Genomic DNA, 49,200 nt, shown 5'->3' on the forward strand with positions numbered 1-49,200 from the left:
CGGCAGAATGCTGCTGTCCAGCCCACCCGGCGGGCCCACCCTCCTGAGAGCGGAGATCCCGTGCCGTCCGTGCCACAGCCCCTCCGTATCGTGATCGCCGAGGACGCCGTCGTGCTGCGCGAGGGCCTGGTCCATCTGCTGGGCCGGTTCGGCCACCGGGTACCGGCCGCCGTCGGCGACGGCCCGGGACTGCTGGCGGCCGCCCGGGAGCACCGGCCGGACCTGGTCATCGCCGATGTGCGGATGCCGCCCGGCTTCACGGACGAGGGGCTGCGGGCGGCCCGCCAGCTCCAGGCCGGGCAGCCGGACCTGGCGGTCCTCGTGCTCAGCCAGTACGTCGAGCAGACCTTCGCCGAGGAGCTGCTGGAGGACCGCCGCGACGGCGCGGGCATGGGCTATCTCCTCAAGGAACGCATCGGTGACGTCGAGGAGTTCGCCGACGCCGTCGCCCGGGTCGCGGCGGGCGCCACCGTCGTCGACCCCGAGGTCGTGCGCCAGCTCCTCGCCCGCCGCCGCGATCCGCTGGCCCGGCTGACACCACGGGAGCGCGAGGTGCTGGCGCTGATGGCGGAGGGCCGGTCCAACGCGGCGATCGCCCGCCGTCTCGTCGTCACCGAGGCGGCCGTGGCCAAGCACATCGCGGGCATCCTGCTGAAGCTCGACCTGCCGCCCGACGCCCCCGACGACCACCGGCGGGTCCTGGCGGTGCTCGCCTATCTGCGTGCCTAGTACTCAGCCGCGGGTCAGGGACGGGCGGGTGTTCAGCGTCTCCACCTCGCTTCCGGTGGCGCGCCGATAGGTGTCGGTGATCCGGGCCAGCTCGCGTGGGCCGCTGCCGCCGTCGCGGTGCATCGCCCGGTTCGCCCGTACGACGGCGGCCGTCGCGTCGCGGCGGGCGGCCTCGTAGCGGGCCAGCCCGGTGCGTACCCCGTCCGGCCCGGAGAGTTCGTACGCCAGGACCCGGGCGTCGACGATGGCCTGGGACCCGCCGTTGGCACCCACCGGGTACATCGGGTGCGCGGCGTCGCCGAGGAGGGTGACCCGGCCGCTCCCCCAGGACGGCAGCGGGTCCCGGTCGGCCATCGGGTATTCCAGGATCTCGCCGCAGTCGGCCAGCAGGGCGGGCACATCGAGCCAGCCGAGTGTCCAGTGCGCGTAGTACGGCAGCACATCGGCCACCCTCCCGGCGCGGTTCCAGGCCGCGTCCCCGGGGAGCGGGCCCGGTTCGGCGAGCCTCACCAGGCACACCCAGTTGATCCGGTCGCGGCCGATCGGGTACGCGATCAGCTCGGCGTCCCCGTCGCTCACGATGGCCGCCGAGCGGCCGGTGAGGAACGGCGCGGCCTTCGTCGTACCCCGCCACATCCGCACGCCCGACCACAGCAACGGCCCGCCGTCCGGGTGGAGTTCGGCGCGCACCGCCGAGTGCAGCCCGTCGGCGCCGATGAGCGCCTCCGCTTCCTGTTCCCCGACCGTGCCGGTGGCGCGGTCGAGCACCCGCACCCGGACGGTCTCCCCCGGGCCGTGTCCGAAGCCCGTCACCCGCGCTCCGGTGCGGATCGCGCCGGGGCCCAGCCGGTCCCGGACCGCCGCGAGGAGCATCAGTTGCAGCTCCCCTCGGTGGATCGAGTACTGCGGCCAGCGGTAGCCCTGGGCCACGCCGCGCGGCTCGCTGAAGATCCGGTGGCCGCGCCGGTCGGCGTACACGTTCTCGGCGGTGGCCACGCCGAGGTCGGCGAGCGCGTCGCCGAGGCCGAGTTCGGTCAGCTCCCGTACGGCGTGGGGCAGCAGGTTGATGCCGACGCCGAGCGGGCGGATCTCCCGGGCGCTCTCCATGACGGTGGCCTCGATGCCCGCGGCGTGGAGGCTGAGCGCGGCGGTCAGCCCGCCGATGCCCGCTCCGGCGATGAGGACGCTCATCGCCCGGCCACGGGGCGGATCTCCGGGCGGTCGATGACGCGCAGCCAGCTGCCGTCCGGCTCACGGCGGACGACCTGCACCCGGCCGCCGGTGTTGTCGCCGGACGGGGTCGAGGTGAGGGCGAGGTCGCCGTAGTGGACGGTGGGCAGCGGCTCCTCCAGCCGGAAGGGTTCCGTCGTGTGGTCGAGCAGGGCCTGGCACACGGCGCGGATGCCCTCCCGGCCGACGGTCACGGACCCCGGCGGGTACGCGAGCACCGCGTCGGGTGCGTACAGCTCTGCCATGCCCTCGGCGTCACCGGCGTTGGCGCGCTCGACGAACAGCCGGGTCAAGTCCTCGGGGATGGTGGCGCGTTCGCGCGTCGTCCCTGTCATGTCGGGCCCTCCTGTGTCCTTCTGTGTCCTGCTCCGCTGTGTCCTGCTCTGTGTGTCCTGCTTCCACTGTCCGGCCGCCGGGATCAGAAGTCCAAGAGATGGTAGGTCTGGTTGCTAGAATCATTGCTTATGGAACTGCGTCAGCTCGCGTACTTCGTGGCGGTGGCCGAGGAGCGGAACTTCACCCGGGCCGCCGAGCGGGAGCATGTGGCCCAGCCCGGGGTGAGCGCCCAGATCCGGCGGCTGGAGCGAGAGCTGGGCCAGGAGCTGCTGGACCGCTCGGGCCGCTCGGTGCGGCTGACCGAGGCGGGCGAGGCCGTCCTGCCGTACGCGCGGGCGGCGCTGGCGGCGGTGGAGGGCGCGCGGCAAGCGGTGGACGAGCTGACCGGGCTGCTGCGGGGGCAGGTGGCCGTGGGCACGGTGACGTCGCACACCGCCGATCTGCCGGACCTGCTGGCCGAGTTCCACGACGCCCACCCGGCGGTGGAGATCACCTTGTCCGAGGCCAACTCGGACCAGCTCCTGGAGGGCCTGCGGACGGGGCGGCTCGACGCGGCGATCGTCAGCGTCGGCAGACACACGCCGCCCGGGATCGAGATGCAGGTGCTCACCGACCAGCCGATCGTCGCGGCGGTCGGACACGGCCATGAGCTGGCCGTGCACTCCGCCATCTCACTGGACACCCTGCGCGGGCGGCCCCTGATCAGCCTGCCGCCCGGTACGGGGCTGCGCACCCGGCTCGACGAGGCGTGCGCGGCCGCCGGGTTCGCGCCGCACATCGCCTTCGAGGCGAGCGATCCGGAGGTGCTCGCCCAGTTCGCCGAGCGGGGACTTGGCGCGGCGATCCTGCCCGGTTCGTTCGCCGAGGCGCGGGCGGACCGGCTGCGGACGGTCCGCATCACGCGGCCGTCGATGCGCGGGCGGCTGGTGTTCGCGTGGCGGGCGGGCGGCCCGAGCGGTCCGGCCGGGCGCGCCCTGGTCGCCCGCGCCCGCCCCACGCTGGCCGAGCGCGCCCGCCGCGTACTGGACGACCAGGCCCCCGCAGCCCATTGACAGCGGTGAACGGCGGATCCCATCATTGGCCCATGATCAGGAACTGGTTCGAGACGACGGGACACCTTCGCGCCCCGGATCGGACCGGCTGTGAGCGCTCGGGCCTCTAGTCGGCCTTCCCCGGCCCTCGTGAGAGCCGTCACGTGCCGCCAGGCCCGCGCCCGGACTGCTTCCTGACACTCCCGGACCCGCTGACGCCGTCGAGCGCACGTCCACGATGATCCGTACCGCATCCCGCCGGGGCTCCCCCGTGCGCGGCGCGAGGGCTTCTCTGCCATCCGTCCCCGCGGCTCCACCGCCGCCGTGTCACGCATGAGGAGAACACCATGACCGTCATCGACACTCCGCCGAACCCGCCGGTGCTGCGCGACGCGCGCATCCCCTCGGGCGGCCTGTACGAGGGACCGCGCACGCTGCGCCGGGTGCCCGAGGGGTGGCAGGACCGCCCGTACGAGCGCTTCGAGCTGGTGCCCCAGGGGCGCGTCATCGGGGCCGAGATCCGCGGGGCGGACCTCTCCCGGCCGCTGGATCCGGGGCTGCGCGAGGAGCTGAACCGCGCCCTGCTGGAGTGGAAGGTGCTCTTCTTCCGCGGCGCCCACCTCACCTCCGCGCAGCAGCGCGGCTTCGCCCGGCACTGGGGTGCGCTGGAGACCAACCCCCTGCTGGTCAGCGGTTCGAGCGAGGACGTGGTCCGCTTCGACAAGAGCGAGGGCGCGCCCGTCACCTTCGAGAACGTGTGGCACGCCGATGTCACCTTCCGGGAGCGGCCCGCGCTCGGCGCCGTGCTCCAGCTGCGCGAGGTCCCGCCCGTCGGCGGGGACACCATGTGGGCGGACATGGCCGCCGCGTACGACAACCTGCCCCAGGAGGTGCGGGACCGGATCGACGGCGCCACTGCCGTGCACGACTTCATCCCCGGCTTCTCCCGCTTCTTCGGCCCCGAGCGGCTCGCCCCGTTCCAGGACGTGTTCCCGCCCGTCGAGCACCCGGTGGTGCGCGTCCACCCGGAGACCGGGCGGCGGATGCTCTTCGTGAACACCTCCTTCACCACCCGGATCACCGGCCTGGACCGGGAGGAGAGCGACCGGCTGCTGGCCTATCTGTGCCGTCAGGCGCAGGTCCCGGAGTACCAGGTGCGCTTCCGGTGGCAGCCCGGCGACGTGGCGTTCTGGGACAACCGCGCCACCCAGCACTACGCGGTCAACGACTACGCGCCGCACCCGCGCGTGGCCGAGCGGGTGGCCATCGAGGGGGACCGCCCCTTCTGACGGATGCCGGGATATCGCCGCAGCCATGGCCAAGGGTGAGGTATACCGTTACCGAGGCAACGAGTTGACGGTCCGCACGGGCCGAACGGTCCGCACGGGCCGAACGGTCCGCACGGGCCGACGAGACAGAGGCCGGGCTGTGGCAGGGGGCCTCGGAGGTTACGGGTGCGATACCGGGTCCTTGGGGCACTTGAGCTGTGGGACGGGGAGCGATGGACGACCCTCGGCCCGGCGAAGTGGCGGATGCTGCTCGCGGTGCTGCTGTGCCACGCCAACCGGACCGTCCCGGCCGAACGGCTCCTGGACGAGCTGTGGGGCGAGGGCCAGGCACCGCAGAGCGCGGCCAAGTTGCTGCAGACGTATGTCTCGCGGCTCCGGCAGAGCCTCGGTGACGCCTCCGGTCAGGCCCTGATCACCGACAAGCAGGGCTACAAAGCACACGGCTACCGACTGGCCGTCGAGGCGGCCGACTTCGACGCGCACCGGTTCGAGCAGCTGGTCGAGGAGGGGCGGCGCGGACTGGACCGGGACGCCGAGTCCCCCGAGGACGCGGCCGAGCGGCTGCGCGAGGCGCTGGTGATGTGGCGGGGCACGCCGTACACGGACGTGCCCGCCACCCCGTCCGTGGAGGCGGAGACCACCCGGCTCGGGGAACTCCGGCTGCAGGCCGTGGACGCCCGTATCGACGCCGATCTGCGCTGCGGGCGGCACACCGACGTCCTGGGCGAGCTGGAGGCGCTGACCGCCGAGCATCCGTACCGCGAGGGGCTGCGCGGCCGTCTGATGCTGGCCCTCTACCGCTCCGGGCGGCAGGCCGACGCCCTGGCCGCCTACCGCGATCTGCACCGGCTGCTGGCCGAGGACCTCGGGGTGGAGCCGATTCCGCCGGTGCAGCGGCTCCAGCAGCAGATCCTCACCGCCGACGCCGCCCTGCTGGCGCCCCCGGCTCCCCGCAAGGAGGAGAAGCCCGCCACCCCGGCCATGCGACGCGCGGCCGCCCGGGGCCCTCGCCAACTGCCGCCCGCCAGCCAGGCGTTCACCGGCCGCCATGGCGAGGTGGCGGTGATCCAGGCGCTCCTCAATCAAAGCGACCAAGGCGATCAAGGCGCTCAAGGGGACGACGGAGACCACGAGGGCCGGGGAAACCCGGGCGACCAGAGCGGGCCCGTGGTGATCGCGGCCATCGACGGCACCGGCGGCGTCGGCAAGTCCACGCTGGCCATCCACGCCGCGCACCAGCTCGCCGAGCGGTTCCCGGACGGCCAGCTCTACGTCGATCTGCACGGCACCACCGCCGGGCTCTCACCCCTCGAACCGGCCGAAGTGCTGGGCCGGTTCCTGCGCGCCCTGGGCGTGGACGGGTCGAGCGTGCCGGGCGATACGGACGAGGCGTCGGCCCAGTTCCGCTCGCTGGTGGCGGGCCGTCGGCTGCTGGTCATCCTCGACAACGCCGCCTCCGTGGACCAGGTCCGCCCGCTGCTGCCCGCCGGGCCCGACTGCGCCGCGCTGGTCACCAGCCGCGAGATGCTGACCACCCTGGAGGGCGCCACCCATCTGCATCTGGACGTCCTCCCGCACGACCAGGCCGTGGCGCTGCTGGAGCGGATCGTCGGGGTGGAGCGGGTGCGGGCCGAGCGCGCGGAGGCCGAGGAGATCACCCGGCTGTGCGGCCGTCTGCCGCTGGCGCTGCGGATCGCGGGCGCCCGGCTGGCCGCCCGCCCGGCGTGGCCGCTGCGCACCCTGGTGGCCAAACTGACCGACGCCCGAGGCAGGCTGGACGAGCTGCGCTTCGGCGACCTGGCCGTGCGGACCAGCTTCGAGGTGAGCTACGACGCCTTCCGGCTCGGCGGACGCTCCGACGACGCGGACGCGGTACGCGCCTTCCGGCTGCTGAGCGTGGTGCCCGGGCAGGACGTGAGCGTGCCGGTGGCGGCCGCGCTGCTGGACCAGTCGGCCGACCGCACCGAGAACGCGCTGGAGCGGCTGGTCGACGCGCAGCTGCTGGAGAGCCCGGACTCGGTCCGGTACCACATGCACGATCTGCTCCGGCTGTTCGCCTCGGAACGGGCCGAGCAGGAGGAGCCCGAGGCCGAGCCCGCCGCGGCGCTGGAGCGGGCGATGTCGGCGTACGTGGCCACCACCCAGCGGGCGGTCGCCCTGCTCGACCCGCGCCGCCCCTGGCCCCGCCATCCGGTCGAGGGCACCGTGATCCCGCTGCGGGACCACACGGAGGCGGAGGCGTGGCTGAAGGCCGAGGCGGGCAATCTGGTGGCCGCCGTCGCCCACGCCGTCACCCAGTCCGACGCGCTCGCCCGGCTCGGCATCCGGCTGGCCCAGGCGCTGCAGTGGTTCCTGTATCCACGGGCGCACGCCCAGGACCTGCAGACGGTCAACGAGCTGGCGATCGGGGCCGCCCGGCGGCTGGGCGATCTGGAGAGCCAGGCGTGGGCGCTGGATCACCTCTCCGGCGCGCACTGGCTGCAGCACAGCTACGACGAGATGCGGGCCACCCTGGAATCGGCGCTGGAGATCTGGCGCGCCATCGGCCATCCGAGGGGCGAGCAGCGGTCGCTGTGCAACCTGGCCGACGCGCTGTCCGAACTGGGGCTGTTCGAGGAGGCCATCGCGGTGCAGCGGCGTCAGCTCGCACTGGCCCGGGACACCGGGGACCTCGCGGCCGAGGTGATCGGCCTGGGCAACCTGGGCCGCGCCCACCGCGGCCTCGGCCACTCCGAGGACGCCCTGACGTGTTTCAAGGAGAGCCTGGAGCACGCCCGGCGGACCGGCGACGTCCACCACCAGGGCTTCGCGATGTACGAGATCGGCATCACGTACATGGAGCAGGGCAAGTTCCCCGAGGGCCGGGCGCATCTGGACGAGGCGCTGCCGGTGTGGCAGCGGCCGGGTACGTACGAGAGCTGGCGCGGGCACACCTGGAGCGGGCTCTTCCCCGCCTGTATGACGCTGCAGATGGGCCCCGGCCCGCACTGAGGGCGGGGGCTTCGTCACCGCGGCACGGGAGCGCTGCGGCGCTACGGCTTGCGCGCCACCCCGCCGTACGCCCACACCCGGCTCGGGTCGTGTTCGGCACCGATGCCCGGACGCCAGGCGGCCACCTGCACCAGCCCCGGGTCGAGCAGCTCAAGACCGTGGAAGAAGCCCATGATTCCGGCGTAGTCGCGCGGGGCCGCGGTCACCGGGCTGACGCTGAGCGGAGCCCAGTCCCGGTCGTCGGGGGTCTCGTCGGTGAAGTCGCCGGTGACATGGGACAGGATCAGACAGCTGCCGGGGGCGGCCCAGTCCATGAGCCGGGCGACGATGCCGTACGGATCGTCCTTGTCGTCGAGGTAGTCGAGGATGAAGGTGAGCACGATGCCCACCGGCTGCCCCGGGTCGAGCAGCCGGCGCACCTCGTCATGGGCCAGGATCTTCTCGGGCTCGCACAGATCGCCACTGATCATCGTGGTGCCGGGGACCGTCAGCCGGGCCTGGCCGTGGCTGGCCACGATCGGGTCGTTGTCGACGTAGACCACGCGGGACCGGGGATTGGCCGCCTGTGCGATCTCGTGCACGTTCGGGGTGGTGGGCAGGCCCGAGCCGATGTCCAGGAACTGGCTGATCCCGGCGTCGGCCAGTACGGCCATCGCCCGCTGCACGAAGCGGCGGTTGGACAGGGCGGTGTCCCGGATCTCCGGCGCGATCCGCAGGAACCGCTGGGCCTGTTCGTAGTCGGCGAGGTAGTTGTCCTTGCCGCCGACGAGGTAGTTGTACACCCGGGCCGGGTTCGCCCGGTGGCCGGGATGGCGGCCGTGGTCGGCCGAGCGCCAGTCCACCGTGGTGAGCCCGATGCCGGGCCCGCTGCTGTTCATCCGAGAATCCCCTGACCTCAAAACCGCGTCGCCTCTCCCGCTCGCCGGGTCCGTCACCGCGGATGCGGTGCCGGACCGGGACGCCAGGTGACCGTGTCGCTGGGTCCCGGTTCGGCCCAGGCGACCGGGGCCCGGGACCAGAGGTGGAACGGCAGGTCGACGTCGGCGGACACCCGGCTGAGCTGTCCCCAGGAGTACGCGTGGGAGTGGACCACCGCGGCCTGCAGCGCCGCTTCGAGGCAGGCGCGCGCGGTCCGCTCCGCACGGCAGGTGCCGCTCGGGCCGGAGCCCTCCACCCCGCCGGACACCTGATAGGTGCTCCAGGCGTAGAGGGCTTCGTCCTCGGTGCGGTGCGGTTGCTGCTGCTGGTCGACGTTCACGGGCCCTCTCCAGACGCGTCTCTACCGGCGGGGCTTGGCGATGCGTCCAGCATCGGAGAGGGCGGATTACCGGCGGTATAGCGGCGGTAGACCGGGATGCGACCGCGCTATACCCAACGCGGCGGCCGGTCACTGCTACGCGAGCCAGGACAGCACCTCGCGGTTGATCCGCTCGGGCTGCTCCAGGTGCAGGAAGTGGCCAGCGCCGTCGACGAGTTCGATCCGGGAGCCCGCCGGGAGGTGGTCCTTGGCGCTGTGGATCACATCGGAGCCGATGCAGCCGTCGTCGCTGCCGTGCAGGAAGAGGATCGGCCGCTCACCGGTGGCGGTGATCGCCGCCTGCTCCGCCGCGTAGGCCGGCACGTGGCGGGTCGGGTCGAACAGGGCCTTGTAGTAGCCGATCGCGGCGGCGAGGTGGGCCGGGTCCTTCAGGCTCTCCTTGACGTGCGCGATGTCCTGCGCGGAGTCGTCGTAACCGGGCGACCAGTCGCGCCACAGGCCGTCGATGAGCGCCATGTCATGGGCCGCGGCGGCCGCTTCGGCCAGCGGGGTCTGGAACAGGAAGATGTAGAAGGAGCGCTTGAACTGGCCGTAGTCGTAGCCGAAGAAGTCGGCCAGCACGCCGCCCAGCGGGGGCACGGACATCGTCACGGCGCGCCGCCAGCGCTCGGGGGCGTGGGCGGTGGCGCCGTAGGCGGCGATGGCACCCCAGTCGTGGCCGATGAGCACCGCGTCGCCGTCGGCGCCGAAGGCCTCGTGCAGGGCGTTGGCGTCGGAGGCGATGGCGCCCGCCTGGTAGGCGCCGTCGTCGGGTATGCCGGTGGGTGCGTACCCCCGCAGGAAGGGGGCGACGGCGTGGTAGCCCGCGTCCGCCAGGGCGGGCAGCAGGTGGCGCCAGGAGTACGCGGTGTCGGGGAAGCCATGCAGGCAGAGCGCCAGCGGGGCGTCCGCCGGGCCCGCTTCGAGATAGCCGAACTCGAGTCCATTCGCGGTAATGCTCTTGACCTCTGTCACGCTCAGCGATGCTAATTCACCGTCAGGAACACGTCCACGCACGCCAACGGGGGAATTCCGCACCACCCGATGATCCGGCTGCGCGGTGGCCGGGAGGGTGGCAGACTGCGCGCTGTGCCGTCCGGATCCACCAGACCGGGGTCGGGCACCTCCGCCTGACCGTCCGCCCGGCCCGAGGGAGGCCCCCATGATCAGCCCGAGCAGCCCCGTCGCGGACCACCATGAGGCCATGGAGCACCGCGGGTTCCTCTACCGCGACGAGGGGGAAGTGATCGATGTCTGCGTGCCCTTCCTGCGCGCGGGCCTGGAGGCCGACGACGCGGTGGCGGTGGTCGCGGCCAAGTCGAACATCGCGGCGCTGCGGGACGCCCTCGGACAGGACGCCCCGGCGGTGCAGTTCGAGGACGCGCTCAGCTGGTACCAGCACCCGGTGAAGACCATCGCCGCGTACGACTCCTTCGTGAAGGCCGAGTCACCGCGCCGGGTCCGGGTGATAGCCGAGCCGGTGTGGCAGGGGCGCACTCCGCTGGAGGTGGTGGAGTGGGCGCGCTACGAGTCGATCGTGAACGCGGCGTTCGCCCACTCCGGTGCCCGCGCCATCTGCTGTTACGACCGCCGTGTGCTGCACCCCGAGATCCTGACGTACGCGCGCCGGACCCACCCCGAGATCATCGACGGTCAGGGGCCCGAGGAGAGCCTGGACTACCTGGCCCCCGGCCCGTTCAGCGCCACCTGCGACCGCCGTGCGCTGCCGGCCACCCCTCGGACGGCCGACCGGCTGCCGGTCGAGGGGGCCGACCTGGACGCCGTACGGATCTTCATCGCCGAGCGGGGCGGTCGCCACGGCATGGGCCTGGAGGCCCTGCGCAACATGGTCGCCGCCGTCGCCGAGGTGGCGAACACCGCCCTGCGCCACGGCAGCGCACCGGCGGAGCTGCGGGTGTGGACCGAGGACGGCGATCTGGTCTGCGAGATCGCCGGGCCCGGCCACTGGTACCCGGACGCCCTGTGGGGTTTCACCCCGCCGGAGGGGTCGGAGACCGGGTTCGGGCTGTGGGGCGTGCGGATGCTGTGCGACGTCGTCCAGATGCAGGCGGACGCGGACGGCACTCTGATCAGGCTGCGGACCGGGCTGTGACCAGCGATTCACCTTCCTGATGCCGGGAGTTCCGGCACTCCGTGGTCGGCCAGTGGACCCACCTCGAGGCCTGCCGCACGGCACGCGGTGACCAGGTGCGGCAGGGCGGCCAGGGTGACGCGCCAGCAGCCGAGGGAGCCCGCCCGGTCGGTGTCGTGCAGCAGGACCGTGGCGCCGCCCTGGAGGCCGCCGCGCAGGGTGGCGAGCACCGAGGCCGGGGTGGCGTTCGGGGACCAGTCCCGCCCCCAGGCCGACCACAGGATGGGCCGCAGCCCGGCGCGTACGGCCGCGAGCCAGCGGCCACCGGTCAGGACGCCGTACGGGGGCCGGTACCACAGCGGTTCGGCTCCGGTGGCCAGCCGCACCGCCCGGGCGGCGGACGCGACCTCCGTGACGTCCCGGACCGGCCTCGGCAGCCAGGGGCGGCTGTGGGTCCAGCCGTGGACGGCGAGTTCATGGCCGCGGAGCGCGATCTCGCGGGTGGTGCGGGGGTAGCGCAGCACGCTCTCGCCCAGGACGAAGAACGTGGCGCTCACCGCCAGCTCGTCCAGGGCGTCCAGGAAGCGCGGGGTGGAGTGGGGGTCGGGGCCGTCGTCGAAGGTGAGGGCGATGTGGTTGGACCGGCCCCGCCCGGCCAGCGCGGGGAACAGGAGCCGCCGGGCACCCGGCAGCCAGGTGCCCGCCGGGACCAGATGCGCGGCCGCGGCCAGCACCGCCGCGTTCCGGGCCAGCGCACCGGTCCGGGCCGCCGCCCGCGCGCGCCCGGCGGTCATGACGGGCTCCCGCCGTCCGGGACGCGCCGTACCGTCGGCCCCACCGCCGTGCCCGAGGTGTCCGCGTCCCACCCCTCGGCCATGGCGGGCGACCGGGTGAGGCCGACGATCCCGGCCGCCATCAGGGCGATGCCGACGGCCTCGGGCAGCAGCCGCAGCCCCAGTTCGACGCGTTCACCGAACAGCACCCAGCCCAGGGCGATGCTCACCAGCGCGTCCCCGAGGGTCAGCGCGGGCTGAGAGGCGGCCAGCGTGCCCGCGCGCAGGGTGCTCTGGAGCAGCAGAAAGCTGCCCAGCCCCACCAGGCACACCGCGTACAGCGGCCAGCTCGTGAACACGGCGGCCACTCCCCCGCCGAAGCGGCCGGTGAACTCCTTGATGAGGGCCGCCGTGCACGCGAAGCCGACCGCGGTCGCGCAGCCGAGCGCCGCCGCCCGCGCCGCGCCCCGCAGCGCCCGCGCCACCAGGGCCAGGGCGCCCACGACGAGCACCAGCACCACCCCGGCGGGCAGCCAGAGCCCGTTCCGGGCCGTGTCCCGGCCGTGCGAGGGATCGGCCGCGACGAGGAAGAGCGCGAGCCCGGCGGCGAGCATCACGAACGCGAGCCAGGTCCGGCCGCCCGGCCACCGGTGGAACACCAGACTCCCCACCACCAGGGTGAACAGCAGCTCGCTGACCAGCAGCGGCTGTACGACGGAGAGCCGCCCGACCGCCAGCGCCCCCACCTGGGCCACCGCCGAGACCACCATCGCCGCGCCCCCGGCCAGCCAGTACGGGCGCCGCAGCAGCCGCGCCAGATGCCGCAGCGCCTGCCCCGGCCCGCCACCGGCCGCCGGAACCTCCCGCTCCTGGTCCATCGCGGCGCGCCGCTGCAGTACGGACGCCGCGCCGTTGCCCAGGGCGGACAGCAGCGCGAGGAGGACGGTCAGGGCGCCCATGTCACCCTCACCCGAAGCGGGCTGCCAGCCGGTGGTACAGCCCCGGGGCCGCGCCGCGCACCAGCACGGGCAGCCGCAGCCAGGCCGGTACGTACACCTCGTCCCGGCCGCGCGCGACGGCGTCCCACACGGCATCGGCGACCCGCTCGGGCGGCAGCGGGCGCGGCATCCGGCGGGTGTACGGGACGCCTCGGCGGGCGAAGAACGGGGTGTCCACCACGCCGGGGACCACATGGGTGACGCGTACGCCGCCCCGGCGCAGCTCGTCGCGCAGGGCGTCGGCGAAGACGCCGAGCGCCGCCTTGGCCGCGGAGTACACCGCCTCACCGCGCACCCCCAGGCTGCCCGCGACCGATCCGATGAGCACGATGTGGCCACGCCGCTCGGCCAGCATGTGCGGCAGGACCAGCCGTACGAGCCGCATGGTGGCGAGCAGGTCGACGCCCACCACCCGGTCGATGGCGGCGGGCGGCATCGCGCTGAAGGGACCGGCCCAGCCGATGCCCGCCCCCGCGACGAGCAGATCCACCCGCCCGGCAGTACGGAAGGCGGCCTCGACCAGGTCGCGGCCGCCCTCGGGAGTGGCCAGATCGGCGGGCAGGGCGACGGCCGAGGTGTGCGCGGCCACCCGGTCGAGCCGTTCCCGGTGGCGGCCGCTGACCAGCAGCCGCCATCCGCCGCCCGCCGCGAAGCGGTGCGCGACGGCGGCGCCGATCCCCGAGGACGCGCCGGTCACCAGCGCGACCCCGGGTTGGGCGGGGGCGGCCCCGGTGGCGGTGGACCCGGCCGGGTCACGCGCGGCTCCGGCTTGAGGCTGTGCGTCCGGCAGAGGGCGGGCCATGGCACCTTCCTGTCTCGCTGCCGACCGGCGGCATGAGCACCCACCGGCCGTCGAGCGCGCGGTTTGACGGCACGCGGAGCGGATACCTCCAGTGAGCCATGAGCGGCCGCGCCTCGCACCATCGGAGGTGATGATGCACCTGCCGTCGCAGCGTTTTCTCGTGGTGAGCGCCAGCATGGGAGCCGGTCATGACGCGGTGGCCGGGGAGCTGGCGCGCAGACTGGAGCGCGCGGGGCACCGGGCGGACCGGGTGGATGTGCTGGAGTTGCTGCCCGCCGGGATCGGCCCGGGGCTGCGCGTCTTCTACCGGGCGGCGGTCCGCCGGGCCCCGGCGGTCTACGCGGGCATCTACCGGGCGTTCTTCCAGTCCGGCCCAGACCCCGGGCCCGACCACGACCACGGCGGCGGGCCACGGCCCGGCACCGCGCCGCTGGCGGCGCTCGCCGAGGACCGGTTGCTGGCGCTGGCCGGGCGGCTGCGGCCGGACGCGGTGGTGCCTGTCTTCCACCTCGCCGCCCAGCTCACCGGCCGTCTGCGGGCGCGCGGGGCGCTGACCGTGCCGAGCGCGGTCGTGGTCACCGACTTCGCGGTGCACCGCCAGTGGCTGCACCCGGGCAACGATCTGCACCTGTGTGTCACGGAGGAGGCCGCCGAACGGGTACGGCGGGCCCTCGGCCGACCCGCGGTGGCCACGGGCCCGCTGGTGGCGGGGCGTTTCCTCGGCCCGGCGCCCGGGGCGGCGGGCTGGCGGCGCCGCTTCGAGCTGCACGCCCCCGGGCGGCCGCCGGTGGTCCTGTCCGCCGGGGCCTGGGGGGCCGGTACACGGCTGGCGGACACCGCGCGGCTGCTGTCCGCCGCGGGCTATCTGCCGGTGGCGCTGTGCGGCCGGGACGAACGGCTGCGCCACCGGCTGTCCCGGTGGCCGCAGGTGGTGGCTCTCGGCTGGGAACCGGATCTGCCCGGACTGCTGGGCGCCACACGGGCGCTGGTGGACAACGCGGCCGGACAGACCGCGCTGGAAGCACTGGCCACCGGAGTCCCGGTGGTGGGCTACCGCCCCATCCCGGGCCATGGGCGCGAAGGGGTCCGCCGGATGGCCGCCCTCGGTTTGACGGACCACGCGACGGACTCATGGGAACTGCTGCGCCTGCTCGACGCGCTCACCGCGGCGTCCGCGCTGCGCGAACGCCGTATCGCCGCGGGGCGACGGCTGTTCGCCACCGACCCCGCCGATGTCGCCGCCCGGCTGGCCGACATCGTGTCCGTGAGCGAATCCCACTGAAGGAGTGGCCGGACAGGAGTTGATGGACCGGAGTGGGTGGACCGCAGTTTCGGCGCGCACATGGCCGCCGACACATCCGGGTCCACCCTCCCCAAACGCCACTTCCGCCCCCGCTACCGCTGAGGTGGCGGCGCACTGACGGGAGAGCGGCGGTCAGCTGGTGGCCGCGGCCTCGTACAGGCCACGCCCGGAGCGCTTGGCGCGGTCCGTCGTGCGCAACCGCTCCAGCGTGTTGCGCACCGAGTTCACGTTGGTACGCGTCTCGTCGCGGCCCAGCGCGTCGTTGACCTCGGACGCGCGCATCGGACGGCCCGCCTTCTTCAGCGCACCGAGCACCGACTCGGCGAGCCCGGTGGAGCGCTCGGAGGAGGTGCCCGCCGCCTTGGCCGTCTTCTCGGTGGCCTTGGCCGTGGCCTTCTCGCTCGCCGGGGCGCTCTTCTCGGTGGCCTTGACCGCCTTGGTGGTGGCCTTGGCGGTGGCCTTGGCCACGGGCTTGGCGGTGGCGGTGTCCTTGGCCGCCGCCTTCTTGGCGGGCTTCTTCGCCGCGGTCTTCTTGCCCGCGGCCTTGGTGGCCGTCTTCGCGGCCCGGCCGCCGGTGGTGGACTTGGCGGCCTTGCTGCGCTGACGGCCGATGGCGGCCTTGCGCGTGGCGGCGGGGGTCCGGGTCGCCGGAGCCGCCTCGGCGGCCAGCTTCGGGTCGCCCTCGGCGGCCGCCTCCGTGGTGGTGGCGGTGTCCTTGGACACCGGCTTCGCCTGCGCGATGTCACCGTTGCCCGCCTGCGGGAGCGAGGTGGCTCCCGACAGGGCCTGAAGGCTGCTCAGAGCGGTGCTGACCACCTCCAACCGCTGCGTGACGGCGTCCAAATCACCCTTGAGGGCCTCCTGTTGCTTCTCCAGTTGCGGAAGCTCTGCCTTCAGTGCCTCGATCGTCGAGCCCACACTGTTGTCGGCACTCAGCGCGTTCACCATCACTTCGTCCCCTTTCTGGGCGTCTGCGCCCATCGTTGCTGCGATTATGCCTGCTGTTAGATGTGTGCGGTGCCCTGTGTGCCACCACGCAAAACAACCGGGACCGCCTTGACGGCTACGGAGCAGCCAACTTTCCATGAAGTCACGTGGCACGAACCCCCTCGTCAGACCATCCGTGTCATCCTCAGGAGTGGTGGCGCGCGTCATGATGACGACGCATCAGGCGCGAAAAACACCGCGCGCCCCCATGCCACCTCAGCGGGCTTTCGTCACCGGGGTGTTGAGGGAGAAACCGCCGCGTCGACGAGCGTGGTGAGCTGCCCTGGGGTCATGCTGCCCGGTGCGCGGCGCTCCCGGGCGCAGTTGCCCGCGATGCGTCCCAGCGTCTCGTTGACCGGGGCCGGGATGCCGTGTTCGCGTCCGAGCAGCACGATCTCCCCGTTGAGGTAGTCCGCCTCGATGGTGCCGGTCCCCCGGGTGAGGCTCTGCCACGAGGAGCCGCCACCGCGCTCCACACCGTCGGCCGGGCTCATCTCCACCTTTCCGGAGCGGAGCGCGGCCTGTTCGGCGGCGTCGGCGTGGGCGATGCCCGCGGCGTCGAGGACCGCGGCTCCCTCCGCCTTCGCCCGCGCGGCCAGCGCCTGGGCCTCGTCCCCGGTGAGCGGTCCGCAGATCGCCTCGACGGCGTTGGCCAGGTTGTTGATGAGCTTGGCGTACTTCCAACGCATCACGTCCGGTACGACCGGCGCGAGGAACACGGACTCCGCCAGGTCCGCGGACACCCGCCGGATGGTGTCGTCCTCCCCCGACGGATAGCGGCCCAGGCTGAGGACGCCGGTGTACGGGGCGCACGGCGCGGCGACCGCCCCCGGCTCCAGGTACGTCGAGGGCAGCCAGACGCAGACGCCGTAGACCCGGCGGAAGCGGCGCAGCGCCAACCGCTCGTTCTCCACGCCGTTCTGGGCGCAGAGCAGCGGCAGCCGCTCCCCCGCGGTGCCGCCGCCGGTGACCGGGCGCGGCGCCCAGGCGTCCAGCGCCGCCGCGCTGTCCTGGGTCTTCACGGCGAGGACGAGCACATCGCCGGGGCCCAGTTCGATGCCGTCGGGTCCCGTGACGGCGGGTGCCGGGACCTCATGGGTGGTCCCGGGTGCGGTGAAGCGCAGTCCGCGGTCGCGCAGCGCCTCGTAGTGCGCCCCGCGTGCCACCAGGACCACGTCGTGACCGGCGAGATGGAGCCGGGCGCCGATCGTGCCGCCGACCGCCCCCGCTCCGATGATGATGTAGCGCACCGGGCCCCCTTCCCCGTGAGTGGTAGAAACAACGTACCTGCACGGACCTGTTGGAAGAGCCCGAGGTGGAACCATGAAACTGCGCTGTGCCGTGCTCGACGACTTCCAGGACGTGGCCCTGTCCTCGGCCGACTGGTCGGGGGTGCGCGACGCGGTGGACGTGGTGTCGCACCGGCGCCACTTCACCGACCGGGACGCCCTCGTCGAGGCGATCGGGGACTGCGAGATCGTGGTCATCATGCGGGAACGGACCCCGTTCCCCGCGGAGCTGTTCGCCCGGCTGCCCCGGCTCCGGCTGCTCGTCACCACCGGGATGCGCAACGCGTCCGTCGATCTGGAGGCAGCCGCCCGGCACGGGGTCACCGTGTGCGGCACGGCCAGTTCCTCCGAGCCGCCCGTCGAGCTGACCTGGGCGCTGATCCTCGGTCTGGCCCGCCACCTGGTCACGGAGAGCACGGCGCTGCGGGACGGCGGGCCGTGGCAGAGCACGGTCGGCATGGATCTGCACGGCCGGCGGCTCGGGCTGCTGGGCCTCGGCAAGATCGGCGCCAAGGTGGCGCGGATCGGCCAGGCGTTCGGCATGGACGTGGCCGCCTGGAGTCAGCATCTGACGGCCGAGCGGGCGGCGGAGGCGGGCGTGCGGTTCGTTTCCTCCAAGGAGGAGTTGCTGGAGACCAGCGATGTGGTCTCGGTGCATCTGGTGCTCAGCGACCGCACCCGGGGGCTGCTGGGCGCGCCGGAGCTGCGGCGGATGCGCCCCACGGCGTACCTCGTGAACACCTCCCGCGCGGCCATCGTGGACCAGGCGGCCCTCGCGGACGCCCTGCGGGGCGGCTGGATCGCGGGCGCGGGGGTCGATGTGTTCGAGGAGGAGCCGCTGGGTCCGGAGCATCCGTTCCGTACGCTGCCGAATCTGCTCGGCACCCCGCATCTGGGCTATGTGACCCGGGGCAACTACGAGGGCTACTTCCGCGACGCGGTGGAGGACATCCGCGCGTATCTCGCGGGCGAGCCGGTCCGTGTCCTCACCGCTCCATGAGCCGCCTCAGCCGGAGCCAGGGCCCAGCGTGTCCAGGGCCATGACGGCGACATGGAGCCGCGACCGCTGGGCGCCGGACTCCAGGCTGCCGCCGACCAGCCGCTCGATGGTGTGCAGGCGCTGGTAGAAGGCCTGCCGGGACAGTCCGGCCTGTTTGGCGGCGACGGACTTGTTGCCCGCGGCGTCGAGGTACTGGCGCAGGATGGCCAGCAGGTCGCCGCCGTGCCGCTCGTCGTGCTGCATCAGCCTGCCCAGCTGCCGTTCCACGTAGTTCTGGACGCGGACGTCGTCCCGCAGGGTGTAGAGCAGTTCCGGCAGCCCGAGGTCCGCTGACACGTGGAACGGCCGCCGGGGTGTGCCGGGGCCGATGGCGTTTGCGACCTCCTCGGCCTGGGTGAACGACCGCGCCACCTGGTCGAGGGCGGTCACGCCGGGGCCGACCGCGAGGACGGCCTCCTCGCCGAGCGTTCCGAGGGTTTCCTCGGCGACCCGGCCGATGCGCTCCACGACGGGCTGCCACGCGGCGGCGAGCGGCAGGGTGAGCAGGACGCCGGTGCGGTCCGGGGAGAGCCTGCCGACCAGTGCGTGGATTCCGGCACCGCGCAGGTCCTCGCCGAGGTGGCTGTCCAAGTCGGCCCGGTCGGCGGCGTCGGGCCGGTGGCCGATGGCCAGGGCGATGAAGAGGTGGCCGACGGTCGGCAGCCCGAGGGCCTCGATCCGGATGCGGGACTCGGTGCGGCTGAGGTGGCTTCCGTGCCGCAGCTCCAGCAGGGCGGACGCGCGGGCCTGCCGGTCCCACTGGGTGTGGCCGGTCATCCGGGCCAGGGTGAGGGCGGTCGCGGCGCGCCGCAGGGTCAGGGTGTGCTCGGGGCCGGAGGCCGGGCCGGTCTGGTCGGGCAGCGCGACGAGACGCCCCCAGCGCTGCCCGTCGTGTTCGACGGGGGCCACCAGCCAGCCTTCCGGCCCGCTGGGCGCCGCGTGGTCGGGGGTCGGCGCGGCGCGGGAGCGGCGCTGCCAGGCCTCCAGGATCGTGCCGCCGGGGCGGCCCGCCGTACAGACGATCATGGCGTGGTGCACCAGGTTCTCCAGCACCACCGACCGTCCCATCAGGTCGGCCGCGACCTGGACCAGCTCCTCCGGGCGGGCGCCGCGCAGCGTCAGGTCGGTGAAGAGTTCATGGACCTGGTGGGAGCGGCGCAGCAGCTCGCCCTGGGCGTCCAGGATCAGGGCGTGGACGGTCTGGGTGACCTCGATGAACCGGATGCCGTGGGAGAGCACGATCAGCGGGAGGTCCCGGGCCCGGCAGGCGGCCACCAGGTCCGGCGGCACCTGCTGGTACCGGCGGCCCAGCTCCACGACCAGACCGGCCGCGCCGACGTCGGCGAGCTGGTCGGCGTAGCCGCGCAGCCGGGTGGGGTCGTTGGGCTGGGGCATGCCGGTGGTGAGGACGAGTTCGCCGCCCTCCAGGAACGACGCCGGGTCCAGCAGTTCGGTGACGTGGACCCAGCGGACGGGACGGTTCAGCCGGTCCTCCCCGGCCATGACCCGGGGCAGTCCCGCGGCGATCACGGGCAGCCGCAGTACGTCGGCGACGGTGAGCAATGCCATCCGGCCCGCTTCCTCCCTGCACGGTGCCCGCCGGGGCGGGCGGATCTCTGGAGTCCCGGCGGCGCGCGGGGAGGCGGGGCGCCGGGACTCCAGGATCTCAGGGTCGCCGGGCAATGAGGTCGGCGACGGTGGCGATGGGCGAGGTACGGGTACGGCCGCCCGCCTCGTGCCGGTCCGCGAGCCGGTAGGCGACGTACAGTCCGCGCACCCCGAGCCAGCGGAACGGCTCCGGCTCCCAGGTGCCCGGGCGGTGCCCGGTCCACGGCAGCCGGGTCAGCCGGGTGTCCCGCTTCAGCACCAGGTCGGTGAGGGTGCGGGCGGCCAGGTTGGTGGAGGTGACCCCGTGGCCGACGTAGCCTCCGGCCCAGCCGGTGCCGGTGGCCCGGTTCAGGCCGACGGTGGCCGACCAGTCGCGGGGCACGGCGAGGACACCGCACCAGGCGTGGTCGACCCGGACGCCGGTGGTCTGCGGCAGCATGCGCTGGAGGGTCTGGGTGAGCTGGCCGATCGTACGGTCGCTGACCCGGCCCGAGTCGTCGGTGCGGGAGCCGAAGCGGTACGGCACACCGCGCCCGCCGATGGCGATCCGGTCGTCCGGGGTGCGCTGGGCGTACATATGGCCGTGTGCGGTGTCGCCGAGGGTTTCCCGGCCCTCCCAGCCGATTTCCTTCCACACGTCCGCGGGCAGCGGCTCGGTGACGATCATCGAGCTGTTCATCGGGAGCCAGGCGCGCCGCAGCCCCTTGAGGGACGAGGTGAACCCCTCGGTCGCGCGGAGCACCACGGGGGCGCGGACCGTGCCGTGTGCGGTGAGCGCGCGGCCCGGCTCGATGGCGGTGACGGGTGACTTCTCGTAGATGGTGACGCCGAGGCGTTCCACCGTCTCGGCGAGCCCTCGGACCAGGGCGGCGGGCTGGAGCCGGGCGCAGTGCGGGGTGTACGCGCCCGCGGTCACCCCGTCGATGGCGATGTGCCGGTCGGACTCGGCGGGGGTGAGCAGGACGGACTCCGGCACGCCCCACTCGTGGTCCTGCTCGACCTTGTGCCGCAGGCGGGTGGCCTGGGCGGGGGTGCGGGCGACCCGCAGGGTGCCGCCCTTGACGATGTCCGCGTCGATGTTCTCGCGGGCGGCGACGGCGATGATCTCGTCCACGGCCTCGTTCATGGCCCGCTGCCAGTCGAGGACGGCGTCGCGGCCGTACATGCGGGCCAGCCGATCGCGGGCGCCGGGGATCAGTCCGGAGGCCCAGCCGCCGTTGCGGCCGGAGGCTCCGAAGCCCGCGAACTCGGCTTCGAGGACCGTGATACGCAGGGACGGGTCGGCCTGCTTGAGGTAGTAGGCGGTCCACAGGCCGGTCATTCCGGCGCCGACGACGCACACATCGGCGTCGCGGTCGCCGGGCAGCGCCGGGCGGGGGGCGGGCAGTTCGGCGAACCAGTGGGCGACGCGCCCGTTGACCGGTGCCGTGGTGGCGGACATGGGGTCCTCTCGCGGTGTGAGGTGGCCGGGGAGCCGGGTCGGACGCCGGGCCGTCAGACGCCGAGCAGACCGGGCAGCTCGGACAGGTCCTTGATCTCCTCGTACGGCTGGTAGGCGGCCGACCCGGGGAAGCCGTACCGGTTGACCCAGATCCGCCGCATGCCCTCGTACCGCTTGGTCGGCATGATGTCGTACTCCCAGCCCTGGGCGGTGTGGATGATGTCCGCAGGGCCCCGGCCGGTGGCCTTCATGAGGTATTCGAAGGCCTGCGGCAGCGGCTTGAACGCGCCCGCCTGCTCGGCGGTGAGGACGTAGTCCCACTCCACGCCCAGCTCGTCGACGGCGTAGGAGATCAGGTCGTCCTCGCTGTTGGAGAGGATGGCGATGTCGTACTCGCCCTTGAGGCGGCGCAGCGCGTCGGGGACCTCGCGGAACGCCTTGAACCGCTTGATGGCCTCGATCAGCGCCTCGCCGTCCTCGTCGCGGTAGGGCAGGCCGTGCAGCAGCATGACGTTGTTCAGGGTGCGGCGGACGGTCTCCCGGTACGGGCGGTAGTGGTCCACGACGCCCTGGAACCGCATCACGTACGCGTCGTGGTGGAACTGCTTGGGGTCGACGCCGTACTCGGCGAGCCGGTCCTTGACGATCTCGTGGGTGGCGCTCTGGGTGTCGAAGTTGATGAGGGTGCGGTAGCAGTCGAAGGAGACGAGCTTGCGCATGGGGCAGTCCTTTCGGAGGAGGGGGCGGGGCGCGGTCAGGCGCGGCGGCTGGCTTCCGCCAGGCCCAGGTCCTTGGTTTCGGGCGCGAGGACGATGGAGGCCACGAGGCCGATGATGGTGATGCCCGCGCCCATCGCGAGGGTGCCGCGGACGCCGAAGTCGGCGGTGAGCATGGGCAGCAGGAAGGTGCTGGAGGCGGAGCCGACCCGGCTCATGGCGGTGGCGATGCCGACGCCGGTGGCGCGCAGGTCGGTGGGGAACAGCTCGCTCGGATACACGAACTGCAGTCCGCTGCCCGCGGCCTCGAAGAACTGGAACCCGGCGAAGAGGGCGACCACCAGGAACGCGTAGTGCAGCGGCAGCACGATCAGGGCGATGAGGCAGACGTTGATGCAGGCGAAGCTGGAGATGAGCAGGGGCCGGCGGCCGATCCGGTTGACCACGAGCAGCCCGACCGCCGTGCCCGCGACCGCGATGGTGGTGATGAGCGCGCTGGCACCGAAGGTGCTGGTCACCCCGAACGACTCCAGCATCTGCGGCTGGAAGGACCGTACGGCGAAGGCGGGCGCCACCTGACAGATCCAGAACACCGAACAGAAGAGGACGGGGATCGCGTAGCCGCGGCGGAAGATCTCCACCAGGTTGCCCAGGCCCGAGCCGCCGCGCCGGGTGCCGCTCTCGGCGAGCAGTTCCTCGGTGCTGACCTCCTGGTGGAGGTGGCGGCGTACGACCTCCTTGGCCTCGTCCACCCGGCCTCGGGAGGCCAGCCAGCGGGGCGACTCGGGCACTCCGGCCCGGAAGAACATGAAGATGATGGCGGGGACCGCGCCGGAGGCCAGCATCCAGCGCCACGCGTCGTCGCCGGTGCCCATCAGCAGCCAGCCGGCCCAGAAGCTGACGCCGTAGCCGACCCACCAGGCGAGGACCAGGCCGGACAGGGCCGGGCCACGGATCTTGCGCGGCACCAGCTCGGAGGTCAGGGCGGACGCGATCGGGTAGTCGGCGCCGATCGCGATGCCGATCAGCAGCCTGAGGACCAGCAGCTGCCACGCCTCGGTGACGAAGAACTGGAGGGCCGAGAAGATCACGAAGGTCAGCAGGTTGAGCACGTACATCAGATGGCGGCCGACCCGGTCCGTTACGGGTCCGAAGACCGCGCCGCCGATGAAGACACCGACCAGGACGGAGGCGGCGATCAGCCCCTCCCACATGGTGTTCAGGCTGAGCGCCGGGGTGATCAGGCTGAGGGCGACGCCCATGATGCCGAGCAGATAGCCGTCGCAGAACGGCCCGCCCATGGCGACGGCGACCATCCTGCGGTGGAAGCCGGTGACGGGGGCTTCGTCGAGGCTCACGGTTCGTGTGGTGGTTTGTTGCGAAGGTGACGGGCTGGACAAGGACATGCTTGAGACTCCTGGGGACGAGGAGGTGGCGCCGGGGCGCTGGGCGATGCGGCACAGGGGGTGGGCATCGGGCGTCAAGCATTCGTGCGGGGCGCCGCGGGGGCCGCGGGGTGTGCTGCCGGGGACGGGCAGGTGACGGGAGGTTGGATGGCCATCACCATGGTTCAGCCGTCCGGCACCGTCAACGGCCATCCTGTTCCATCGGCGGCTCGGTGGTGGACACTCTGTACGCCCGGTCCGCACCGGGGCTGCGCAGGACTTTGGTCCCGGGGCACATCTGTGCCGGGGACACAGCGTCCACAACGGCCCGCCGGGGCGGACACTGTGCCCGTTGCCCCGGAGCGCGGCTGCGGTCAGGGTGTGGGAATCCGATCCACACCCTTCCTGACCTCGGGAGAACCGTCATGACACTCCGGTGTGAGCCCCCGGGCGGCCCGAGCGGCCCGCCGGGAGGCGGCCATGGGTGACCGGCTGGTCGTCCTGTACAACGACCATCTGCCGTACAACCGGGAGCGCGTCGAGTCCCTGGCGCGGACCGTGTACGCGACCGAGGAGGAACTGCCGGACCTCCTCCCCGGCGCGGACGCCCTGCTCGCCTGGTGGCCGCTGAGCCCGGCCGTCGCCGCCTCGTGGCCGGACGATCCCGCGAAGGCCCCCCGCTGGGTGCATGTGGCCGCCGCGGGCGTGGACCCGTATCTGTTTCCCGCGCTGACCGGCAACCCGGATGTGGTGCTCACCAACTCGCGCGGAGTGTACGACCAGCCCATCGCCGAATACGTCCTCGGGCTGATCCTGTCCCTCGCCAAGGACTTCCCCGGCATGTGGGACCACCAGCGCGGCCGTCAGTGGCGGCCGCGCGACAGCGAGCGCGTCGGCGGCCGCACCGTGCTGGTCTGGGGTACCGGGTCCATCGGCCGGGCCGTCGCCCGGCTGCTGCGCGCGGTCGGCATGCGGGTGTGCGGCGCGGGCCGCACCCCGCGCGACGCCGACCCCGACTTCGGCACCGTGCACGGTCCGGCGACGCTGCACACCGGGCTGGGCGAGGCCGATTACGTGGTGCTGGCCGCCCCGCTCACCCCGGCCACCCACGGCATGGTGGACGCCTCGGTGCTGGCCGCCATGAAGCCCGGCGCCCGGCTGGTCAACGTAGGACGCGGCCAGCTGGTGGACGAGACGGCCCTGATCGACGCCCTGTCCGGCGGCAGCCTGGCCGGTGCCGCGCTGGACGTGTTCGCCCGGGAGCCGCTGCCCGCCACCTCCCCGCTGTGGGAGCTGCCGGGGGTCATCGTGTCCCCGCACACCGCGGGTGAGGTGGTCCGCTGGCGCGACGACCTGGCCGAGCTGTTCCTGGACAACCTGCTCCGCAGGACCGAGGGCCGTCCGCTGCGCAATGTCGTCGACAAGGCACTGGGTTACGTCAGATAGGCGGGTTACGTCAGGTAAGTGGTGGCCACCACTCCGTTTCACCCTCCCTCCGGCCGGAAAGCCGCAGAGGACGGGGAAAAACACATCGGCCCGCAGACGGAGGGGAACGTGGCGCACACCACACCAGGTCAGGGCACCGGCGCCGAACGGATCCGGGAGAACACCTCAGGGCAGAGCACCCCGGCGACCCGGCGGGGGCTGCTCTCGGTGACGGCGGCGGCCGGTCTCGGTCTGCTCGCCGGATGCGGCGAGCAGAACACCGACTGGTCCAGTCCCTCCAGGAGCCCCACGCCCGCCAAGAGCGGCGGAACCTCCGCCGCGGGCTCCGACAACAAGGCCAGCCGCTCCCCGTCGCCGAAGCCGACGAAGCGACGGCCAGAACTCCCCCGCGGCGGCCGCGATCTGTCCCGGTACCGCCTGGTGGGGTACTGCGGACTGCCCGGCGCCGCCGCACTCGGCCGGCTCGGTACCGGTGACCTGAACCAGCGGGTCAAGGAGATCGAGAAGACCGCGCGCGACTACGCCGCGGACCGGGAGCCACTGCCGGTCCTCGAACTGCTGGCGACCATCACCAACAGCTCGGCGGGACCGGACGGCACCTACCGCACCCGGGTCCCGGACGACACCATCCAGCGTTTCCACGACGCGGCCCGGCGCCATGAAGCGATGCTGCTGCTCAACATCCAGCCCGGCCGGGCGTCGATGCTGGACGAGGTCAAGGCGCTGCGCGACTGGCTCGTGAAGCCCGATGTGGGCATCGCGCTGGACCCCGAGTGGGACATGGGCCCGGGAGAGGTGCCGGGCGACACCTACGGCAGCACCAGCGGGAAGGAGCTGACCGACGTGGCGCGCTATCTCTCGGACATCGTGGAGGAACACGATCTGCCGGAGAAGCCGCTCGTCTTCCACCAAGTGGCGGTGTCCGTGGTCCCCGACCAGTCCGCGCTGCGCCCGCAGCCCGGGGTCGTCGTCATCAAGAGCGCGGACGGCATCGGCTCGCCGGGCATGAAGCGGGACACCTGGCGACAGCTCGTGAAGGACCAGCCGGAGGGCGTGCGCACCGGTTTCAAGCTCTTCTACGAGGAGGACGCCGAGGTCAGTCGGCTGATGACCCCGAAGGAAGTGCTGGCCCTGCGGCCCCGGCCGGACTACGTCATGTTCGAGTGACACGCGGATCGAATGACACGCGTGAAGCCGCCCCCGGCCCAGAGGACCGGGGGCGGCTTCGTGGGATCCGCCGGGTCAGGTCCGTGGTGCGGTGGCCACGGAGACCGGTTCGTGTTCGGCGCGCTCGCCCGTTCCGGGGCGGGTGAAGCGCATCAGGACGCAGGCACCCGCGTACAGCACCGCCACCACGAGCAGCAGGGCCTGGTAGCCGGTGACCAGAGCGAGGTATTCGAGGGTGCCTCCGACCAGTGAGCCGAGCAGGTTGGCTCCGAAGGCCGCCGTGGGATCGGAGGCCACCGCCAGCCGGTCGGAGAAGATGAGGTTGGCGCAGAAGATGGGGGCGAAGGCCAGCGCGATCGCGGCGGCGAGACGCCCCGCGAAGGGCAGTCCGAGCACCAGATGGGCCGGGATCAGCCAGGAGACGGCCAGCGTGGCGAAGAGCAGGAGCTGCAGCGCCAGCTGGTTGAGCTTGCGCATCCGCCGCCGTACCTCGACCGCGGACAGGACGGCCAGCAGCACACCGGCGAAGACCATGGCGTTGACCAGCCAGGTGGTGCCGAAGTACAGCGCGAAGCCGATCACGTTCTTGGTTTCGAGCAGCATGAAGGCGGCGCCGAGCAGGAACATGTCGGCGTAGCCGAAGGTCCGCCGCAGCCGTACGCCGGTCAGCCGCACCGACGCCAGGGTCACCAGCAGGATCGCGCCCAGCACCCCGAGATAGAGGGTGGGAATGGTGCGATGCAGCAGATACGGGAACGGGTGGTCGTCGCTCGCGGCCTTAGGCACCGGGCCGGACGCCTTCCACGTGGCCCCGCACGACTGGGCGGCCGGGGTGGTGCCCGCGACGAGGACCGCGGCCCGCTGGTTGCCGTAGTGGGTGATGCAGGGGGCGTGTCCGAAGACGGAGGTGAGCGTCCCGCCGAAGCGGTCGATGAGCCAGTTCTGCCGGTAGTAGTTGTACATGGCGAACGCGCCGCCGGGGGCCAGGTGGCGATGGGCCGCCTCGAACGCCTGGCGGGTGAACAGATAGCTCTCCAGGCGCAGGTTGCTCGCCCCGGACACCAGGGTCAGGGAGTCCGGCAGCGCGAGGACGATCAGGTCGTAGCGGGTCTTGGTCTGCTCCAGGAAGGCCCGTCCGTCGTTGATGTGGACGTGCACCCGGGGGTTGTCGTACGGCCGGGCCGGGTGCAGGGAGGCGCCGATCTCCTGAAGCCTCGGGTCGATCTCCACGGCGTCCACGCGCCGGGCCCCGTGGGCGAGGGCGAGGGCCACGTCGTTGCCGTTGCCCGCGCCGATGACCAGCACCCGGCGGTGGGAGTTGCGCGGCGTCTCGCGGTAGGGCTGCTCATACGGTGAACCGGGCTTCGTCAGCGCCTTCAGCGGGGCGATGGACTGATGCGGAACACCGTTGGCGGCGATGTTGTAGTCCCGGGCGGACGAGGACGACTTCTTGACCTCGATCTTGTAGTACGGCGACCACGAGATGCCGGTGGCCGCCGATTCCAGCGCCAGCACCGCCACCATCACGGCCAGCGGAATCGCGGACCGGATGAGGTTGCGCCGCCCGACCAGCACCAGCATCGCCAGCGCCGCGAGCACACCCCACACCACCGACGGCGCGCGCAGCCAGGACAGCAGCGCGAAGGACACCGAGCCGGTGAGGGAGCCGAGCAGGTCGAAGCGGTACGCCTCCAGCGACGGCAGCCGCCGGAACTGGTCGGCCGTCATCTTGCCGATCGCCATCATGATGAGCGCGGTCAGCCCGAACAGCACGGGCAGGGTGACCCACTGCGGCAGACCGGTGGTCTTCACGGCGGTGAAGTAGATGACCTCGCCACTGCTCTGCCGCACCTGGACGGGAAACTCCCGGACCAGGACGACGAGGACGGCCAGCGGGAGGGGCGCCCAGCGGGTGAGCCACTGCCCGCGGTCGGCGGGCAGGAGGAATCCGAGGCCGATTCCGAGGAACGAGCCCAGGAGGATGAAGTTCGAGAAATAGCTCAGATGGACGATATTGGCGCCGGTCCACCGGATCAGCGCCAGCTCGACGAAGAGCATGGTGGCGCTGGCCAGCAGCAGCCTCGCGCGCACGTTTTGCGGTCCAGGGCTGTGCTCCATGTCGGCCCACGCTGTCATCAGAGGCGGGGCAGGTCGAGCACCAGCAGGGCGGTCCGACCGCCCCCGGAGCACATCTCACCTGATGGGCCCAATCGCTGTTGCGAGCCGGGTGTCCGGAGCGAAAATGGTGGTGCTTGTCTCCGTTGTGCTGGTCTCTGGAGAAAGGTGCACACCATGCCCAGGGGATCGAGCTCGAAGCGGGAGAGACAGTACGAACACATCAAGGACAGCGCGAAGGAGCGCGGCGCCAGCGAGCGCCGGGCCAAGGAGATGGCCGCCCGGACGGTCAACAAGGAGCGCGCCCGCTCCGGCGAGGCCAGGACGGCGAGCCGTATCTCCACCGAGGACATGTCGTCTTCGCGGCGTGGCGGCAAGCGGTCGCACACCGGGGCGCAGGGCCCCACCCGGGACCAGCTGTATGCCGAGGCCAAGCGCCGGAACATCGAGGGCCGGTCCCAGATGAACAAGTCCCAGCTGAAGAAGGCCCTGGGGAAGTAGCCCCGAGAACACCGGCCCGGGAACGCCGACCCTTCAGTGTTCCTGGGCCGTGGGGCGCACCAGGATCTCGTTGACGGCGGCCAGCTCCTCCAGCCGGTCGGTACGGCGGGCGACCAGCGCGACACCGGCGCCCTGGCGGGCCAGGGAACGGGCGGTGGCCGCCCCGATCCCGCCGGACGCGCCGGTCACCAGCGCCACGCATCCGGCCAGCGGCGCGCCGCCGGCCGTCACCGGTGTTCGGCTGGTCGCTAGAAGGCGCCGCTGTACGCGTTCAGGGCGGGCTGGCCACCGAGGTGCGCGTACAGCACGGTGGAGTCCTTGGGGATGTCGCCGTCGCGTACGAGGTCGATGAGCCCGGCCATGGACTTGCCCTCGTAGACCGGGTCGAGGATCACGCCCTCCAGGCCGCCGGTGAGCCGGATGGCATCGAGGGTGGAGGCCACCGGGACGCCGTACGCGTCGCCCGCCCAGCCCTCCAGCACGGTGATCTCCTCGTCGCGCAGCCCCCGGCCGAGGCCGGTCAGCTCGGCGGTGTTCCGCGCGATCTTCTCCACCTGGGCCCGGGTCTCGGCCGCCTTCGCGGAGCCGTCGATGCCCAGCACCCGGCGGGGGCGGTCCTGGCCCGCGAACCCCGCGATCATCCCGGCCTGGGTGGAGCCGGTGACGCTGCACACCACGATGGTGTCGAAGAACACGCCCAGCTCGCGTTCCTGCCGCTGAACCTCGTACGCCCAGTTGGCGAAGCCCAGCCCGCCCAGTGGGTGGTCGGAGGCACCGGCCGGGATCGGGTACGGCGTACCGCCCGCGGCGCGCACCTCGTCCAGGGCGTGGGTCCAGCTGTCCTTGAACCCGATGCCGAACCCGGCGTCGACCAGCCGGACGTCCGCGCCCATGACGCGCGACAGCAGGATGTTGCCGACCTTGTCGTTGACCGCGTCGGGCCAGTCCACCCAGCTCTCCTGCACCAGGACGGCCTTCAGCCCCAGCCGGGCCGCCACGGCGGCGACCTGGCGGGTGTGGTTGGACTGCACCCCGCCGATGCTCACCAGCGTGTCGGCGCCCTGCCGCAGCGCGTCGGGGACCACGTATTCGAGCTTGCGGGTCTTGTTGCCTCCGTAGGCAAGGCCGCTGTTGCAGTCCTCACGCTTGGCCCAGATGCGGGGCCCGCCCAGATGGTCGCTGAGCCGGTCGAGGGGGTGGACGGGGCTGGGGCCGAAGAGCAGGGGGTGGCGGTCGAAGTCGTCGAGGGACAAGACGGGCTCCTTGGTGCCGGTGGGCAGGTGCGCCGCGGTGTGTTCGCCGCGGATGGTGAGCAGCCCTACCCCGTCGCACGACCGGCCTATGCGTGTAGGCCGTTTGGGGTCGGTCGGCGCGCCCGGCCCATGGATCGCGGCGGACCATCGAAGCCAGTGTCCCTGTCCGTCGCACTCCTCCAGGGAAGCCACGACCATGCCACTGTATTTCGCCGACTCGTCGGAATCACTGGTTCCCGACGCGCACGCCGGTTTCGCCACCGCCCATGCCGCCCTCGTCGAGCACCACCCCGGTCACGGGTACTTCCGGTCCCGTATCACCTCGCCCGCCCGCCGGGTCGCGCTGGTGTCCGGCGGCGGGTCCGGTCATGAACCGCTGCACGCCGGATTCGTCGGCGCCGGGATGCTGGACGCCGCCTGCCCCGGCCGGATCTTCGCCTCGCCGCACAACCGGCAGATCTTCGAGGCCAGCCGCGCCGTCGCCGGGGACGACGGCGTGCTGCACCTGGTCAAGAACTACACCGGCGACCGCATCAACTTCGGTATCGCCGCCGAACGCCTCCATCACGAGGGCATCCGCTGCGAGCGGGTGCTGATCGACGACGACCTGGCCACCGACTCCGACGAGATCGCCGTGGGCCGGCGCGGCACCGGCGCCACGCTGGTCGTGGAGAAGGTCCTCGGCGCCGCCGCCGACGAGGGGCGCGGCCTGGACGACCTCGTGGCGCTCGGCGTCGATCTGACCCGCCGCTCCCGCAGCCTCGCCGTCGCGTCCGCCGCGCACACCACCCCCGCCTCCGGATCCCCGGCCTTCTACCTGCCCGAGGACGTGCTGGAGTTCGGCGTCGGCATCCATGGTGAGCGCGCCGACAAGACCGTGCCGCACGCGCCGCTCAGCAAGCTGGTCGAGACGATGACGGACCGGCTGCTGGCAGCCCTCCCCCATGGCCCGCGACCCCGGGTGCTCGCGCTGGTCAACGGTCTGGGGTCGGTGACGTCCCTGGAGCTGTACGGGATCCACCACGTCCTCGCCAAGGCCCTCGAAGCCCGGGGCACCGCGCTCGACCGGTCCCTGACCGGCACCTTCGTCAGCGCCCTCGACATGCGGGGGTTCTCGCTGTCCCTGGTCGCCACCGACGACGAGGTGCTGCGGCTGTGGGACGCCCCCGCCCGCACCGCGTCCTGGCCCCTGTGACCGGCCACCGGTCCCCGAGACTTCAAGGAGCCCAGCACCCATGACCGTGAACCCCGCCCCGCGCTCCCTGACCCGTGCCACCGTCACCGCCTGGCTGCTGCGCTTCGCCGCCACCGTGCGGGCCGTCGAACCCGAGCTGACCGCCCTCGACCAGCAGGCGGGCGACGGTGACTTCGGCGCCAACCTCGCCACCGGGATGGACGGGGTGCGCCGCGACCTGGACAGCCTGTCCGCCTCCCCCGCGGTCGGCGAGGACACCGCGGAGGCGCCGCTGGCCGTCGCCGCCCGGGTCTTCCTCGACGAGGTCGGCGGCACCAGCGGCCCGCTGTTCGGCCTGCTCTTCCAGGAGATGGCCGACGCGGTCGCCGAGGCCGCCCCCACCCCGCCCGGCACCGGTGAGCTGGCCGCCGGGATCGCCGCCGGGACGGCCGCGATCCAGCGGGTCGGCGAGGCCGAGGTCGGCGACAAGACCATGGTCGACGCGCTGATCCCGGCCGCGAAGGCGCTCGCCGAGTGCCCGCCGACCGCCGAACCGGCCCGTTCGCTGCGGCTCGCGGCGGTGGCGGCCCACCGCGGCGCCCGGGCCACCGCCTATCTGCGCGCCCGGCGCGGGCGGGCCAGCTACACCGGCGACCACGCGGTCGGTGTCCCCGACCCGGGCGCCCTGGCCGTGGCGCTGCTGTTCGCCTCGGCCGACGGCGAACTCACCACTGTTAGCAGACTTCCCGAGCATCGGGGTGCCGAATACTGATCCTTTAGTGATGTTCCTCGAACTCGGACAGTTACGCGCATGACGGGTGTCATTTGCCACTAGCGTGGACAGTCATGAGCGGGGCCGCGTCGGGCAGGCGATTCAGGAAACCTCGCTGGCTCGACCGGGAGAAGCAGTGCATCAAGACACCCCCACCCGTGTGACAACGCCGCAGTCCACCGAGGAGCGACCGGCACGGGGTGAGGGCCCGGCCCAAGGCAAACCCCGCGACGCGTACTTCGACAACGCGAAGTACCTCACCATCGTGCTGGTGGCCTGTGGCCACGCGTGGGAACCACTGACGTACGGCAGCCGGGCCTCCATGGCCGTCTACCTTCTGGTGTACGCGTTCCACATGCCCGCCTTCGCGCTGATATCGGGCTACTTCTCGCGCAGCTTCGACATGGCCCCCAAGCGGCTGCAGCGGCTGGTGACCGGCGTGGTCGTGCCGTACGTCGTCTTCGAGGTGCTGTACACCCTCTTCTCCCGCTGGGCCCAGGACAACCCGGACGAGCCGTTCAGCCTGCTCGACCCGTGGTACGTGATGTGGTTCCTGGTCGCGCTGTTCATCTGGCGGATCACCACCCCGCTGTGGCTGGCGCTGCGCTATCCGGTGCCGATCGCGCTGGCCGTGGCCGCGCTCGGCTCGCTGTCGCCGGAGACCGGTGGCGATCTCTCGCTCCAGCGCACCTTGGCGTTCCTGCCGTTCTTCGTGCTCGGGCTCACCCTCCGCCCGGAGCACTTCGCGTGGCTGCGCACCTGGCGGGCGCGGTGGATCGCGCTGCCGGTCGGGCTCGTGGCGCTGGTCACGGCGTACGCGGTGGCGCCGTGGTTCAACTCGGAGTGGTTCTACCACCGCAAGAGCGTGGCGGCCCTGGACGGCGTACCGGAGTGGGCCGGGCTGCTGTCCACCCCCATCCTCTTCGCCGGCGCGCTGGTGCTGACGGCCTGCTTCCTGGCCTGGGTGCCGGGGCGGCGCACCTGGTTCACGGCGCTCGGCGCGGGGACGATGTACGGCTATCTGCTGCACGGCTTCATCATCAAGGCGTCCCGCTTCGGCGGCTGGTACGAGCACTCGTGGCTGCACACCCCGCTCGGCGAGCTGGCGGTGACCGCCGCGGCCGTCGCCATGATCACGGTGCTGTGCACGGCTCCGGTGCGGCGGGTCCTGCGTGGAGTGGTCGAACCGCGCATGGAGTGGGCGTTCCGGCGCGCGGGAACCGGGAAGCCCACGAGCGCGAAGTAAGACCGCTCCACCGGCTTCCGGGGGCGTCTTCCGGGGGTGGTGTCACCCGGAGGGCTCGTCGGGTACCGGCTGTTCGGGGTGTACGCCTCCGCTGTGCGGCTTTCCGCGTCGGCGGGTGCCCGGTTCGTCCAGGTCGGGGACGTCCTGCGGGCGGTGGGGCGGAGTGGTGTGCGGTGTGCCGCCGTTGATGTCCAGGGGGTCAGGGCCGCCCTGCGCCTGCTGGTCGGGCAGGTCCCTGGGGATGGCGGGGCCGTTCTCGCCGGGGGCTTCCGGTCGCTTGTCGCCGGTCACGATGCGCTCCTTACTCGTCGGGCCCCTCTCGTCGGGCCTCTCTCGTCGGGAACGGGACATGGACGGCCGGTACCCCGCACACGGGCACCAATGCGGCCATTGCCGCTCCTCAACGCCAGATGTGAGGCCTGTCACCGCCGCGCCGGAAAATTGATCTGAACACAACCGGCGGCCCCTGCGTATCCACTGCCGTAGCGAACCCGTCCCCTGCGTACGACCCCGTGCGCCCCACAGGAGGTCATAAGTTGAGCCGGAGTCACAAGCGCGCCCCCAAGACAAAGATCATCATTGGGGCTGCCGCGGCCGCCGCCGTCGTGGGTGCCGCCATTGTGCTGCCCAACGCCAATGCCTCTCAGGACAAGAAGTCCGAGGCCATCGACGCCAAGCCCAAGGCGTTCAACTCCGAGTCCGCCTCGGACGTGATCGCGCAGCTCGCGTCGAGCCTGGGCGAGGCGTTCGGCGGTGGCTGGTACGACAAGGAGCAGCAGCAGGTCATAGTCAATGTCATCGGCGATAACAACAACGTCGAGGTCGCCGCGATCCAGAGCGCCGGGGCCGTCGCCAAGGAAGCCAAGAACAGCATGAAGTCGCTGAAGGCGGCCGAGGCGACGCTGAAGGAGAAGGCCTCTGTGGCGGGCACCGCCTGGGCCATCAACCCCAAGACCAACAAGCTCCAGGTCACGGCGGACAGCACCGTCAAGGGCGCGAAGTGGGACACCGTTGAGTCGACCGTCAAGTCGCTGGGCGCGGGCATGGCCGACGTCACGCGCTCCAAGGGCACGTTCAAGACCGTCGCCGAGGGCGGTGACGCCATCTTCGGTGGCGGTTCGCGCTGCTCGCTGGGGTTCAACGTCACCACCGACAGCGGCGACCCCGGCTTCCTGACCGCCGGACACTGCGGCGTCGCGACCGAGGCGTGGTCGGAGACCCAGGACGGCGAACCGGTCGCCACGATCCAGGACGCCACCTTCCCGGGCACCGGCGACTTCGCGCTCGCCACCTACGACGACCCCGCCACCGAGGCCCCGAGCACGGTGAACACCGGCGGCGGCAACACGGTGAACATCACCGAGGCCGCCGAGGCCACGGTGGGCCAGGAGGTGCAGCGCATGGGCTCCACCACCGGGCTGAACGGCGGCTCGGTCACCGCTCTCAACGCGACCGTCAACTACGCGGAGGGCTCGGTCAGCGGCCTCATCCAGACCGACGTCTGCGCCGAGCCCGGCGACAGCGGCGGCGCGCTCTTCGCGGGCGAGTCCGCGCTCGGTCTGACCTCCGGCGGCAGCGGCGACTGCACCTCGGGCGGTGAGACGTTCTTCCAGCCGGTGACCACCGCGCTGGAGGCGGTCGGCGCCACCATCGGCGACGGCGGTGCCGGTGGCGGTGCCGCCCAGTAGGACGGTCCGCCCCACGGCTGACCGTCACGCCCGGGTGTCCCGCGCCGTTACCGCGGGACACCCGGGCGGGGCCTTTCAACACGGTTGACCGAAAAGCCTCGTTCAGTGTGCCACGTCGGCGCACCAGGTCAGGGCGTCAGGTCAGCGTGTCAGGTCGGTGCGCACCCGCTCCAGGGTGATCGGCAGGTCACGCACCCGCACCCCCGTCGCATGATGGACCGCGTTGGCGATGGCCGCGGCCGTCCCGACGATGCCCAGCTCCCCGACTCCCTTGGCGCCGATCGGGCTGAGCTGGTCGTCCTCCTCCTCGATCCAGTGCGCCTCGACATCACGCACATCGGCGTGTGCCGCCACGTGGTAACTGGCGAGGTCATGGTTGGCGAAGTCGCCGTAGTTCGGGTCGAGTTCGAGATTCTCGTACAGCGCCATCGACAGCCCCATGCACATGCCGCCGCGCAGCTGCGAGCGGGCCGTGCGGGCGTTGATGACGCGCCCGGCGGCGAACATCCCCAGCAGCCGGTCGACCCGTACCTGCCCGGTGTCCGCGTCCACCCGCACCTGTGCGAACTGGGCGCCGAAGGCGTGGCGCGAGAGGTTCTTCCGGGCCCGGACGTCGTCGGTGGTGTCCGCGTGGGCCTCCAGGCCACCGGGCGGGATCCGGCCCGACACCTCGTCGAGCCGCTTGGCCAGCGCCCGGCACACCTTGCTCACCGCCCACCCCCATGAGCTGGTGCCCATGGAGCCACCCGCGAAGGGGGCCGAGCCGTAAGAGCTGCGGCCGATGTCCAGGGTGACCCGGTCCAGCGCCACGCCGAGTTCGTCCGCGGCCACTTGGGTCAGCGCGGTGCGGGCCCCGGTGCCGATGTCGACGGCGGCGATCCGGACCGTGAAGCGCCCGTCCGGCTCCGCGCGGGCGGTCGCGGTGGCGGGCCAGGTGGTGGCGGGGTAGTTGCCCGCCGCGACACCCGTGCCCACCAGCCACCGTCCCTCGCGGCGGCGGCCGGGGCGGGGGTCGCGCCCCGGCCAGCCGAACCGGGCCGCGCCCTCGCGCAGACAGGCGACCAGGTTGCGGCTGCTGAAGGGGTGCCCCGACTCGGGGTCCACGGACGGCTCGTTGACCACCCTCAGCTCGATGGGGTCCATGTCGAGCGCGTACGCCAGCTCGTCCATCGCGCTCTCCAGCGCGAACATCCCCGGCGCCTCGCCCGGCGCCCGCATCCACGACGGGGTGGGCACATCCAGCTGCGCCAGGCGGTGGATGGTGCGGCGGTGGGGGGCCGCGTACATCATGCGGGTGGCGGCGACCGTCTGCTCGCAGTACGGGGTGAGCCGGGAGCTTAGCTGGAGCGCGTTGTGCGAGATCGCGGTGAGCTTGCCGTCGCGCTCGGCCCCCAGCCGGACCCGCTGGAGGGTGGGGGTGCGGTACGAGACCATGGTGAACATCTGCTGCCGGGTCGCGGCCAGCTTCACCGGGCGGCCGACGGCGCGCGCGGCCAGCGCGGCGAGCACGGTGGGCGGCCGGGGCACCGCCTTGGAGCCGAAGCCGCCGCCCACATGGTCCGCCACGATCCGTACGGCGCCCTCGGGGAGCCCGAACAGGGCGGCGAGGGTGCTCGCCGTCATCCAGGGCCCCTGGTCGCCGTTGTAGAGGGTCAGCGTCTCCCCCTCCCAGACCGCGATGGTGGCATGCGGCTCCATCGCGCTGGTGTGCTCGGGCGGTGTGGTGTACGTGGCGTCGATGGTGACCGGAGCCGCGGCCAGTGCGGTGTCCACATCCCCGGACTCCGTACGGCCCGGGTATCCGGCGTTGACCGTGTCGGGGACGAAGATGTCCGGATCGCCGTCGCGCAGTCCGACGTCGTGCGGCTCCTCCTCGTAGACGACCCGTACGGCGGCCGCGGCCTGAGAGGCCGTCTCATAGGTGTCCGCGACCACGGCGGCCACGATCTGCCCTCGGTAGGCCACCTCGGCGGACTGCAGGACGGACAGCTCCGGGTCGTCGGTCGGGCGCAGCCGCCGCACACTGCCGCTGTCCAGCACGGCGACGACCCCGGGGAGGGCCAGGGCGGCGCCGGAGTCGACGGAGCGCACCCGGCCACGGGCGATGGTGGACTGCACGGCCACGCCGTACAGGGCGTCCGGTACGGGGTACTCGTACGCGTAGAGCGCGGTGCCGGTGACCTTCTCGCGCCCCTCGATCCGGGTCACCGCGGCGCCCACGGTCCGCTCCAGTGTGGTCATCGCCCCTCCCCTTCCACGAGGTCGCGCACGGTGGCCGTGATGAGGTCCACGGCGAGGCCGACCTTGAAGGCGTTGTGCGGCAGCGGGCGGGCCGCGGTGAACTCGGTCAGGGCCGCGGTCCGCAGCGCGTCCTCGGTCGGCCGCTGCCCGGTGAGCAGCTGTTCGGCCTGGTGCGCGCGCCACGGCTTGGGGGCCACCCCGCCGAGCGCGAGCCGGATCTCCCGCAGCGCTCCCCCGCCGTCGGTGGCGGCCACGGCGGCCAGCGACACCACGGCGAACGCGTAGGACCAGCGGTCGCGCACCTTGCGGTAGTGCGTGGCGGCGGGTGGCGGCGGGGGCAGTTCGACGCCGGTGATGAGGTCGCCGGGCCGCAGCACCGTCTCCCGGTGCGGGGTGTCGCCGGGCAGCAGATAGAAGTCGGCGAGCGGCACGGTGCGCGGGCTGCCGTCGGCGCGCCGCAGATGGACGACGGCGTCGAGCGCGGCCATCGCCACCGCCATGTCGGAGGGGTTGGTGGCCACGCAGGAGTCGGAGGTGCCGATCACCGCGAGGTCGCGGTGACTGCCCTGGATGGCCGAACACCCCGTGCCCGGGGAGCGCTTGTTGCAGGGCTTGGTGACGTCCTGGAAGTACACGCAGCGGGTGCGCTGCAGCAGATTGCCACCGGTGGTCGCGCGGTTCCGCAGCTGTCCGGAGGCCCCGGCCAGCAGCGCCTGCGCGAGGGCGGGGAAGCGCTCGCGGATGCCACGGTCGCCGGAGAGGTCGCTGCCCGGCACCAGCGCCCCGATGAGCACCCCGCCGTCCGCGCGGTGCTCGATACGGTCGTACGGCAGTCCGGTGATGTCGACGACCATGGCGGGCTCGGTGACACCGAGCTTCATCAGGTCGACCAGATTGGTGCCCCCGGCCAGGTACACCGCCTCGGTGGAGTCCGCGACGAGGGAGGCGGCGGCCTCGGGGCGGGTGGCGCGCTCGTACGCGAAGGGCTTCATCGCGCACCGCCCCGGACCGGCGCGCCCGGCACGCCCTGGCCGTCGGCCCCGGCGGCCTCGCGGATGGCGTCCACGATGCCCCGGTAGGCGCCGCAGCGGCACAGGTTGCCGCTCATCCGCTCCCGGATCTCGTCGTCGTCCAGGGTGTCGGGCGCGCGGACACCTGCGGCCACGTCCTCGGTGGCGTGGCTGGGCCAGCCACGGGTCGCCTCGGCGAGCGCGCCGATGGCCGAACAGATCTGGCCCGGGGTGCAGTAGCCGCACTGGAAGCCGTCGTGTTCCAGGAACGCCCGCTGGAGCGGGTGCAGATCGCCGGTGGCGCTGAGGTCGGCGACCCCCTCGATGGTGGTGATGTCGTGGCCGGCCGCCGTCACGGCGAACACCAGGCAGCTGTTCACCCGTTCGCCGTCGACCAGGACCGTGCAGGCGCCGCACTGGCCGTGGTCGCAGCCCTTCTTGGTGCCGGTCAGCACGAGGTGTTCGCGCAGGGCGTCCAGCAGGGTCACGCGATTGTCGAGGGTGAGGGGCCGGTCGGCGCCGTTGACACGCAGCGTGAGATCGGTGTGAAACCTCTGAGCTGTCACGTCCCTCAGCGTGGCACCGGGTTCAGGGCCCCGCATCTTCAGCGCGCCTCCGGTGGCGGGGGCAGTCGCAGGTGGGCGAGGTCGTCGGGGACCGGGCTGCGGGGCCGGTAGAACGGCGGGGCCTGGTCGGCGGCGGGCGAGTCGGCGAGCCGGAAGCGGTCGCGCAGCCGGTGGTAGAACTCGGTGGGCCGCATCCGTACCAGCCGCAGCCGGGCCGGGGCGCGGTACGCCGCCACCCAGTCGCCCGGCTCCAGCACCCCGCGCAGCTGCCCGTCGATGGAGACGGCCACCCGCCCGGAGTGCGGCAGCACCCGGATGGCCACGGCCTCGTCCACCGCGGCCACCACGGTGCGGTCGAAGGCGATGTGCGGGGCGACGGGGGTGAAGACGACCGCGTCCATGTGCGGGGAGATGACCGGGCCGCCCGCGGCGAAGCTGTAGGCGGTGGAGCCGGTGGGGGTGGCCACGATGATGGCGTCGGCCGAGTACGAGGCGAGCAACTGCCCGGCCACATAGACCGCGAGCCCGGCCTGGCGGTCGCGGGCCAGCTTCTCGAACACCACGTCGTTCAGGGCGGTGACGTCCAGCGCCACGCCCCAGCCGACCTCCTCGGGGCTGCCGGGCCGTACCTTCGGCGGGGGCAGCACCGGCCCGCGTCCGTACCGCAGCAGCGCGTCCATCCCGGCGGGCATGTCCAGCGGCCGCGACGCCCGCAGGGTGAGCATCATGCGCTCCTCGACCGTGGTGCGGCCTGTCTGCACGGCGTCCAGGGCGTGCCGCAGGTCGCCCGGGGTGATCTCGGTGAGGAATCCCACCCGGCCCACGTTCACCCCCAGCGCGGCGGCACCGTCGGTGACGGCGATCCGGGCCCCGCGCAGGAACGTGCCGTCGCCGCCGAAGGTGACGATGAGATCGGGGTGCCCGGCCGCCGCGGACTCCTCCTGCGCGCCGCGCCGCGGATGGTCCCCGCGCCAAACATCGATCTCGGTGCAGGACACACCCCGCGCCGCGGCCCAGGAGTGCGCCTCGCGGGCCGCCGCGACGGCGGCGGGGCGGGCCTGGTGGACGACCAGGCCGAGCCGGTTGACAGGCATCCTCCTCCCCACCGTAGAGCGCCCCGGCCCGCGGCGCCCGGCAGTGGGTTGATCCAGGTGGCGCGGCTGTTCCAGGGGGTGTTCTAGGGTGGCGGCGAGTCTGATCGAGTCAGGGAGGGTGCAGCAGATGACGAGCCCGAACCGTACCGCGCTGGTCGAGGAGCTGATGGGGCGCTTCCCGCAGGTGCCGTCGGAGGCGGTGATCAAGGAGGACCTGCTGCGCGGCGGCATGGCCTTCGACGACTCCGCGCTCAGCGGCGGCGACGACGGCGACGTCAAGCCGAAGTCGTACTTCATCTTCTCCTTCGACCACCGCACCCTGCCCGAGCTGGGCGCGGCCGCGCTCAACCGGCCGCCGGAGGAGGTCGTGCTCACCGGCGGGCCGTACGGGCTGCGGCGCACGGTGGTGTCGGTGCGCGTCAACCCGGATTCGCCGTATGTGGTGCGGGCCGGTGAGGACGGTGCGCTCGGGCTGTATCTGGACGGGACGCGGATCGCGGACGTCGGGCTGCCGCCGATGCCGGACTACTACCGGCATACGCTGTCGAACGGCAAGTCGGTGATGGAGGTCGCCCCGACCATCCAGTGGGGCTATCTGGTCTATCTGACGGTGTTCCGGGTGTGCCAGTACTTCGGCGCCAAGGAGGAGTGCGGGTACTGCGACATCAACCACAACTGGCGCCAGCACAAGGCGGCGGGCCGTCCGTACACCGGGGTCAAGCCGGTCGAGGAGGTGCTGGAGGCGCTGGACATCATCGACCGCCACGACACCGCCGGTGCCTCGAAGGCGTACACCCTCACCGGTGGCTCGATCACCTCGCACGTGGGCGGTCGCGACGAGGCCGACTTCTACGGCCACTACGCGAAGGCCATCGAGGAGCGCTTCCCGGGCCGGTGGATCGGCAAGGTGGTGGCGCAGGCGCTGCCGCGCGACGACGTCCAGCGGTTCCACGACTACGGCATCAGCATCTACCACCCCAACTTCGAGGTGTGGGACCGGCGGCTGTTCGAGCTGTACTGCCCGGGCAAGGAGCGCTACGTCGGCCGGGACGAGTGGCACCGGCGGATCCTGGACTCCACCGAGGTGTTCGGGGCGCGCAATGTGATCCCCAACTTCGTGGCGGGCGTGGAGATGGCCGAGCCGTTCGGCTTCACCAGCGTGGACGAGGCCATCGACTCGACCGCCGAGGGGCTGCGGTTCTTCATGTCGAACGGTGTCGTGCCCCGGTTCACCACCTGGTGCCCGGAGCCGACCACGCCGCTCGGCAAGGCCAACCCGCAGGGCGCGCCGCTGGAGTACCACATCCGGCTGCTGGAGACCTACCGGGCGACGCTGGAGGAGTACGGTCTGACCTCGCCCCCGGGATACGGCCCGGCCGGGCCGGGACGGGCCGTGTTCTCGGTCAGCTCGTTCATGGACAGCCTGTCGGCCGACGAGCCGGTCGCGGCGGCGTCGGAATGACGGGCTTATCCGCGGTCATCCCCACCGCGCGGCTGGAGCTGCGGCCGCTGCGCATCGAGCACGCGGCGGAGATGGCCGGGGTGCTGTCCGACCCCGGCCTGCACACCTTCATCGGCGGCGCCCCGCTGGACGCCACGGCGCTGCGCGCCCGCTACGAACGCCTGGTCGCGGGCTCGCCCGACCCGGAGGTGGCCTGGTGCAACTGGGTGCTCCACGCCGTCGCCGAACAATGCCTGGTGGGCACCGTCCAGGCGACCCTCAGCGGCCCCACGGCCGCCCGCACCGCCGAGGTCGCCTGGGTGGTGGGCGCGCCGTGGCAGGGGCGGGGGTATGCCACGGAGGCGGCCCGGGGCCTGGTGGGGTGGCTCACGGCCCGTTCCGTGGCCGAGGTCGTCGCGCATGTCCACCCCCGCCACCAGGCCTCTGCGGCCGTCGCCAGGGCCGCCGGTCTCACGCCGACCGGGGAGCGCCAGGACGGCGAGATCCGGTGGCGGGCCGACGTCGCGTGAGGGGCCCGCTCAGCCGACGTGAATGTGGGGGCGGCGGTTGCGGTCGGGTTCGGCTTCGCGGAGCACTTCGCGGGTGACGGGGGCCACCTCGCCCTGGCCGAAGAGGAAGAAGCGGAGGAAGTGGGCGAGGGGGTTGCCCTCGGTCCACTCGAAGTGGATGTGCGGCCGCTGACCGGATGCGTCGCGCACCGCCAGCAGCATCGCGGCGAGCGCGTTGGCGACGGTGGCGCTCTCCATGGTGAGCACCCGGTAGCGGCCGTGCATCACCTTTCCGCACACCCGCAACTCGCTCTCGAACTCGGACGGGTCGGCCACGGTGACCTCCACGAAGATGACGTCGTCCTCGGGCGGGATGTCGTTGTCGGCCCGGATCTCCTGCTGCTTGTCGCGGTATTCGGCCACGTCACAGGCCTGCGGCTTATTGGCGATGAAGCGGATCGTGCGGTGGGCGGTGTCGCGGATGAAGCGCTGGGCCATGTCGTCGAAGGTGACGCTGGTGACCCGTAGCTCGAAGGCGCGGGCGGCCCGGGACAGCAGGGACACGGCCATGATGCCGCCGATGAAACACGCGCCGATCTTGACGCCGTCGGGCCGCTCGATGACGTTCGCGGCGGTGGTGTAGATGAACACGAGCGCGATGGCCCCGAAGCCCAGGGTCCAGCCGCGCTGCCCGGCGCGCCGCGCGGCGATGGTGACGGCGATGGCGGCGGAGGTGATGAGGACGAGGACACCGGTGGCGTACGCCCCGCCCTGGGCGTCCACATCGGCCTTGAACAGCCACGTCACCAGGAACGCGACGAGGGTGAAGACGAGCACCATCGGGCGCACCGCGCGCGCCCAGTGGGGTGCCATGCCGTAGCGCGGGAGGTAGCGGGGCATGAGGTTGAGCAGTCCGGCCATGGCCGAGGCGCCCGCGAACCAGAGGATGGCGATGGTGGCGGCGTCGTAGACGCTGCCGAAGGCGGAGCCCAGGTACTCGTGGGCGAGGTAGGCCAGGGCGCGGCCGTTGGCGGCGCCGCCCGGCTCGAAGGCGTGCTGCGGGATCAGCAGGGTCGTGATCAGGCTGGAGGTGATCAGGAAGACGCTCATGATCAGCGCGGCGGTGGTGAGCAGCTTCCGGGTGCCCTGGATACGGCCGGTGGGGCGTTCCTCGGTGTCGCCGGGCTTGCCCTCGATGTGCGGCATGACGGCGACCCCGGTCTCGAACCCGGAAAGACCGAGTGCCAGCTTGGGGAAGATCACCAAAGACACGGCGACCATGACCAGGGGGTTGCCGCGCTGGGCGGTGAGCGCGGCGGTCCAGTCGGTGATCACCTGCGGCGCGGTGAAGACGTGCCACAGCCCCACCGCCACCACGACGGCGTTGAGCAGCAGATAGGCGGCCACCAGCACGACGGCCAGCCCGATGGCCTCGGTGAAGCCCTTGAGGAAGACCGCGCCGAGGAGTCCGATGAGGACGAGGGTGACGGCCACCTCGTGGCCGTGCAGCAGATCGGCGTGCGGGTTCTCCACCACATGGGCGGTGGCGTCGGCGGCCGAGAGGGTGATGGTGATCAGGAAGTCGGTGGCGGCGAAGCCGAGCAGGGTGAGGACGAAGAGCTTGCCCTTCCAGAACGTCAGCAGCCGCTCCAGCATCGCGATCGAGCCCTGGCCGTGCGGGCTCTCGGCGGCCACCCGCCGGTAGACCGGCAGCGCGCCCGCCAGGGTCACCACCACCAGTACGACCGTGGCCAGCGGGGACAGCAGCCCGGCGGCCAGGGCGGCGATACCGGGCTGGTAGCCGAGGGTCGAGAAGTAGTCGAGACCGGTGAGACACATCACCCGCCACCACGGGCGGCCCCGGTCCGCGCTCTCCGGTTCCGCGTGCGGTCCTGGCTGCCGCTTGGCCATGTCGGTCAGGCCCTCCAGCAGCCACGCGCGCAGCCGGTGCCGCGGTCCGCCCCGCGGGGCGGAGAGGCCGTGAGGAGAGCCGGTCACGATGTGCTCCTGTCGGTGGCGGCGAAGAGTTTCAGCCATCGTGAGACTGCCTGGCCAGCGTATGCGCAGTGGCCCGGGCGCACCGGTCGGCCGCACCCGGCCGGAGGGCGGGGCTCATTCTCAGCGGACTCTCATTTTCGGCACCTACGGTCCGGCCCATGGACACCACCAAGACGGATCAACCGACCGACCGCACAGCGCAGCCCGCAGAAGCCGAAGAAGCAACGGCGGAGGGTGTCCCGAACGCTGTTTCCGACACCAAGGAATCGCACACCGGGGCTCCCGCCGAGGAGCCTGCCGCGGACCGTACCGACGACGAGCCCGCGATCGTTCCGGCCGCCGCCCCGGCGGCCTCCGCCGGGGTGTTCTCCGGCGCCGCCGCGGTGGCCGCCGCGGGCCTGGGGCTCGCGTCGCTCACCGGCACCTGGCTGGGCACCATGCTGCAGGAGCGTGCGCAGCTGACCGGCCAGATCAAGGCCCAGTCCGGGTCCGCCGCCAACCAGATCGAGGCGGTCTACGGCACGCCGTGGCACACCACGGCCTTCCTCAACGGGCTGTTCGGCCTCGCGGCCGTGGTCATCGCCGCCGTGGTGCTGCTGCGGCAGCGCACCGCCGTGTCGGCCTCGGGCGCCACGCGCGCCACCTGGGTCTCGGCCGTGGCCTGGGGCGCGGTGGCGCTCGGCGTCATCGGCCTGCTGATCGCGGCCGTGATGGGGCTCGACGTGTTCACCCCGATGCCCAAGGTCCCGGCCGGCCCCGGTGGCGCGCCCGCCGGCTGACCCGCGCCGACCGACGACCGGACGGACGAGACGGCACGCCCCGAGGGAGTGGTTCTCCCCGGGGCGTGCCGCGTTCCGGCCGGACCCTGCCGCGTGGAATGGGGCGGTTAAGGCGTCCGCATCGGGACACCAGAGGGGGATACGGACGAGTCGACGTACGGAGCCCCACGATGAGCGAAACCGCGGCACGCGCCTCCGGCCCCCGGTCCGGCGAGGACACCAGAACCGCGGTCACCGTCCTCGTCGCGCTCGGCGCCAACCTCGTCATCGCCGTCGCCAAGGCCGTCGGCGGGGCCTTCACGGGCTCCCCCGCGCTGCTCTCCGAGGCCGCCCACTCGGTCGCCGACAGCCTCAACGAGGTGTTCCTGCTCGCCTCCCTGGAGCGCAGCCAACGCGCCCCCGACGCCCGCCACCCCTTCGGCTACGGCAAGGAGCGCTACTTCTGGGCGCTGCTCGCCGCCGTCGGCATCTTCGTCATGGGCGGCTGCTTCTCCTTCTTCCAGGGCGCCGAGGCGCTGCGCTCGGGCAGCTCGGAGGACCACACCGGCTATCTGGTCGGCCTCGCCGTGCTCGGGGTGGCCCTCCTCGCGGAAGGATCCTCCCTGGTCCGCGCCCTGCTCCAGGTCCGCGGCAAGGCCAGGGCGGCGGGCCGCGGCATGCTCGCCGAGGTCCGCGCGGGGGACGATCCCACGCTGCGCACCGTGCTGGCCGAGGACTCCACCGCGTGCCTCGGCGTGGTGTTCGCCCTCCTCGGCATGTGGCTCCACATGCTCACCGGCGACGGGGTGTACGAGGCGGTGGCGTCGTTCCTGATCGGGGCGCTGCTCGTCTACGTGGCCTACCGGCTGGCCAAGGAGTCGCGGGCGCAGCTGATCGGTGAGGCGATCGACCCGGCGCAGCGGCGGGAGATCCGGCGCTTCCTCGACGAGCAGCCGGAAATCGACACGGTGACCACGCTGCTGACGATGCGCCTGGGCACCCAGTCCACCCTGGTCGCGGCGCGGATCGACCTCGTCGGCGGGCTGGACAGCGAGGAGGTCGAGGAGGTCCTGGTACGGGTCAAGGCCAAGATGACGGAGGTCTGGCCGCACGCCGACCAGATCTTCCTGGACGTCACGGACGCGTCCGCCAAGGACCGCGCCCGGGCCCGCCGGGACCTCCAGGCGCTCGACCGGGCGGTGGCCGCCGACGCCGAGGGCGCCAGCTCATGAGATTGGAGGTGCTTTTGATGGGTACTCGGGAGCGGACCGGCCCGGAAAAGAGCTAACTGATGTTCGGAGGCGTTACTCATGGGCTTGGGCGGTTGCATCCTCATGGTCGCGATCGGAGGCATCCTCACCTTCGCGACGGACTGGAACAGCAGTGGATTTAATGTGCATTTGGTGGGCCTGATCCTCATGGTTGTCGGCTTCATCGGCATGGCCGCGTATGTCAGTGTCTACAAGCGCCGCCGGGTGGTCCCGCCGACCGCGACGCCTCCGGTGGTCGAGGACCCCGACGCGCATCACCACCATCGGCACCTCTGAGGCCGACATCTGACGCCGACTTTCCCCTCGCCACACGAGGTGGCCCCCGCCATGTGCGGGGGCCACCTCTCTTTCTTGTAGAGGCCTTGACATCAGCCTGTTCGAAACTGTCAGAATCTGTTCAGCCAAGGGGAGTTGAGGCCGTTCGACACTCCCAAGAAGCAACATAATCGAAGAGAAGGGGATCGCCATGGCGGTCACTCGTAGATCGTTGCTGATCGCCGGCAGCGCCGCGCCCATGGCGGGGACGCTCGCCACCGGCATCCCCGCACAGGCGGCCACCCCGGCGGCCGCAGCGCCCCGGGCGACCGGCGGGCGGAGCATCCCGCTCGACGACGGCTGGCGGTTCACCCTGGTCACCCCGGACGGGAACGCGGAGCCGGACAGCGCTCACGAGGACGCGCGGCAGCCCGGCTACGACGACTCGGCGTGGCGTATGGTCGCCGTTCCGCACGACTGGAGCATCGAGCAGACCCCGACCACCGAGCACGGCACCACAGGCGGCACCGGCTTCCTGCCGGGCGGGCTCGGCTGGTACCGCAAGACCTTCACGCTGCCGTCCGGGCTCGCGGGCCAGCGGATCTCCGTCGAGTTCGACGGGGTGTACATGGACGCGTACGTGTACTGCAACGGGAAGCTCATCGGCAGCCACCCCTACGGCTACACCGGGTTCGCCCTCGACCTCACCGACGTGGTGCACACCGACGGCACCACCCCCAACGTCCTCGCGGTCAGAGTCCGCAACCAGCTGCCCAGCAGCCGCTGGTACTCGGGCAGTGGCATCTACCGCCACGCCCGGCTCGTGGTCACCGACCCCGTCCATGTGGCCCGCTGGGGTACGTACGTCACCACACCCGGCCTCGCCACCACCCTGCGCGAAGGCCACGCCACCGTGCGCGTGCGCACCAGCGTGGTCAACGCGTCGGACCAGGAGAGACCGGTCACCGTCGTATCCACCCTCAAGGATCCGGGTGGGAAGACGGTCGCCCATACCCGGTCCTCGCTGACCGTCGGCGCGGACACCACCCGTGATGCCACCCAGGAACTCACCGTCGACCGACCGAAGTTGTGGTCCTTCAACACCCCGGTGCGCTACACCCTGGAGACCGAGCTACGGGTCGGCGACCGGACCACCGACCGCTACCGCACGCCCTTCGGCTTCCGCCACTTCGCCATCGACCCCGACCGGGGACTCACCCTCAACGGCGAGTACACCAAGATCCGGGGCGTCGACCTCCACCACGACCTCGGAGCGCTCGGCGCCGCGTTCAACGCCGATGCCGCGCTGCGCCAGATGACCATCATGAAGAGCATGGGCGTCAACGCCCTGCGCACCTCCCACAATCCGCCCGCACCGGAGCTGATCGAGATCTGCGAGCGGCTCGGCGTCGTGATGCTGGTGGAGGCGTTCGACTGCTGGCGCACCGGCAAGAACCCGTACGACTACGGGCGCTTCTTCGACGAGCACAGCGAGGCGGACATCACCGAGATGGTGCGGGCCGCCCGCAACTCCCCCGCGGTCATCATGTGGTCCATCGGCAACGAGATCCCCGACTCCACCAGCACCGCCGGACTCGGCATGGCCGAGCGGCTGATCGACGCCGTCAAGAAGGCCGATGACACCCGGCCGGTCGTGATCGGCTCGGACAAGTACCGCTCGCTGCCGTCCCCGGGGTCGGCCGCCGACCTGATGCTCGTCAAGCTGGACGGGCTGGGCCTCAACTACAACACCGCCGCCTCGGTGGACGCCCTGCACGCCCGCTATCCGCAGCTGTTCCTGTTCGAGTCGGAGTCCTCCTCCGAAACGTCCTCGCGCGGGGCCTATCAGGAGCCCGAACACCTCAACACCGGGGAGAACTACACCCCCGGCAAGCGCGAGCCCTCCTCGTACGACAACAACCTCGCCTCGTGGACCATGAGCGGTGAGTACGGGCTGAAGAAGGACCGCGACCGGAGGTTCTTCACCGGTCAGTTCCTCTGGTCGGGCATCGACTACATCGGCGAGCCCACCCCGTACGACGTGTTCCCGGTGAAGGCGTCGTTCTTCGGCGCGGTGGACACCGCCGGGTTCCCCAAGGACATGTACTACCTGTTCAAGAGCCAGTGGACCAGCGAACCGATGGTCCATCTGCTGCCCATGGACTGGACCGGCCACCGGCCGGGCGAGGACGTCGAGGTGTGGGCCTACGCCAACGTGGACACCGTGGAGCTGTACCTCAATGGCGACTCGCTCGGCGTGCGCCGCTTCGACACCAAGAAGACCGCCGACGGCCGCACCTACCTGGAGACCACCGAGGCCACCGGCGACGACAAGACCGTCACCACCGGCCCCTACCCCGGCAGCTACACCAGCCCCAACGGCAGCGCGGGCAAACTCCACCTCACCTGGAAGGTCCCCTTCGCACCCGGCGAGCTGAAAGCCGTCGCCCGACGCGACGGCCGGGTAGTGGCCACCGACGTGCTCCGCACCGCCGGACGCGCCCACGCCGTACGCCTCACCCCCGACCGCAAAACCATCACCGCCGATGGCCGCTCACTGTGCTTCGTCACCGCCGAAGTGGTCGACGCACACGGCACGGTGGTTCCCGACGCCGAGCACCTGATCGCCTTCGACGTGTCCGGGGGCTCGCTGGCCGGTGTCGACAACGGCCGCCAGGAGAGCGCCGAGCGCTACCAGGCCAGCACCCGCACCGCCTTCCACGGCAAGGCCCTGGCCATCGTCCGCTCCGGCACCAAACCCGGACACCTCACCATCACCGCCCGCGCGACGGGACTGCGAAAAGCCACCGCCACCCTCCGCGCCACCGGCGGAACATCAACGAAGGTCACCCCTCCTCAGCGGTTCGCCCCCGACCCCGGCCCGGCCACGCCGGTGTATCCGCTGGCCGACGCCAGCTACTCGGGCTCGCTCACCACACTGCCCGCCGCCATGCTGGACGGCGATCCCGCCACCGGCTGGTCCAACGCCTTCACCAAGCCCGCCACCGCGCTGCTGCCCGCCTTCAACGGCGCCAGGAAGACCGACTGGGTCTCGGTCACCTGGGCCAGGAAACGCCGAGTGCGCCGCGCCGAAGTCTCCTTCACCCTCGACGCGACGCACTCACTCCCCGCCTCGGTCACCGTCTCCGCCTGGGACGGCCACCGCTATACCCCGGTCCGCGACGCACACATCACCTGGGCCGAGACATCCGACACCCCGACCGTCATCACCTTCACCCCCGTCCGCACCTCACGACTCCGCCTGGAGCTGGTCAGCCGGTACCCGGGGGAGGCCAAGGGCGCCCAGCGGATCATCCTGCTCGACGTCCCAGAAGCCTGACGAACCGCCCGTGCGGCAC

44 protein-coding genes (1 of these 44 cut by a window edge) are annotated in these 49,200 nt (G+C 72.2%); 21 read left to right on the forward strand and 23 right to left on the reverse strand.

Translation table 11 applies throughout. The annotated features are described in order from the left end of the window. Both ACFV9T_RS19630 and ACFV9T_RS19635 read left to right on the forward strand, forming a co-directional pair. Positions 1–94, forward strand: partial view of a sensor histidine kinase gene (locus tag ACFV9T_RS19630; RefSeq protein WP_385441900.1) — the 3' end only. Its footprint begins 1,085 nt before the window's first position; the window shows 94 of its 1,179 coding nt (coding positions 1,086–1,179); its start codon lies beyond the left edge, outside the window; its stop codon occupies positions 92–94. Then, positions 70–729 (forward strand): response regulator, encoded by a 660-nt coding sequence (locus ACFV9T_RS19635; RefSeq protein ID WP_385441902.1) that lies wholly within the window; start codon positions 70–72, stop codon positions 727–729. Before ACFV9T_RS19630 ends, ACFV9T_RS19635 begins: the two co-directional genes overlap by 25 nt. A 3-nt stretch (positions 730–732) precedes the next feature. Here the strand turns inward: ACFV9T_RS19635 and ACFV9T_RS19640 are convergent, their stop codons facing one another. Then, positions 733–1,920, reverse strand: a complete 1,188-nt coding sequence (locus ACFV9T_RS19640) for a flavin-dependent oxidoreductase (RefSeq protein WP_385441904.1) — start codon at positions 1,918–1,920, stop codon at positions 733–735. Beyond that, complete coding sequence (locus ACFV9T_RS19645; RefSeq protein WP_385441906.1) at positions 1,917–2,294, reverse strand: YybH family protein; 378 nt, start codon at positions 2,292–2,294, stop codon at positions 1,917–1,919. Before ACFV9T_RS19645 ends, ACFV9T_RS19640 begins: the two co-directional genes overlap by 4 nt. Before the next feature lie 129 nt (positions 2,295–2,423). Between ACFV9T_RS19645 and ACFV9T_RS19650 the strand changes: the two genes are divergently transcribed. From ACFV9T_RS19650 to ACFV9T_RS19660, 3 genes are all read left to right on the forward strand, one after another. Beyond that, positions 2,424–3,347, forward strand: a complete 924-nt coding sequence (locus ACFV9T_RS19650; RefSeq protein WP_385441907.1) for a LysR family transcriptional regulator — start codon at positions 2,424–2,426, stop codon at positions 3,345–3,347. A gap of 326 nt (positions 3,348–3,673) precedes the next feature. Beyond that, complete coding sequence (locus ACFV9T_RS19655) at positions 3,674–4,615, forward strand: TauD/TfdA dioxygenase family protein (protein ID WP_385441909.1); 942 nt, start codon at positions 3,674–3,676, stop codon at positions 4,613–4,615. Between the two features lie 165 nt (positions 4,616–4,780). Next, positions 4,781–7,606, forward strand: a complete 2,826-nt coding sequence (locus ACFV9T_RS19660) for a BTAD domain-containing putative transcriptional regulator (protein ID WP_385441911.1) — start codon at positions 4,781–4,783, stop codon at positions 7,604–7,606. A 41-nt stretch (positions 7,607–7,647) separates the two neighbouring features. Here the strand turns inward: ACFV9T_RS19660 and ACFV9T_RS19665 are convergent, their stop codons facing one another. The 3 genes from ACFV9T_RS19665 to ACFV9T_RS19675 all read right to left on the reverse strand — a co-directional run bounded on the left by ACFV9T_RS19665 (position 7,648) and on the right by ACFV9T_RS19675 (position 9,878). Beyond that, entirely contained in the window at positions 7,648–8,484 is an 837-nt protein-coding gene (locus tag ACFV9T_RS19665; protein ID WP_385441914.1) for an SAM-dependent methyltransferase, read from the reverse strand. A gap of 53 nt (positions 8,485–8,537) precedes the next feature. Next, on the reverse strand, positions 8,538–8,864 hold the full coding sequence (locus ACFV9T_RS19670; protein ID WP_385441916.1) for a hypothetical protein: 327 nt from the start codon (positions 8,862–8,864) through the stop codon (positions 8,538–8,540). 135 nt (positions 8,865–8,999) lie between these two features. Next, positions 9,000–9,878: an alpha/beta fold hydrolase gene (locus ACFV9T_RS19675; protein WP_385441919.1), complete on the reverse strand. Its 879-nt coding sequence runs from the start codon at positions 9,876–9,878 to the stop codon at positions 9,000–9,002. 187 nt (positions 9,879–10,065) lie between these two features. Between ACFV9T_RS19675 and ACFV9T_RS19680 the strand changes: the two genes are divergently transcribed. Beyond that, positions 10,066–11,016, forward strand: coding sequence for an anti-sigma factor RsbA family regulatory protein (locus tag ACFV9T_RS19680; RefSeq protein WP_385441921.1), 951 nt, complete (start codon positions 10,066–10,068; stop codon positions 11,014–11,016). Between the two features lie 8 nt (positions 11,017–11,024). Here ACFV9T_RS19680 and ACFV9T_RS19685 read toward each other — a convergent pair whose 3' ends face one another. From ACFV9T_RS19685 to ACFV9T_RS19695, 3 genes are read right to left on the reverse strand one after another with little or no spacing between them, the layout of a single operon-like run. Next, a complete protein-coding gene (locus ACFV9T_RS19685) occupies positions 11,025–11,789 on the reverse strand; it encodes a polysaccharide deacetylase family protein (protein ID WP_385441922.1) in 765 nt (254 codons plus the stop codon). Continuing rightward, positions 11,786–12,727 (reverse strand): DMT family transporter, encoded by a 942-nt coding sequence (locus ACFV9T_RS19690; protein WP_385441924.1) that lies wholly within the window; start codon positions 12,725–12,727, stop codon positions 11,786–11,788. The genes ACFV9T_RS19685 and ACFV9T_RS19690 overlap by 4 nt, the downstream gene beginning before the upstream one ends. A 7-nt stretch (positions 12,728–12,734) precedes the next feature. Next, positions 12,735–13,568 (reverse strand): SDR family NAD(P)-dependent oxidoreductase, encoded by an 834-nt coding sequence (locus ACFV9T_RS19695; protein ID WP_385441925.1) that lies wholly within the window; start codon positions 13,566–13,568, stop codon positions 12,735–12,737. 133 nt (positions 13,569–13,701) lie between these two features. On the opposite strand from ACFV9T_RS19695, the gene ACFV9T_RS19700 reads away from it, so the two are divergent. Continuing rightward, positions 13,702–14,850 carry a galactosyldiacylglycerol synthase gene (locus ACFV9T_RS19700; RefSeq protein WP_385441992.1) on the forward strand — a complete coding sequence of 383 codons (1,149 nt, stop codon included), beginning with the start codon at positions 13,702–13,704 and terminating at the stop codon, positions 14,848–14,850. 153 nt (positions 14,851–15,003) lie between these two features. Here ACFV9T_RS19700 and ACFV9T_RS19705 read toward each other — a convergent pair whose 3' ends face one another. Continuing rightward, positions 15,004–15,819, reverse strand: coding sequence for a prephenate dehydrogenase (locus ACFV9T_RS19705; RefSeq protein ID WP_385441928.1), 816 nt, complete (start codon positions 15,817–15,819; stop codon positions 15,004–15,006). A 269-nt stretch (positions 15,820–16,088) separates the two neighbouring features. After that, positions 16,089–17,108 carry a ketopantoate reductase family protein gene (locus tag ACFV9T_RS19710; protein ID WP_385441929.1) on the reverse strand — a complete coding sequence of 340 codons (1,020 nt, stop codon included), beginning with the start codon at positions 17,106–17,108 and terminating at the stop codon, positions 16,089–16,091. A gap of 73 nt (positions 17,109–17,181) precedes the next feature. Between ACFV9T_RS19710 and ACFV9T_RS19715 the strand changes: the two genes are divergently transcribed. Next, positions 17,182–18,147, forward strand: coding sequence for a D-2-hydroxyacid dehydrogenase family protein (locus tag ACFV9T_RS19715; protein WP_385441931.1), 966 nt, complete (start codon positions 17,182–17,184; stop codon positions 18,145–18,147). 6 nt (positions 18,148–18,153) lie between these two features. On the opposite strand, the gene ACFV9T_RS19720 is transcribed toward ACFV9T_RS19715, so the two are convergent. The 4 genes from ACFV9T_RS19720 to ACFV9T_RS19735 all read right to left on the reverse strand — a co-directional run bounded on the left by ACFV9T_RS19720 (position 18,154) and on the right by ACFV9T_RS19735 (position 23,309). After that, on the reverse strand, positions 18,154–19,755 hold the full coding sequence (locus ACFV9T_RS19720) for a PucR family transcriptional regulator (protein ID WP_385441934.1): 1,602 nt from the start codon (positions 19,753–19,755) through the stop codon (positions 18,154–18,156). 97 nt (positions 19,756–19,852) lie between these two features. Next, positions 19,853–21,235 (reverse strand): NAD(P)/FAD-dependent oxidoreductase, encoded by a 1,383-nt coding sequence (locus ACFV9T_RS19725; protein WP_385441936.1) that lies wholly within the window; start codon positions 21,233–21,235, stop codon positions 19,853–19,855. 53 nt (positions 21,236–21,288) lie between these two features. Further along, complete coding sequence (locus tag ACFV9T_RS19730; RefSeq protein WP_385441938.1) at positions 21,289–21,954, reverse strand: HAD-IA family hydrolase; 666 nt, start codon at positions 21,952–21,954, stop codon at positions 21,289–21,291. Positions 21,955–21,989: 35 nt separating this feature from the next. Then, positions 21,990–23,309, reverse strand: coding sequence for an MFS transporter (locus ACFV9T_RS19735; protein WP_385441939.1), 1,320 nt, complete (start codon positions 23,307–23,309; stop codon positions 21,990–21,992). A gap of 507 nt (positions 23,310–23,816) precedes the next feature. Here ACFV9T_RS19735 and ACFV9T_RS19740 point away from each other — a divergent pair. Beyond that, entirely contained in the window at positions 23,817–24,782 is a 966-nt protein-coding gene (locus ACFV9T_RS19740) for a D-2-hydroxyacid dehydrogenase (protein WP_385441941.1), read from the forward strand. A 108-nt stretch (positions 24,783–24,890) separates the two neighbouring features. Next, positions 24,891–25,949, forward strand: a complete 1,059-nt coding sequence (locus ACFV9T_RS19745) for a hypothetical protein (protein ID WP_385441943.1) — start codon at positions 24,891–24,893, stop codon at positions 25,947–25,949. Between the two features lie 75 nt (positions 25,950–26,024). On the opposite strand, the gene ACFV9T_RS19750 is transcribed toward ACFV9T_RS19745, so the two are convergent. Then, complete coding sequence (locus ACFV9T_RS19750) at positions 26,025–28,040, reverse strand: spermidine synthase (protein WP_385441945.1); 2,016 nt, start codon at positions 28,038–28,040, stop codon at positions 26,025–26,027. A gap of 201 nt (positions 28,041–28,241) precedes the next feature. Between ACFV9T_RS19750 and ACFV9T_RS19755 the strand changes: the two genes are divergently transcribed. Then, positions 28,242–28,565, forward strand: coding sequence for a plasmid stabilization protein (locus ACFV9T_RS19755; protein ID WP_385441947.1), 324 nt, complete (start codon positions 28,242–28,244; stop codon positions 28,563–28,565). Between the two features lie 33 nt (positions 28,566–28,598). Here ACFV9T_RS19755 and ACFV9T_RS19760 read toward each other — a convergent pair whose 3' ends face one another. Further along, on the reverse strand, positions 28,599–28,796 hold the full coding sequence (locus ACFV9T_RS19760) for an SDR family NAD(P)-dependent oxidoreductase (RefSeq protein ID WP_385441949.1): 198 nt from the start codon (positions 28,794–28,796) through the stop codon (positions 28,599–28,601). 17 nt (positions 28,797–28,813) lie between these two features. Then, entirely contained in the window at positions 28,814–29,818 is a 1,005-nt protein-coding gene (locus ACFV9T_RS19765; RefSeq protein WP_385441951.1) for a 1-aminocyclopropane-1-carboxylate deaminase, read from the reverse strand. Between the two features lie 196 nt (positions 29,819–30,014). Between ACFV9T_RS19765 and ACFV9T_RS19770 the strand changes: the two genes are divergently transcribed. From ACFV9T_RS19770 to ACFV9T_RS19780, 3 genes are all read left to right on the forward strand, one after another. Then, a complete protein-coding gene (locus ACFV9T_RS19770) occupies positions 30,015–31,013 on the forward strand; it encodes a dihydroxyacetone kinase subunit DhaK (protein WP_385441953.1) in 999 nt (332 codons plus the stop codon). Between the two features lie 40 nt (positions 31,014–31,053). Next, complete coding sequence (dhaL, locus tag ACFV9T_RS19775; protein ID WP_385441955.1) at positions 31,054–31,764, forward strand: dihydroxyacetone kinase subunit DhaL; 711 nt, start codon at positions 31,054–31,056, stop codon at positions 31,762–31,764. 160 nt (positions 31,765–31,924) lie between these two features. Further along, positions 31,925–33,010, forward strand: coding sequence for an acyltransferase family protein (locus ACFV9T_RS19780; RefSeq protein ID WP_385441957.1), 1,086 nt, complete (start codon positions 31,925–31,927; stop codon positions 33,008–33,010). Positions 33,011–33,052: 42 nt separating this feature from the next. Here ACFV9T_RS19780 and ACFV9T_RS19785 read toward each other — a convergent pair whose 3' ends face one another. Then, positions 33,053–33,301, reverse strand: coding sequence for a hypothetical protein (locus tag ACFV9T_RS19785; RefSeq protein ID WP_385441959.1), 249 nt, complete (start codon positions 33,299–33,301; stop codon positions 33,053–33,055). A 245-nt stretch (positions 33,302–33,546) separates the two neighbouring features. On the opposite strand from ACFV9T_RS19785, the gene ACFV9T_RS19790 reads away from it, so the two are divergent. Beyond that, on the forward strand, positions 33,547–34,698 hold the full coding sequence (locus ACFV9T_RS19790; protein ID WP_385441961.1) for a S1 family peptidase: 1,152 nt from the start codon (positions 33,547–33,549) through the stop codon (positions 34,696–34,698). 141 nt (positions 34,699–34,839) lie between these two features. On the opposite strand, the gene ACFV9T_RS19795 is transcribed toward ACFV9T_RS19790, so the two are convergent. The 4 genes from ACFV9T_RS19795 to ACFV9T_RS19810 are packed head-to-tail and all read right to left on the reverse strand — an operon-like array spanning position 34,840 to position 39,609. Next, positions 34,840–36,939: a xanthine dehydrogenase family protein molybdopterin-binding subunit gene (locus ACFV9T_RS19795; RefSeq protein WP_385441963.1), complete on the reverse strand. Its 2,100-nt coding sequence runs from the start codon at positions 36,937–36,939 to the stop codon at positions 34,840–34,842. After that, positions 36,936–37,931 carry an FAD binding domain-containing protein gene (locus ACFV9T_RS19800; RefSeq protein ID WP_385441964.1) on the reverse strand — a complete coding sequence of 332 codons (996 nt, stop codon included), beginning with the start codon at positions 37,929–37,931 and terminating at the stop codon, positions 36,936–36,938. The genes ACFV9T_RS19795 and ACFV9T_RS19800 overlap by 4 nt, the downstream gene beginning before the upstream one ends. Continuing rightward, complete coding sequence (locus tag ACFV9T_RS19805; protein WP_385441966.1) at positions 37,928–38,551, reverse strand: 2Fe-2S iron-sulfur cluster-binding protein; 624 nt, start codon at positions 38,549–38,551, stop codon at positions 37,928–37,930. Before ACFV9T_RS19805 ends, ACFV9T_RS19800 begins: the two co-directional genes overlap by 4 nt. Before the next feature lie 2 nt (positions 38,552–38,553). Beyond that, positions 38,554–39,609: an NAD(+)/NADH kinase gene (locus ACFV9T_RS19810; RefSeq protein ID WP_385441968.1), complete on the reverse strand. Its 1,056-nt coding sequence runs from the start codon at positions 39,607–39,609 to the stop codon at positions 38,554–38,556. Positions 39,610–39,736: 127 nt separating this feature from the next. On the opposite strand from ACFV9T_RS19810, the gene ACFV9T_RS19815 reads away from it, so the two are divergent. Continuing rightward, positions 39,737–41,071 carry a radical SAM protein gene (locus tag ACFV9T_RS19815; protein ID WP_385441970.1) on the forward strand — a complete coding sequence of 445 codons (1,335 nt, stop codon included), beginning with the start codon at positions 39,737–39,739 and terminating at the stop codon, positions 41,069–41,071. Next, complete coding sequence (locus tag ACFV9T_RS19820) at positions 41,068–41,580, forward strand: GNAT family N-acetyltransferase (RefSeq protein ID WP_385441973.1); 513 nt, start codon at positions 41,068–41,070, stop codon at positions 41,578–41,580. The genes ACFV9T_RS19815 and ACFV9T_RS19820 overlap by 4 nt, the downstream gene beginning before the upstream one ends. Before the next feature lie 9 nt (positions 41,581–41,589). Here ACFV9T_RS19820 and ACFV9T_RS19825 read toward each other — a convergent pair whose 3' ends face one another. After that, entirely contained in the window at positions 41,590–43,470 is a 1,881-nt protein-coding gene (locus ACFV9T_RS19825) for an amino acid transporter (protein ID WP_385441994.1), read from the reverse strand. Positions 43,471–43,715: 245 nt separating this feature from the next. Between ACFV9T_RS19825 and ACFV9T_RS19830 the strand changes: the two genes are divergently transcribed. The 4 genes from ACFV9T_RS19830 (at position 43,716) to ACFV9T_RS19845 (ending at position 49,181) form a co-directional block, all read left to right on the forward strand. Then, entirely contained in the window at positions 43,716–44,336 is a 621-nt protein-coding gene (locus ACFV9T_RS19830; protein WP_385441975.1) for a hypothetical protein, read from the forward strand. Between the two features lie 170 nt (positions 44,337–44,506). Further along, complete coding sequence (locus ACFV9T_RS19835) at positions 44,507–45,547, forward strand: cation diffusion facilitator family transporter (RefSeq protein ID WP_385441976.1); 1,041 nt, start codon at positions 44,507–44,509, stop codon at positions 45,545–45,547. A 78-nt stretch (positions 45,548–45,625) separates the two neighbouring features. After that, on the forward strand, positions 45,626–45,862 hold the full coding sequence (locus tag ACFV9T_RS19840) for a hypothetical protein (protein WP_385441978.1): 237 nt from the start codon (positions 45,626–45,628) through the stop codon (positions 45,860–45,862). A gap of 190 nt (positions 45,863–46,052) precedes the next feature. Further along, on the forward strand, positions 46,053–49,181 hold the full coding sequence (locus ACFV9T_RS19845) for a glycoside hydrolase family 2 TIM barrel-domain containing protein (RefSeq protein WP_385441980.1): 3,129 nt from the start codon (positions 46,053–46,055) through the stop codon (positions 49,179–49,181). The last annotated feature ends 19 nt before the right edge of the window (positions 49,182–49,200 follow it).

Origin of the sequence: Streptomyces sp. NPDC059850 (genome assembly GCF_042731515.1) — a bacterium.
GTDB lineage: Bacteria > Actinomycetota > Actinomycetes > Streptomycetales > Streptomycetaceae > Streptomyces.

Bases quoted from the DNA above. Each gene is read 5' to 3' on its own strand.
- ACFV9T_RS19640 (WP_385441904.1), bottom strand. From the start codon at position 1,920: ATGAGCGTCCTCATCGCCGGAGCGGGCATCGGCGGGCTGACCGCCGCG.
- ACFV9T_RS19645 (WP_385441906.1), bottom strand. From the start codon at position 2,294: ATGACAGGGACGACGCGCGAACGCGCCACCATCCCCGAGGACTTGACC.
- ACFV9T_RS19650 (WP_385441907.1), top strand. From the start codon at position 2,424: ATGGAACTGCGTCAGCTCGCGTACTTCGTGGCGGTGGCCGAGGAGCGG.
- ACFV9T_RS19655 (WP_385441909.1), top strand. From the start codon at position 3,674: ATGACCGTCATCGACACTCCGCCGAACCCGCCGGTGCTGCGCGACGCG.
- ACFV9T_RS19665 (WP_385441914.1), bottom strand. From the start codon at position 8,484: ATGAACAGCAGCGGGCCCGGCATCGGGCTCACCACGGTGGACTGGCGC.
- ACFV9T_RS19680 (WP_385441921.1), top strand. From the start codon at position 10,066: ATGATCAGCCCGAGCAGCCCCGTCGCGGACCACCATGAGGCCATGGAG.
- ACFV9T_RS19685 (WP_385441922.1), bottom strand. From the start codon at position 11,789: ATGACCGCCGGGCGCGCGCGGGCGGCGGCCCGGACCGGTGCGCTGGCC.
- ACFV9T_RS19690 (WP_385441924.1), bottom strand. From the start codon at position 12,727: ATGGGCGCCCTGACCGTCCTCCTCGCGCTGCTGTCCGCCCTGGGCAAC.
- ACFV9T_RS19695 (WP_385441925.1), bottom strand. From the start codon at position 13,568: ATGGCCCGCCCTCTGCCGGACGCACAGCCTCAAGCCGGAGCCGCGCGT.
- ACFV9T_RS19700 (WP_385441992.1), top strand. From the start codon at position 13,702: ATGCACCTGCCGTCGCAGCGTTTTCTCGTGGTGAGCGCCAGCATGGGA.
- ACFV9T_RS19705 (WP_385441928.1), bottom strand. From the start codon at position 15,819: ATGGTGAACGCGCTGAGTGCCGACAACAGTGTGGGCTCGACGATCGAG.
- ACFV9T_RS19715 (WP_385441931.1), top strand. From the start codon at position 17,182: ATGAAACTGCGCTGTGCCGTGCTCGACGACTTCCAGGACGTGGCCCTG.
- ACFV9T_RS19720 (WP_385441934.1), bottom strand. From the start codon at position 19,755: ATGGCATTGCTCACCGTCGCCGACGTACTGCGGCTGCCCGTGATCGCC.
- ACFV9T_RS19725 (WP_385441936.1), bottom strand. From the start codon at position 21,235: ATGTCCGCCACCACGGCACCGGTCAACGGGCGCGTCGCCCACTGGTTC.
- ACFV9T_RS19730 (WP_385441938.1), bottom strand. From the start codon at position 21,954: ATGCGCAAGCTCGTCTCCTTCGACTGCTACCGCACCCTCATCAACTTC.
- ACFV9T_RS19740 (WP_385441941.1), top strand. From the start codon at position 23,817: ATGGGTGACCGGCTGGTCGTCCTGTACAACGACCATCTGCCGTACAAC.
- ACFV9T_RS19755 (WP_385441947.1), top strand. From the start codon at position 28,242: ATGCCCAGGGGATCGAGCTCGAAGCGGGAGAGACAGTACGAACACATC.
- ACFV9T_RS19770 (WP_385441953.1), top strand. From the start codon at position 30,015: ATGCCACTGTATTTCGCCGACTCGTCGGAATCACTGGTTCCCGACGCG.
- dhaL (WP_385441955.1), top strand. From the start codon at position 31,054: ATGACCGTGAACCCCGCCCCGCGCTCCCTGACCCGTGCCACCGTCACC.
- ACFV9T_RS19795 (WP_385441963.1), bottom strand. From the start codon at position 36,939: ATGACCACACTGGAGCGGACCGTGGGCGCCGCGGTGACCCGGATCGAG.
- ACFV9T_RS19800 (WP_385441964.1), bottom strand. From the start codon at position 37,931: ATGAAGCCCTTCGCGTACGAGCGCGCCACCCGCCCCGAGGCCGCCGCC.
- ACFV9T_RS19805 (WP_385441966.1), bottom strand. From the start codon at position 38,551: ATGCGGGGCCCTGAACCCGGTGCCACGCTGAGGGACGTGACAGCTCAG.
- ACFV9T_RS19810 (WP_385441968.1), bottom strand. From the start codon at position 39,609: ATGCCTGTCAACCGGCTCGGCCTGGTCGTCCACCAGGCCCGCCCCGCC.
- ACFV9T_RS19815 (WP_385441970.1), top strand. From the start codon at position 39,737: ATGACGAGCCCGAACCGTACCGCGCTGGTCGAGGAGCTGATGGGGCGC.
- ACFV9T_RS19820 (WP_385441973.1), top strand. From the start codon at position 41,068: ATGACGGGCTTATCCGCGGTCATCCCCACCGCGCGGCTGGAGCTGCGG.
- ACFV9T_RS19825 (WP_385441994.1), bottom strand. From the start codon at position 43,470: ATGGCCAAGCGGCAGCCAGGACCGCACGCGGAACCGGAGAGCGCGGAC.
- ACFV9T_RS19830 (WP_385441975.1), top strand. From the start codon at position 43,716: ATGGACACCACCAAGACGGATCAACCGACCGACCGCACAGCGCAGCCC.
- ACFV9T_RS19835 (WP_385441976.1), top strand. From the start codon at position 44,507: ATGAGCGAAACCGCGGCACGCGCCTCCGGCCCCCGGTCCGGCGAGGAC.
- ACFV9T_RS19840 (WP_385441978.1), top strand. From the start codon at position 45,626: ATGGGCTTGGGCGGTTGCATCCTCATGGTCGCGATCGGAGGCATCCTC.
- ACFV9T_RS19845 (WP_385441980.1), top strand. From the start codon at position 46,053: ATGGCGGTCACTCGTAGATCGTTGCTGATCGCCGGCAGCGCCGCGCCC.